This is a genomic window from Streptomyces sp. NPDC041068 (genome assembly GCF_040647455.1).
In the GTDB taxonomy this organism is placed as follows: domain Bacteria; phylum Actinomycetota; class Actinomycetes; order Streptomycetales; family Streptomycetaceae; genus Streptomyces.
Genome location: NZ_JBEZCG010000005.1, coordinates 477,236 through 518,415 on the forward strand (window position 1 = coordinate 477,236; position 41,180 = coordinate 518,415).

The following is a 41,180-nucleotide window of genomic DNA, read 5'->3' on the forward strand; positions in this document are numbered from 1 at the left end:
GGGGGTAACTGCCTGGCCTGCGGGAACATCGTCTCGCACCATCGGGTTGGAGCAGTTGTCGGCGTTCGGGGTCAGGAGATCCTCCGAGTTGGGGTCCGGGTGTCGGCAGTTGGAATGAGCGGTCCCCGCTTGCGGGACTAAGCTGCGGAAGGACAGGGAGGGGACCGACCCCTTACTGCCTGACCGCTCTGAGGAGCGATTAACGATGTTCGAGAGGTTCACCGACCGCGCGCGGCGGGTTGTCGTCCTGGCTCAGGAAGAAGCCCGGATGCTCAACCACAACTACATCGGCACCGAGCACATCCTCCTGGGCTTGATCCATGAGGGCGAGGGTGTCGCCGCTAAGGCCCTGGAGAGCCTCGGGATTTCGCTCGAGGCGGTCCGCCAGCAGGTGGAGGAGATCATCGGTCAGGGCCAGCAGGCCCCGTCCGGCCACATCCCCTTCACCCCCCGTGCCAAGAAGGTCCTGGAGCTGTCGCTCCGCGAGGCCCTTCAGCTGGGCCACAACTACATCGGCACGGAGCACATCCTGCTCGGCCTGATCCGCGAGGGCGAGGGCGTCGCCGCCCAGGTCCTGGTCAAGCTGGGCGCCGATCTCAACCGGGTGCGGCAGCAGGTCATCCAGCTGCTCTCCGGTTACCAGGGCAAGGAGACCGCCACCGCCGGCGGTCCTGCCGAGGGCACGCCCTCCACGTCCCTGGTGCTCGACCAGTTCGGCCGGAACCTCACCCAGGCCGCTCGTGAGTCCAAGCTCGACCCGGTCATCGGGCGCGAGAAGGAGATCGAGCGGGTCATGCAGGTGCTGTCCCGTCGTACGAAGAACAACCCGGTCCTCATCGGTGAGCCCGGCGTCGGCAAGACCGCCGTCGTCGAGGGTCTCGCCCAGGCCATCGTCAAGGGTGAGGTGCCCGAGACCCTCAAGGACAAGCACCTCTACACCCTCGACCTCGGTGCCCTGGTGGCCGGCTCGCGCTACCGCGGTGACTTCGAGGAGCGCCTGAAGAAGGTCCTCAAGGAGATCCGCACCCGCGGCGACATCATCCTGTTCATCGACGAGCTCCACACCCTGGTGGGTGCGGGTGCCGCCGAGGGCGCGATCGACGCCGCCAGCATCCTCAAGCCGATGCTGGCCCGCGGTGAGCTGCAGACCATCGGTGCGACCACGCTCGACGAGTACCGCAAGCACCTGGAGAAGGACGCCGCTCTCGAGCGCCGCTTCCAGCCCATCCAGGTCGCTGAGCCGTCGCTGCCGCACACCATCGAGATCCTCAAGGGCCTCCGCGACCGGTACGAGGCGCACCACCGTGTGTCCATCACCGACGAGGCCCTCGTCCAGGCCGCGACCCTGGCCGACCGGTACATCTCGGACCGCTTCCTGCCGGACAAGGCGATCGACCTGATCGACGAGGCCGGTTCCCGGATGCGCATCCGCCGGATGACCGCGCCGCCGGACCTCCGCGAGTTCGACGAGAAGATCGCGGGCGTGCGCCGCGACAAGGAGTCGGCCATCGACTCCCAGGACTTCGAGAAGGCGGCCTCTCTCCGCGACAAGGAGAAGCAGCTGCTCGCCGCGAAGGCCAAGCGGGAGAAGGAGTGGAAGGCCGGCGACATGGACGTCGTCGCCGAGGTCGACGGCGAGCTGATCGCCGAGGTCCTGGCCACGGCGACCGGTATCCCGGTCTTCAAGCTGACCGAGGAGGAGTCGAGCCGCCTGCTGCGCATGGAGGACGAGCTCCACAAGCGCGTCATCGGCCAGAAGGACGCCGTCAAGGCGCTTTCGAAGGCGATCCGGCGTACGCGTGCGGGTCTGAAGGACCCGAAGCGTCCCGGCGGTTCGTTCATCTTCGCCGGTCCGTCCGGTGTCGGTAAGACCGAGCTGTCCAAGGCGCTCGCCGAATTCCTCTTCGGCGACGAGGACGCGCTGATCTCCCTCGACATGTCGGAGTTCAGCGAGAAGCACACGGTCTCGCGTCTCTTCGGTTCCCCGCCCGGATACGTGGGTTACGAAGAGGGCGGCCAGCTGACCGAGAAGGTCCGCCGCAAGCCGTTCTCCGTCGTCCTTTTCGACGAGGTCGAGAAGGCCCACCCGGACATCTTCAACTCGCTCCTGCAGATCCTGGAGGACGGTCGCCTGACCGACTCCCAGGGCCGCGTCGTGGACTTCAAGAACACGGTCATCATCATGACGACCAACCTTGGAACCCGTGACATCTCGAAGGGCTTCAACCTGGGCTTCGCGGCCCAGGGCGACACGAAGTCCAACTACGAGCGCATGAAGAACAAGGTCAGCGACGAGCTGAAGCAGCACTTCCGCCCGGAGTTCCTGAACCGCGTCGACGACGTCGTCGTCTTCCCGCAGCTCAGCCAGGACGACATCCTCCAGATCGTCGACCTGATGATCTCCAAGGTGGACGAGCGCCTGAGGGACCGGGACATGGGCATCGAGCTCTCCCAGTCCTCCAAGGAGCTGCTCGCCAAGAAGGGCTACGACCCGGTGCTCGGCGCGCGTCCGCTGCGGCGCACGATCCAGCGCGAGGTCGAGGACACCCTCTCCGAGAAGATCCTCTTCGGCGAGCTGCGCCCCGGCCACATCGTGGTCGTCGACACGGAGGGCGAGGGCGACAACGCCACGTTCACCTTCCGCGGCGAGGAGAAGGCGGCGCTTCCGGACGTGCCGCCGATCGAGTCGGCCGCCGGCGGTGGCCCGAACCTGAGCAAGGAGGCGTGACGCTCCTCGCGAGCTGAACGCCTGAAGGGGCTGCCCCGGACCGTTTCGTACGGTTCCGGGGCAGCCCCTTTTGTTGCTGGGGCGGGCCTCAGCCCCGCCGGGTGCGCTGGGTGATGAGTGTGATCCACTGCGGCACCTGGCCGGCCACGGCCGGTGGCACCTCCGTCGGTACGAAGACGCTCTTGAGGTGCGGGAAGGCGGAGAGCCAGGCCAGGCCCTCGACGGGGTGGGGGGCCTCCAGCCAGAGGTGGACGAGTCGCTCGCGCACGATGAGGTCCGTGAGGTCCTCGACGCGGTAGGAGCCCTGGATCCGGATGTCCTCCCAGCCGCCGATGGCGCGCAGCGCGTGCAGGTCCTCCGTGCCGCGTACGTCGACGGTGTGCTGCTGCGGCAGGTGGGCGAGGATGTCGCGGGCGTACGGATCGCGCTCGAAGTGCTGCCAGGCCTCGGTCAGGGTCGCCTGGACCACGGGGCTGGTGTGCTTGCGGAAGCGGGTCAGGAAGTGCAGGGCGGCCTCCGAGCCGACCTGCGCGGCGGTCCAGGCCACGCGGTCCGCCATCTGGTCGTCGAGTCCTTTGGGGCCCGGCAGCAGCGAGAGCACCAGGTCGCCGCCCGCGCGGGCGAGTTCGCTGGCCTCGGGGAGGGAGTCGGGCGGGATGAGGGAGCTCACCCCCTCCTGCACGAGTACGCGCACCGAGGGGTCCACCTCGGCGGCGAACGGCAGTCCGGCCGCCGCGAGGAGCTTGCTGCGGGAGGTGCCGTGGCCGACGAGGCGGCGCAGCATCTGCTCGGCCTCCTTGGGCCGCGCGTGGGCGATGGCGAGGAGGATGACGTCGTCCCACTGGTCCTTGTCGGCGTTGTTGAGCAGCAGGTCGAAGTCGAGGTCCTGCACGGCGAGGCGGGAGCCCAGGTAGTCCTGGAAGGTGCGGTGCAGGAAGTCGACGCGCCCGTCGGCCGGTTCGCGCAGCAGGCCCGAGCGCAGCATCAGCGAGGTGTAGACATCCTCGCCGCTCGCGTTGAGGTTCACCGAGGGGACGGCCTGCCCGATGATGTGCAGCGCGTCCGAACGGTCCATCTCCAGACGGCTGTTGCGGATCAGCCACCAGGCGAGCTTCTGCAGGAGCTGCACCTGGATCGCGTACGGAATGCGCACGCCGTCCGGGTGCTCCAACTCTCGTTCCCTGTCCCGCCGTTCCAGGAGCATCGTCAGGGCCGCCTCGTACAGCGACTTCCTGTCCTGCGGCAGGAAGCCCCGCCGGTCGCGGTGCAGGGCGCAGAGCATGCCGCACATCAGCGGGTTGGTGGCGAGGCGGTTCAGCTCCGTGGTGCCGCGCACGGCCTGCAGCAGCGCCGTGCCCGTGGCCTCGTCGGCACCCGCCGCGCGGTGCCAGCGGCGCACGAACGTGGCCACGCCGTCACGGGACATCTGCGACAGCGTGAGCTCGCTGAAGCCGGCCGTGTCCAGCCACTTCTCCGGGACGGCGGAGGGGCGCGACGTCACGAGCCACAGGTTGCCGGGGAAGGTCCGGGTCAGCTCGCGCAGCCAGCGTCGCGCGGACTCGCGCCGGTCCGCGGCTATTTCGTCTATCCCGTCGACGAGCAGGACGCCCCGTCGGGCGCGCAGTACGCGCTCCACCCAGCCGCGCGGCTGCTCGCCGCCGACCGGGCAGCCGACGGCCTTCAAGAAGTCGCCGGGCACCGGGAGTTCGGCCCCCGGGCGGGCGATCCGTCGCATCGGGAGCACGAAGGGGACGCGTCCGACGAGGTGCGTGAGGCCGTGCTCGTACGACCGGTCCACCGTCGTCACGGCCAGCCACTGGACGAGCGTGGTCTTGCCGGAGCCCGCGACGCCGCGCAGCAGCACCTGGTCGTGCTGGGCGAGGACGCGTTCGGCGGGGATGTGGGTGCCGGCGTGGTTGTCCCCGGGGGCGGCGTCGCGCGGGGCGCCGCGCTCGCGGGTCGCCTCCAGGCTCAAGTAGGCGGTGTCCAGTGGCCATTCGCCGGTCCCGGTGTCCAGGCCGTAGATGGTCAGCGTGCCGTGCCGCTCGGTGATGTGGGTGGCGTACAGGCTCTCGAAGGCGGCGTCCTCGCTCGACTGCGACGGCAGACGTTCGACGAGTACGTCGATGGCCTGGACGAGCCGTGCGAGCTGCTGGCTCTGTCTGGTCTGCAGGCGGGCGACGTAGGTGGAGCGCTGCGTGAAGAAGTTCAGGATGTGCAGGGACGCGGTGTGCAGCAGCCGCTCGTAGAAGAGCTCGGCGTCGCGGCTGAAGGCGAAGGAGGCGATCGTCGCCGCCGTGTCGGCGCGGAGCCTGCGGGCGAACTCCTCCGGGCCGAGGGCCACCGCTTCGTAGTCGTCGATGGTGAGGGTGCCGAGGGCGGCCAGGGAGTGTGCGAGGGCGCCCCGCACGGCGACGGCCTCGGCGGCCTCCACGGGGCGCTCGCCGGGCCCCGCGGCCCGCAGCGCGCGCCGCACGAGCTCGTCCGCGATCTTCTCGACGTCCTTCGGCGTGACGTTCCGCTTCTCACGCCCGAACGACACGAGCGCGGAGATCCGCACCGGCTCGGTCACAAGGGCGGCGCCCGGCTGATCCCTCACGAAGAGCTTCTTCACGAGGGGCGTGACCACGCCGGACGCTATGCGTACACCTAAGGCTCCGGGGTCGACCATGGGTTGAGGGTAGGTCAACTGGGCGTGATGTGCGGCGAGTTCATCGGGCCGGCCGGTCGGTGGCGGAGTCGTAGGTCTCCACTTCGATGTGGGCGGGCAGGTCGGTGGCCATACGGGCGGGGGCCGGTCTGGTGAGCCGGGGCAGGCGCGCGAGGGTCTCCCGGTCCGCGGCGGAGTCCGGGCCGTCGGTCCTGAAGGCCACCCGCTCCAACTGCGTCCACCTGGGCATCAGATGAAGGTCGCGCACGGAGGAGCGGGACCCCACCAGGCCGAGGAACGTCAAAGGGGCATCGGCGGGGAACAGGGACAGGTTCCACGGCTCGTTCACGTTGACGACACTCAGTCCTTCCAGGTCGCGCAGTGAGGCGAGCACGTCGGGCGCGAGGCGGGCGGGTGAGAACGAGAGCAGCAGGAACGTGGGCTCGCAGACGGCCAGGAAGCGGGCGGCCACCGCGGGGGAGACCGTGACCCCGAGGTTCAGCTTCTTGGGGCGCAGGCCCAGCCGTTCCAGCTCTGTCACTTGCTCGTCGCTGCGGAGGGTGAAGTGTGTATCTCCGTCGTCGAGTCGGGCGATGACCTGCTCTGCGTAGGGTCGACACTCGTGCCGGCGCCATCCCCGCATCAGCTGGATGCGTACGCCGAGATGGGGATGCCTGCCGAACCGTGCGAGGAAGGGGAGCGCGGCCTCCGACTGAACATGGGGCGCGGCGATCGCCACAAGCCGTGCATCGTGTTCGCACAGCCCATCGGGCCCCGGCAGCAGATCGAGCACCATCGCCCCGACCCGCGCGTGCTCTCGCGCCTCCTCCGCGTTCCGCGGCGGAATCAGCGAAGCCGTGCGCCGCTGCACCTCTTCCCGCACCGCGGGCGCCGGCTCCGCCGCGTGTTCCAGGCAGGCCGCCGCGAGGAGGTGGATGTGGCGGTACCTCCCTCCGACCGTGCCCGGTGGAGGAGCTCGCGGGCCAGCTTCTGGTGCCCGAGGCGGACCGCCTGGGCGTCGTCCATGTCGAGCTCGCCGAGCGAGAGGAGTACGCGGGTCAGGGCGTCCGTGACCGCCCGGCTCTCGTCCGCGGCGAAGGGAAGGTCACCGGGAGAGTCCAGCGAGGCCTCCACCAACCGCTGCGCGAGCCGCCGCACGTCCTTCTCGCCGAGGCTGCGCTTCTCCCCTTTGAAGGACACCAGCGAAGCCAGCCGTACGGGCCTCTCCACCAGCCCCGCGCCCGGTGCCTCCCGCACGAACAGCTTCTTGATCAAGGGGGTTACGGCGCTCGATGCCAGGCGGGCGCCTATGACCGCAGGATCCATGGGCGTGAGCGTAGTGGGCGTCACATTCCCGGCAGGGTGGATCTTATGGACCGGTGACATGACGCACAGGCGTTTTGTCCGGTACTAGGCGGAATAGTGGAAGGCGCAAGATCCACCCGCGGGACCTTCGGCCCGCAACCTCCGGGACCTTTGTCGCGTCGGGCGGCGGAGGGCGGTGGCCGGGCCGGGTGGGGTGTCGAAGGGTTGCCCGACGTGGGGCCAAACCTCCACGGCGCGAGAAATTCCGTTACCGGGGCGAGGGGTAATTGTCCGGATTTGATGGTGTCAAGGTGGCGAAATGATGGCCCGCGGCTACGGCTTTGGGTAGTAGATGGGCGTTTTGGGCGCGGGCCGGGGTGGGGGTTACCAAGGGATGGCCGACCCGGCGACCGCGTGACCTCACGTGAGCCAGCCGGGTCCCTTCATGCCCCTGAAGGCATTGCCCTGAAGGCATTGCCCCTGAAGCCATTGCCCCTGAAGTCGGCGCGGCACCGTCGCGGCAGCCGTCTCGCGGCAGTCGTCTCACCCCGGAGGACAGCCCCCATGTCGAAGCGCACCAAGTCCCACCATCCCCGCCCGTCGATGTTCCGCGCCCGGACGGCCGTCGTCGCCGCAGGTATCGGAGCGTCGGCGGTTCTCGGGGCCGGGGTCTCGGTCGCTGCGGACGACGCCACGAGCGCCGCGCTGCCCGGTGTCGCCGCCGTGAACTCCATCCAGGAGCAGGTCGCCGCCCAGGTCAAGGCCGTCGAGAAGGCGAAGCAGGCCGAGGCGAAGAAGGCCGCCGACGCCCGGCGCGCCGCCGCCGCGAAGGCCGCGTCCTGGGTCGACCCGGTCAACAACTACACGCTCTCCGCGAGCTTCGGCCTCGGCGGCAGCATGTGGTCCCACAAGCACTCCGGCCAGGACTTCGCCGTGCCGATCGGCACCCAGGTCGAGGCCGTGCACTCCGGCACCGTCGTCAAGGCGGGCCCCAACGGCGCCGGTGACGGTCCCGCGTACGGCAACGCCGTGGTGATCAAGCACTCCGACGGCACGTTCTCGCAGTATGCGCACCTCTCCCAGGTCGACGTCCACGTGGGCCAGAACGTCACCACGGGCCAGCGCGTCGCCCTCTCGGGCAACACCGGCAACTCCAGCGGCCCGCACCTGCACTTCGAGATCCGTACGACCCCGAACTACGGCTCGGCCGTCGACCCGGTCGCCTTCCTCCGCTCGGAGGGTGTGCGCGTCTGACCGCCGCGCTGTCGGGTCGCCCGAGGGGTTCTCAGGACTCCTCGTGTGCCCGGGTCACCAGCTCCATGGCGACCTCGAGAGTGGCTCCCTGCTTCTCTTCGAGGTCGCCTTCGGCGTCCCGCAGGGCGATCGCTCCGCCGTGAATCGTGGTCAGCGCGCTGAAGCAGCGCACCTGGGCGGTGAGCGGAGAATCCGGGTCGCGCAGCACGTTGACCATGCCGATCACGCGTTGCTTGAATGATTCGCCGATGCTCAGGTCGCGGATGGTGGCCTGGTTCTCGTGCATGAAGCGGAAGAGCGGCGTGGCCTTGGTGAAGATCACGTTGTAGCGGCGCAGAACCTCCTGCTTGGTCTCCAGGGAGCGCGGCTGTTCCTTGGCCCAGGCGATGAGCTCGTCGATGGGAGTCGTCAGGTTCTCGAAGAGGCTGACGAGGATGTCTTCCTTGGTCTTGAAGTGGTAGTAAAGCGCCGCCTTCGTGACCTCCAGGCGCTCGGAGATCTCGCGCAGCGACGTCTTCTCGTACCCCTGCTCGGCGAAGAGTTCGAGGGCGACGTCCTGGATGCGCTGGCGGGTGTTCCCGCGGCGCTGCTGCTTGCCCGTGCTCGTTCCCGTGCCCATCGGGTACTCCTCGACTCCGCTTAACTTACTTGACGCCCGGCTAGTTGGGGGTCTACCTTCCCTCAGTGTAGTCAACTAGCCGGGCGGCAAGTAAGGGCGCCGGCGGATCACGGGAAGTGCGGGGAGTGGGGAACATGTCCGAAAGGTCCATGGTGAAAGCCGGGCCGCAGACGGCGCAGGATCCGGTGGGGGCCGGTGCGGGGAACGGCGCCGGGCCCGCGGCCGGGTCCGCGAAGGCCGAACCGCAGCCGCGCAGCGTCCGCGTCGTGCTGATGGCGCTGATGATCGCGATGCTGCTCGCGATGCTCGACAACATGATCGTGAGCCCCGCGATGCCGACGATCGTCGGCGATCTCGGCGGCATGGAACACCTGTCCTGGGTTGTCACCGCGTACACCCTGGCGACCGCCGCCTCCACCCCGATCTGGGGCAAGCTCGGCGACATGTACGGGCGCAAGGGCGCCTTCCTCGCCTCCATCGTGATCTTCCTCGTCGGCTCCGTGCTGAGCGGCATGGCGCAGGACATGGCACAGCTCATCGGCTTCCGCGCGATCCAGGGGCTCGGCGCGGGCGGCCTGATGGTCGGCGTCATGGCGATCATCGGCGACCTGGTGCCGCCGCGTGACCGCGGCAAGTACATGGGCATGATGACCGGCGTCATGGCGGTCGCCATGATCGGCGGCCCGCTGGTCGGCGGCACCATCACCGACCACCTCGGCTGGCGCTGGGCCTTCTACATCAACCTGCCGCTGGGCGCCGTCGCCCTCGCCATGGTGACCGCAGTCCTGCACCTGCCCAAGAAGAAGGCGCAGGGGCGCATCGACTACCTCGGCGCGGCCCTGCTCACCGTGGGCATCAGCGCGCTCGTGCTCGTCACCACCTGGGGCGGCTCGGAGTACGCCTGGGGATCGGCCGTGATCATGGAGCTCGTCGCGATCGGCGTCGTCGCGCTCATCGGCTTCGTCCTCGTACAGAAGAAGGCCGCCGAGCCGATCATGCCGCTGCACATCTTCCGCAGCCGCAACTTCTCGCTGATGGCCGTGATCGGCTTCATCACGGGCTTCGTGATGTTCGGCGCGATGCTCTTCCTGCCGCTCTACCAGCAGTCGGTGCAGGGCGCGTCGGCGACCAACTCCGGTCTGCTGCTCCTGCCGCTGCTGCTCGCGATGATGGCCGTCTCGATGGTCGCCGGCCGGATCACCACCAGCACCGGCAAGTACAAGGTCTTCCCGATCGTCGGCACCGTCCTCATGGTCGTCGGCTTCGTGCTCCTGTCGACGATGGACACCGGCACCACGCGCCTCGTCTCCGGCCTCTACATGGCCGTGCTCGGCGCGGGCATGGGCTTCCTGATGCAGATCACCATGCTCGTCGCGCAGAACAGCGTCGAGATGAAGGACATGGGCGTCGCCTCGTCCTCGGCCACGCTCTTCCGTACGCTCGGCTCCTCCTTCGGCGTCGCGATCATGGGCGCGCTGTTCAACAACCGCGTCCAGGACGTGATGGCCGAGCGCGCGGGTGCCCTGGGCGACAAGGTCACCGAGAAGTCGGCGCAGCTGGACGCGGCGAGCCTCGCGAAGCTGCCGGAAGCCGTCCGGGACGCCTACCAGCACGCGGTGTCGTCCGGTACGCACTCGGCCTTCCTGCTCGGTGCCGCCATCGGCGTCGCGGCGCTGCTCGCCTCGTTCTTCGTGAAGGAGACCCCGCTGCGCGGCTCGGGCCCCGCGGACAAGAGCCCGGTGGCCGCCGAGTAACCACCTGCCGCCTCGCACGACCCACGGCCCCCGGTGCCTCGCGCACCGGGGGCCGTTGTCAGTGCCGCGTGCCAGCATCGGAGGGGTGGAGAGACTGCGGCAGCTGCGCCGCGCCAAGGACGTCATGGACCGCGACTGGGCCGACCCGCACCTCGACCTGGACGCGGTCGCGGCCCATGCGGGGTACTCCCGCTATCACTTCCTGCGCGCCTTCAAGGAGGTGTACGGGGAGACGCCGGGCCAGTATCTGTCGCGCCGTCGCATCGAGCGGGCCGAGGACATGCTGCGCTCGGCCGACCTGTCCGTCACGGAGATCTGCATGCTCGTGGGCTTCAGCAGCGTCGGCACCTTCTCGTCCACGTTCAAGCGGCAGACGGGCCTGACCCCGAGCGAGTACCGCACCCGGCACGTCGGCCGCGGCGCCGCCCTCATCCCCGGGTGCTACGCCATGTTGTGGGCCGGCGGCTTCCCCGCGCGCGGGGCGCGGGACGAGGCCCGCAATTCTGAAGAAGCGGGGTGAGGGCAGCCCTGCCTACGGTGGCCTGGCAGGGCGGAACACCGTCGCCCATAGCCCCCGCCCCCCTCTACGCCTCACTTGGAGCACCACATGATCAAGGGACTCGCCATCTCCACCGTCTGGGTCCTGGACCAGGACCGGGCCAAGGAGTTCTACACGGAGAAGCTGGGCCTGGAGGTCCGCACCGACATGACGATGGGCGACGGCGGCATGCGCTGGCTCACGGTCGGTGCCAAGGACCAGCCCGACGTCGAGCTCACCCTGATGGTGCCGGGCTCGCCCTCCATGGACCCCGAGTCGGCCGAGGCCATGAAGAAGCTGATCGCCAAGGGCATCCTCGGCGCGGGCGTCCTGGTCACCGACGACATCCACGGGGACTACGAAAAACTGAAGGCACGCGGCGTCGAGTTCCTCCAGGAGCCGCAGGAGCGTCCCTACGGCACCGAGGCGCTGTTCCGCGACGACTCGGGCAACTGGTTCTCGTTCACGCAGCGCCGAGAGGGCGGCCTCGACCTGGACAAGGACTGGTCCTGCTGAGGCCCACCGCCCTCACGGGCTGAGGCCCTGCAGCCTCCGTACCCACTGCCCTCAGAGATTGTCCGGCAGCTGAAGCACCGGGTAGCTCCCGGTGTTCGTCGGCGCGTGCTCCGGCAACCACAGCACGGCGACCGCGCCCTCGGCAGGCTCGTCGGGCGCCGCCCCCGCCGGGCGTACGTTGCGGAAGGTGAGCCGCGCCCCGAGCACCCGCGCCTGGCCCGCGGCGATCGTCAGACCGAGGCCGTGGCCGTGCCCGGCCCGGTCGGTGCTGCCGGTGCGGAAGCGGCTCGGACCCTCTTCCAGGAGCGCCTCGGGGAAGCCGGGCCCGTGGTCGCGCACCCGGACCACCCGGCCCTCGACGCTGACCTCGATGGGCGGCTTGCCGTGCTTGGTGGCGTTGGCGACGAGATTGCCGAGGATGCGCTCCAGGCGGCGCGGGTCGGTGGTCACCTCCGACTCGTGCACCACCGTCACCGTCACGTCCGTGGTCAGGGCCGCCATGCGCCGGCTCACGAACTCGCCGAGCGTGATGTCCTGCAGCTCGGCCCGCTCGGCCGCGGAGTCCAGGCGCGCCACTTCGAGCACGTCCTCGACGAGGGTGCGCATCGCCTGCGCGCGGTCCCTGACCAGCTCGGTCGGGCGCCCCGGCGGCAGCAGCTCGGCCGCGGTGAGCAGCCCGGTCACCGGCGTACGCAGCTCGTGCGCGATGTCGGCGGTCACCCGGCGCTCGGCTTCGAGGCGCTGCTTGAGGGTGTCGGCCATGGCGTCCACGGCGCTCGCCACGTCGTCGGTCTCGTCCTTCACGACACCGCCGATCGCCTCGCGGACGCTCACGTCCGTCTGGCCCTGGGCGACCTCGCTCGCCGCCGTCGCCGCCTTGCGCAGGCGCCGCGACAGCTGCCCGCCGATCAGCACGCCCAGCGCGCAGCCGCCGAAGACGACCGCGATCGAGCCGATGACCAGGGCCTGGTCGAGGTCCTTGATGACGGTGGCGCTGCGGTCGGTGAAGCGGGAGTGCAGCGAGAGGACGTGCCCGTCGGCCAGCGGCACGGCGGCCCAGATGTCCGGCACCCCGTCGGGCTTCTCCTCGACGAAGGTGGCGCGGCGGCCCTTGAGGACCTTCTGCCGCAGCTCCTCGGGCAGCTCCGGGTCGTCGACCTTGGTGCCGAACTGCAGGGTCTGCCGCTGGGACGGCAGGGAGTAGAGCCGCAGGGCGAACTGGATGCGCTCGTCCTGCACGTCGCGCGCGTTGTCGAGCATCGAGACCCGCGCGGCGTTGTGCACGACCAGGCTGAGGGCGACCGCGACCAGCGTTCCGACCAGCGCGATGGCCGCGGCGATCTTCCAGCGGATGCCGGTACGCAGACCGGACCGGAACAGGGTGCGGACACGCTCGACCGCACTGTGCCCCCCGTTCATATGAGCCGTCCCCCGAATCCGCTTCCCCTGGATCGCCGCCGTCGCGGCCCGTCGTTCGTCACGTGTGTCCCGTCACGCCTTGAGCTTGTAACCGAAACCGCGGACCGTCTCGATGCGGTCCTGACCCACCTTCGTGCGCAGCCGCTGCACATGGACGTCGACGACGCGGGTGTCACCGCCCCAGCCGTAGTCCCACACGCGCTCCAGGAGCTTGTCGCGGGAGAGGACCGTGCCGGGCGCGGACGAGAACTCCAGGAGCAGACGCATCTCGGTCGGCGTCAGCGCCACCGGGGCGCCGCCCCTGCGGACCTCCATGCCGACCGTGTCGATCTCCAGGTCGCCGAAGTTCAGCACGCCGCCGTCCGCCGAGGAGCTCTCCTCCGCGCCGGAGGCCGCCGAGCCGTGCCCGCCCGCGTGCCCGAAGCGGCGCAGGACCGCGCGGATGCGGGCGACCAGGACGGCGCCGTCGAACGGCTTGGTCACGTAGTCGTCGGCGCCGGCCTCCAGGCCGAGCACGACGTCGATGGAGTCGGCGCGTGCCGACAGCATGATCACCGGAACGGTGGATTCCTCGCGGATGCGGCGGCACAGCGAGACGCCGTCCATGCCCGGCACCATCACGTCGAGCAGCGCGATGTCCGGCTGGTTCGTACGGAAGGCCTCCAGGCCCGCGAGGCCGTCGGGCATGGCGGTCACCGCGAAGCCGTCGCGCTCAAGGGCGAGCTGGGTGGCCTCGCGGATGACGTCGTCGTCCTCGACGAACAGGACGTGGGTCTGCTCTGCCATCGGGTGCTCTCAGTCCTTCTCGGTGCGTGCGTCTGCGTCGTGTACGTCGTCTACGTCGTGTACTGCCGCGCCGTCAGTCCGCCGACGGCGCGGTCGGCTTTCCGCCCACCGAGTTGCTGAAGTCGCTGCGAGTGCGTTCCGTCTCGGTGAAGCGGTTGGACGACCAGTGGTACGTGATCACTTCCTCGCCTGAGGGGTAGGCCACCGAGTCGCCCGTCTCGTACATCTGCTTCGTCACGACCAGGTCGCCCCGGTCGATCTCCGCGTACACGGAAGCGGGCTCCTCGGCACTGAAGACATTCTCGTACTTATCGCCCTCGGCGCGATACACGTAGCTGCCGATGCCCACGGCGTCGGCACAGGACTGGACGTTCACCACGACGTCGGCGCTCTGGCCTCCGGTCAGGTTCCCGTAGGTCACGTCGACCGGGTAGGAGTCACCGGTGCACGGCTTCAGGTCCCGCTTGATGTCCGGGCTGACCTTCGGGTCGTTCTTGACGAGCCGCACCGCGTCGATCTTCTTCGTCGGCAGCGAGGCCGAGGGCGACGTGGACGGCGACGCGGACACCACGGGCTCGCTGCGGGCCGGGCCCTCGTCGCGCGCGCCGGAGCCGCCCGTCGAGCAGGAGGAGAGCAAAAGGCCGAGGGCGGCGACCGCGACCACCGTCGCGCTCACCGCCTTGACGCTTTTTCTGACCCGGGGGCCTAGGCCGCGCAACTCTCCCGCTCCTCACGTTCGAGCGCGCGGGCATCCAGGTCGCGGCTCTCCAGCTCCTGGCGGAGCCGGGCCAGTGCCCGGTGCAGCGTGCTCTTGACCGTTCCGGCCGACATACCGAGGGCGGCGGCCGTCTCCTCTGTGGACATCTGCTCCCAGTGTCGCAGCACGACGACGCTGCGCTGCTTGGGTGCGAGGACCTTCATGACATCCATCAGCAGCGCGCGGTCCGCGTGCTGCTCCGTGGAGTCTTCCACGCTCGCGTCGGGCAGCTGCTCGGTGGGCACCTCTTCGAGCTTGCGGGCCCGCCACCACTCCGTACGCGTGTTGATCATGACGCGGCGCAGGTAGGCGTCCGCGAGCCGCTTGTCGGCTATGCCGTCCCAGCGGCCGTACGTCCGCACGAGCGCGGTCTGCAGCAGGTCCTGTGCGTCCACGGGGTCCGGGACCAGGCGCCGGGCACTGCGCAGCAGGGCATCCTGCCGAGTGCGGACGTACTCTTCGAACTCGAGCACCTCGCCGTGCGCCATACCAAACCGCCTCCGTTCCGTCCCCATTAGCGACCGCCGTTCCCTGCCTGTGCGGTACAGGTAAGAAGCTACGGAGGCGTTGTCACGAGGTTGTGCGGAGCAGCCAGCGGCGGACGCACGGCTGTACGTCGGTTGTGTAACAGAAGTAGGTCTCGCGTAAATACCTGCGTTTACCAGGGCCCCTGGCGCCACTGCCGTCAGGTCGAAGGCGGCGGACGGTCCTGACAGGCGTCGTCGACCGTCAGGTCAGGGGCAATCGGTAGAAACCGTCAGCAAGCGGCTCCACGAGACCGTCCGAGACGAGGCCGTCCAGCGCGCGGGCCCGCTGCACCGGCTCGTCCCACACCCGGTCGAGCACGGCCTGCGGCACCGGCGCCACGGCCTCGCGCAGCACGGCGAGCAGTTTGCCCCGCACCTGGCGGTCCGTCCCCGCGTACGTCTGGCCGCGGCGGGCCGGGCCCTCGTGCGCGGGCTTGCCGGCCGCGCGCCAGGCGCACTGCGCGGCGATCGGGCACTTCGCGCAGTTCTCGTTCTTGGCGGTGCAGACCAGGGCGCCCAGCTCCATGGAGGCGGCGGCCCAGCGGGACGCGGTGCGCTCGTCCTCGGGCAGCAGGGCACGGGCGAGCTTGCGCTCGGCGGCGGTCGTCGCGTTCGGCGGGTACTGCACACCGGCCACGGCCCGCGCGAAGACCCGGCGCACGTTCGTGTCGAGCACGGCGTGCCGCTGCCCGTACGCGAAGGAGGCCACGGCGGCCGCGGTGTACTCCCCGATGCCGGGCAGCGCGAGCAGCTGCGCGTGCTGCGTGGGCACGTCGCCGCCGTGCCGCTCCGTTATGGCGACGGCCGCGCCGTGCAGCCGCAGGGCGCGGCGAGGATAGCCGAGCCGCCCCCAGGCGCGGACGGCCTCGCCCGGCGCCTCCTTGGCGAGGTCGGCGGGGCGGGGCCAGCGGGCGAGCCACTGCTCGTACACGGGCAGGACGCGGCTGACCGGCGTCTGCTGGAGCATGAACTCGCTGACCATCACGCCCCACGGCCCGGCGTCCTCATGACGCCACGGCAGATCACGGGCGTGCGCGTCGAACCACGCGATGACGGGGGTGTGCAGCTCCTCCCCGGCGGGCTCGGGGGCGTCCCCCTGGGCGGGGCTGTTCGGCATGGGCTTCGTGGGCGCAGTCATGGCACCTCCGATCCTGCCACGGGGGCGGCGGGCCACGGGCCAACCGCGCGGCTCGCCTCGACGGTTTCCCGGGGCGCGCCCTCAGGACCTGACGATCGGCAGGGGTGGTGAAAGGCGTCGGCAAGTAGCGTCGGGGGCGTGGAAAGACGTACGGGGGACCTGCTGCTGTGGGGGGCGCTCGCGGTGCCCGTCCTGACGGTGGACCGGATGGGCCTGAACGAGCCCAGCTCCGCGGTGCGGCAGGCCGTCGCCCTGGCCGTCCTCGCCGCCGCGGTCGCCGTCCGGCGGTCCCGTCCCCTTCTCGCATTCCTCTTCGCCGCCGCCCTCGGCCTCGTCACCGCCTCCTCCCTCTTCACGCTGTCGTACGGCCCCGCCTTCGCCGTCCTCGCGCTGCTCCTCGGGCGCAGGGCGGTCCGTGCCCGGCCCGCCCTTCTCGCCTTCGGGGGCATCGCCGTCGTCGGCACCGTCAAGATCGCCGTGCGGGACGTCGACCCGGTCGTCGAGTGGCTCGTCCTCATGGGGACGCTCGTGTTCGGCGCGGTCTTCCCGTGGCTCGCGGGCCGCTACTGGCGCCAGGGCCGCGAGCTGGCAGCCGCCGGCTGGGCCAGGGCCGACCAGCTGGAGCGCGAGCAGCGCATCGTCGCCGACCGCGCCCGGCTGCGCGAACGGGCCCGCATCGCCCAGGACATGCACGACTCCCTGGGCCACGAGCTGAGCCTGATCGCCGTCCGCGCGGGCGCACTCCAGGTCGCCCCCGACCTGTCGCAGCCGCACCGCGAGGCCGCCGCCGACCTCCGCGCGGCCGCCTCGCAGGCCACCGACCGGCTGCACGCGATCATCGGTCTGCTCCGTGACGAGGGCGACGAACAGGCCCCGCTCGCCCCGGCCGGCGAGAGCGTGGCGGCCCTCGTCGCGCGCGCCGTGGAGTCGGGTCTCGACATCACGTACGTGGATGAAGAGGGGGAGGGGAGCGGCACCGAGAAGAAGCAGAGCGGTGTCGAGGAGGAGCAGAGCGGGGTCGAGCAGAAGCAGAGCGGTGTCGAGGAGGAGCGGAGCGGTACTCCACAAGCGGCGGGTGACCCGGCGGGCGGCGGGTTGACCGGCCGCACCGTCCACCGCGTCGTCCAGGAGGCGCTGACCAACGCCGCCAAGCACGCGCCGGGCGCCCATGTCGCCGTCACGGTGGCCCGCGACGGCGCCACGACGACGGTCACCGTCACCAACGGCCGCCCCCGCGAAGACGGTTCACGTCGGGGCGCGCCGCCCGCGTCCGGCGGCGGCTCCGGGCTGCGCGGCCTGCGCACCCGCGTCACGGACCTGGGCGGCACCCTGGACGCGGGCCCCCACGGCCACGGCTTCCGGGTCACCGCGCGCCTTCCGGACGAGGCGGCCGCCCCCGCGCCGCCGCACCCCGGCTCCGGCATCGCGTACGCGCGACGCCGCACCGTCCTGGCCTTCGGCGCCGCCGTCGCCACGGGCGTGCTGCTCGTCGGCGGGACCTTCGCCTGGTACGCGTACTCGCGCACGCACTCCGTCCTCGACCCCGCCGACTACGCACGCCTGCGCGTCGGGGAGCCGCGCGCCGAGGCCGAGCGCGTGCTGCCGGAGAGGACCGTCGCCGACCCGCCGCTGGAGCGGGCGCCGACCCCGCCGCCCGCGGACGCGGAGTGCGCGTACTACCGGGCGAGCGGTGAACTCTTCACCGCCGTCGCGCACTTCAGGGTCTGCTTCGGCACGGAAGGCGGCGCGGCGGACCGTCTCGTGGACAAGGCCGTCATCCCGACGGCGAGCGAGGCCGACGACATCGACGCGGAAAAGAAGACGAAGACGAAGGAGCGGGAGAGGGAATGAGCGCGGCGGACGAGGTGCGGGACGGCGGGGCGCACCGCGCCATCCGGGTCCTGCTGGCCGACGACGAGGCCATGATCCGGGCCGGGGTGCGGGCCATCCTCGGCGCGGGCCAGGACATCGAGGTCGTCGCGGAGGCCGCCGACGGACGCGAGGCGGTGGACCTCGCACAGGCCCACCGCCCCGACGTGGCGCTGCTCGACATCCGCATGCCGCGCCTGGACGGTCTCGCCGCGGGCGAGGAGATCGTCCGTACGGTGCCCGGCACCGCGGTCGCGATGCTGACGACGTTCTCCGAGGACGAGTACGTCGCCCGCGCCCTCGGCGGCGGCGCCACCGGCTTCCTGCTGAAGTCCGGCGATCCGCACGAACTCATCGCGGGCGTACGGGCGGTGGCGGGCGGCGCCGCGTTCCTCTCGCCCAAGGTGGCCCGGCACGTCATCGACGGCTTCGGCGCCCGGCGCGGGCCTGTCCAACCCGGAGATCGCGGCCCGGCTGCATCTCGTGGAGGGCACGGTCAAGGCGTATGTGAGCGCGGTCCTGGACCGGCTGGGCGTCAGGAACCGCGTCCAGGCGGCGATCGTCGCCTACGAAGCGGGGCTCGTCCCGGAGGCGTAGTCGCCGTCGGAACGAGCCCCGTGGCTCGGATGCGGGCCGCTCGGCTCAGTGCTGCTGCGAGTCGTGGCGGCGGAACGTCATCGTCGGCTGGTCGTAGGCGGCCGGGTCGTACGGCGCCTGGTGCTGTCCCTGGTGCTGTTCGGGGTGCTGTCCCTGGTGCTGCCCCTGGTGCTGTTCGGGGTACTGGGCCTGGTGCTGCTCCGGGTACTGCGCCTGGTGCTGTCCCGGGTACTGCGCCTGGTTCCGCAGCGGGGCCTGCGCGGGAAGCGCGACGGGAGACTGGGCGGGGCCGGGTCCCGCGAACCACCGCACGATCCCTGTGTTCGACCCGCGCATCGCCTGCCCGATCCGCGCCACCGGACGCGTGGAGACCCGTACGACGACGAACGCGACGACCGCGCCGAAGATCAGACCCACGGCCACGTCGTGCGGGTAGTGCACACCGACGAAGACCCGCGAGAAGGCCATGAGCACGGCCATCGGCACCGTCAGCGCCGCGATCCGCGGCCAGGCGAGCGCGAGGCCGATGGCCGCGGCGCCCGCGATCGTCGAGTGGTTGCTCGGGAAGGACCAGTCGCCGTGCGGCGGGCACTCGACGAGTGGTGTCAGCGCGCCGGACACCGCCCGGCAGGGGCGCTCCTCCTCGATCACTGACTTGAACAACTCGCTGCACACATAAGCCACCGCGGTGGCCAGCGGAGCGAGGACCGCGATCGCCAGGGAACGCGGTTCCCCGCTCCTCGACCGCCACCAGGCGACGATGAAGAGCACGCCGAAGAGCAGCAGCCCGAGTTCCGTCCACACCTCCGCGAGGTGCTGGAACCACGATGGCGTGTCGTGGGCGAAGCCGGTGATGTCGCGGTAGAGATCGTCGGTCATGGTGTCCATGATTACGGACGGTACGGAGTGCGGCCGAATCGTCACATCTGGCGATCGACCCGTCACACCCCTGTCGATGGACAGGGGGCGGGAGGGGCCTCCGAGATGATGATCCGCAAACTTTGTCGCCCAAGGCGGCGGGTGGGGCAGGAGAAGCAGCGGATCTCTCGTAAGGTTTGGGCGTGGGATCTCTGCGCAATCCGGTCGGGCCGCTTCCCTCCACCATCTACTGGCGTCGGAGGGCCGTTCTGCTGTCCGTGCTCGGACTGCTGGTGCTGCTCGTCGTCTGGGTCGTCACCTCCGGTGGCGGAGGCGAGAAGAACGGCGCCGACGGCCCCGGCGGCAACGGCCCCGCCACGTCCATCACTCCGGGCCCCTCCGGATCCGGGCCCGCGATCAGTGAACACCCGGGCGGTCGGGACGAGTCGAGCGAGGGCTCCGATTCCGGTTCCGGCTCGGGCGGCTCCGAGGGATCGGGCTCGGGCGGCTCCGGTGGTTCCGGCGGCTCGGAGGGGTCCGGCGGCGGTTCCGACGACGGCGCCAAGGGCGGCGGCGGCTCGGGCGACCGGCTCCCGGTCGGCACGAAGCTGCCCGACTGCACCAGCGGCGACGTGAAGTTGAAGGTGCGCAGCGTCCAGAACGAGTACGGGATCGACGAGAAGCCGAAGTTCGAGCTGATCGCCGAGAACAGCGGCGGCAAGGCCTGCAAGGTCGATCTCGGCGGCAAGGGAACGGTGCTGACGATCACTCAGGCCGAGGGCGACAAGGAGTTCTGGTCCTCGGCCGACTGCCCGTCAGGAAGCGGGAGCCTGCTGCTGCGGGTGCCGGCGGAGGGGCGCGTCACGCACGCCGTGCAGTGGGACCGCAGGGCCAGCGCCCCGCAGTGCGCCACGCCTTCGGCGGGATCGGCGGCTCCGGGTACGTATTTGGTCGAGGCGAAGGCCTCCGGCCTGGGGACCGCGCGGGCTTCGTTCGTGCTGGAGAAGGACTGACTCGTCTCTTGCCTGCGGGCGCGTTGTGGCTGGTCGCGCAGTTCCCCGCGCCCCTTACGGGGCGCTCAGACGTACCGTTCCAAGATTGACGACTCGGCCAGGCGCGAAAGGCCCTCGCGGACGCTTCGCGCACGCGCCTCGCCGACTCCGTCCACCGTCTGGAGGTCGTCCACGCTGGCAGCCAACAGCTTCTGCAGGCCGCCGAAGTGCTCGACCAGGCGGTCGATGATCGCTCCGGGGAGGCGCGGGACCTTGGCCAGGAGGCGGAAGCCCCGCGGGGACACCGCGGAGTCCAGGGCCTCCGGAGAGCCGGTGTAGCCCAAGGCGCGGGCCACGATGGGGAGTTCGAGGAGCTCCGCGTGGCTGAGGGAGTCCAGCTCCGCGAGTGCCTCGTCGACCGTGCGGGAGCGCTTGGCGGTGGGCTCGGGGACATAGTCCCTGACGACCAGTTCGCGCTCGGGCTCGACGCCCGCGATCAACTCGTCCAGCTGGAGGGCGAGAAGACGGCCGTCCGTGCCGAGCTCCACCACGTACTCGGCGATCTCGGTGGCGATGCGGCGCACCATCTCCAGGCGCTGCGCGACCGCCGTGACGTCCCGGACCGTCACCAAGTCCTCGATCTCCAGGGCGGAGAGCGTGCCCGCGACCTCGTCGAGGCGGAGCTTGTACCGCTCCAGCGTCGCGAGGGCCTGGTTGGCGCGGGAGAGGATCGCCGCCGAGTCCTCCAGGACACGGCGCTGCCCGTCCACGTACAGCGCGATCAGGCGCATGGACTGGGAGACGGAGACGACCGGGAAGCCGACCTGCTTGGAGACGCGGTCCGCCGTGCGGTGGCGGGTGCCCGTCTCCTCCGTGGGGATCGTCGGGTCCGGCACCAGTTGCACGCCGGCGCGCAGGATCTTGGTGATGTCCTTGTCGAGGACGATGCCGCCGTCGAGCTTGCACAGCTCGCGCAGGCGCGTCGCCGTGAACTCCACGTCCAGGTTGAAGCCGCCCGTGCACATCGACTCGACGGTCTTGTCGAAGCCGAGGACGATCAGTCCGCCGGTGTTGCCGCGGAGGATGCGCTCCAGGCCGTCGCGGAGTGCCGTGCCGGGTGCGACGGCGCTCAGGGAGGCGCGCATCAGCCCATCGGCACCGGAGCTCGAACCGGGCTTGCCGGGAACCGCTGCCCGGTCGTTGGCTGCCACTGCACTCCCTCGGTCGCAGGTTGTCCGGGCCTCTGCCGCACGCTTGCTCCGTACGGAGCGCACGCCCTGCTTCGTACGGATGGGCGAGACCAGGGCAAAGTCTACCGGCGCTCTTCCTCCTCCCGTGGGGCCTCTCGGCGACGGGACCTCGGAAGGACACGCAGGGCGTCCCCCATGTCGGCGACTTCGATGACCTTCATACCGGCGGGGATCTTCCCCGGGTCGACGGGGACGAGGGCGTGGGTGAAGCCCAGACGGTGCGCCTCCGCGAGCCTGCGCTGGACGCCGGTGACCCGTCTGACCTCGCCCGCCAGGCCCACTTCCCCTATCGCCACGAGATTCTTGGGGAGCGGGGTGTCGCTCGCGGCACTCGCGAGCGCGAGGGCGACGGCCAGGTCGGCCGCGGGCTCGGAGAGCTTCACGCCGCCGACCGTCGCGCTGTAGATGTCCCGCTTGCCGAGGGCGGTGATCCGGCCGCGCTGCTCCAGGACGGCCAGCATCATCGAGACGCGGGAGGTCTCCAGGCCGGATGTGGTGCGGCGGGGGGAGGGGATCTGCGAGTCGACGGTGAGCGCCTGGACTTCGGCGACCAGCGGGCGGCGGCCCTCCAGGGTGACGGTCAGGCAGGTGCCGGGGACGGGCTCCGCGCGGCGGGTGAGGAAGAGGCCGCTGGGGTCGGCGAGGCCGGTGATGCCCTCGTCGTGCAGCTCGAAGCAGCCGACCTCGTCCGTCGTGCCGTAACGGTTCTTGACGCCTCGTACGAGACGCAGGCGCGCGTGGCGGTCGCCCTCGAACTGCAGGACCACGTCGACGAGATGCTCCAGGAGGCGGGGGCCCGCGATGGCGCCGTCCTTGGTGACGTGGCCGACCAGGAGCGTGGACATGCCGCGCTCCTTGGAGGCGCGGATCAGGGCGCCTGCGACCTCGCGGACCTGCGCCATGCCGCCCGGCGCCCCGTCGATCTCGGGGGACGCCACCGTCTGCACCGAGTCGAGGATCAGGAGCGAGGGCTTGACCGCGTCCAAGTGGCCGAGGACCGCGGCGAGATCGGTCTCGGCGGCGAGGAACAGGTGGTCGTCGATGGCGCCGATGCGGTCGGCGCGCAGGCGGACCTGGCTCGCCGACTCCTCGCCCGTCACATAGAGCGTGCGGTGCTCGTCGCTCGCCGCCTTCGCCGCGACGTCCAGGAGCAGCGTGGACTTGCCGACGCCCGGCTCGCCCGCGAGCAGCACCACGGCTCCGGGGACCAGGCCGCCACCGAGCACGCGGTCCAGCTCGGGCACGCCGGTGGAGCGCGCGGTGGCCTGGCGGCCGTCGACCTGTCCGATCGGCACGGCGGAGGAGGTGACGCGGCCGGGGGCGGTGGTGCGGACTGCGGGCGCGCCGTACTCCTCGACGGTGCCCCAGGCCTGGCACTCGGGGCAGCGGCCGAGCCACTTGGCCGTCTGCCAGCCGCACTCGGTGCAGCGGTAGGACGGCCGGTCCTTGGCGGATTTCGTACGGGCAGCCATGGTCGAAACCGTAGCCGAGCCCACTGACAACGCGGTCCGCGGCGGCTCGGCCCGCCCCTGCCGGCTTCCTTCTGTTCGCCGCGCGTAGGAGCCAAGGCCACGGAATGGAGGGTTCCTGTCCCCTTTTGAGGGATCTGTTCACCCGTAAGGATTAAATGTGCGCAAGACGGAGGAAGGGGCCTGCATCATCGGCCTACCTTCGCACGGGTGATGAGCAGCAGGCCGGAAACCTCCACGAACGCAACCGGCGCACACCGGGCGCACCGTAACGCGCGCAAGCGCGTGGTGCCCCGCCCGGCGCCCCGGACGACGACGCCCGCGCGCTACGAACCGTGTCTGGACGGCCTGTTCACGTACTGCCTGTCCGTCCTCTGCGATCACGACACGGCGACCGCGGCCCTGGGGGACGTGCTCCACCTCGCCGAGCGCCGGGGTTCGCGCGGCCCCGAGGCCGAGGCCGATCTCAGGGCCTGGCTCTACGCCCTCGCCCGCTGGGTCTGTCTGCGCCGTCTCGCCGAGGCCAAGCGCAACCGCCAGGGCGCGCACGCGCACGCCCCCTCGCGCGGCGCGAAAGCCGAAGCCCGCGCCCCCAAAGGGCCCCGCGCTTCCAAAGGCCCCGAATCCGCGGCCCCCTCGGAGGAGACCGAGCGCCTGCGCCGCCGCGAACTCGCCCAGCTGGCCTGGCCGGAGGCCGCGGGGACGACCCCCGAGCAGCGCGAGGCGCTCGAACTGGCCGTGCGCCACCAGCTCACCCCCGCCGAGGTCGCCGCCGTCCTCGGCATGGACCTCGCCAAGGCCCGCGGCCTGCTCGCCTCCGCCGCCTGCGAGGTGGAGCGCACCCGCGCCGCGCTCGCCGTGGTGGAGACCGGCAACTGCCCCGTCGTCGCCCGCCTCACCGGCGACAACCAACTGCTGCTCGGCACGGCCCTGCGCCGCGAACTGGTCCGCCACGTCGACGACTGCCCGCGCTGCCGCCGCACCGCCGAGCGCTCCGGGGCGAGCGCCTGGCCCGGCACCGCCGTGAGCCCGGCCGCCCTCCCCGTGGTCGAGGCCCCGCGCGCCGCGATCCACGTGGCGATGGCGCACGTCCCCCGCGCGCGGGGCGGCAATCCCCGCTTCGACCGGCGCGGTTTCCCGATGGACCCCAAGGACCACGCCGCCCGCCGCGACCGCCTGCGCGCGCGTGCCGTCACGACGACCGTCGTCGCCACCGTCGTGGCCGCCCCGGTGCTCGCCCTGTGGGCCGCGTACCGAGGAGCTCCGCTCACCGGCGAGGGCCACGACGGGAGTTCGGTCACCGCGAGCGAAGGGGACGGCCCCGACGGCCTCGGCAGCGACCGCGCCAGGGACAGCTACGAGAACGCGGGCAACGCCCGCACCGGCCCCGAGCGCCGCTTCACCGCGGGCAGCCGCTCGTCCGACGTCTCCGTGGAGGTCATCAGCGGCGGCGGCCCCCCGTCCCGCTCGTCCACGGGCCCCGGCCGCCTCACCGTCGACGCCCAGCCCAGTGGCGACACGACCCTCATCACGCTCACGGCGTCCGGCGGTGCACCGGTGCACTGGTCGGCGAGCGAGAGCGCGCCCTGGCTCTACCTGAGCCGTTCGTCGGGGACGCTCGCGCCGGGGGAGTCCGTCACCCTTCAGGTGTACGTCGACCACAACCGCGAGCCGTACGGCCACTGGCGCGCGCGGGTCTCCATCGCGCCGTCCGGCGCGGTCATCTCGATCGACGGTTATGGGGACGGGCGCCCGCCGACGACGCCGGGGCCCCGGCCCACGCCGCGGCCGAGTGATCCCGGGCCTTCGGACCCCGGTCCTTCCGACCCGGGACCCGACCCGAAGCCAACCGATCCGGGTCCGTCGGACCCGGGACCTTCCGACCCCGACCCGACGCCGGACCCCACGGATCCGGCGCCGACCCCGTCGGATCCGGCGCCTTCGGACTCGACGCCACCGCCGAGTGAAGGCAGTGGCGGACCGAGCCCGAGTTGAATGCCCCGACATCCGGTTCTTCGTCTGCGGGCTCGATGTGGCTTGTCGCGCCCACGCGGCGGAGCCGCACATGTCACAGCCCCGCGCCCCTTACGGGGCCGGATCCGCCTACGGGGCCGGATCCGCCGGATGCGGTGCAAGCAAGGGCAGTTGGGACGCCAGGCGCTCCTCGCACAGCTCCACCAGGCGGTCGTACCCGTCCTTGCCCATCAGCTCGATCAGCTCGGGGCGGTAGGACACGTACACCGGGTCCCCCGCGCCGTGCGCCGACGTCGCCGACGTGCACCACCAGTGCAGGTCGTGGCCGCCGGGACCCCAGCCCCGCCGGTCGTACTCACCGATGGACACCTGCAGGATGCGGGTGTCGTCGGGCCGGTCGATCCACTCGTACGTCCGCCGCACCGGCAGCTGCCAGCACACGTCGGGCTTCGTCTCCAGCGGCTCGCGGCCCTCCTTGAGCGCCAGGATGTGCAGCGAGCAGCCGGCGCCGCCCGCGAAACCGGGGCGGTTCTGGAAGATGCACGAGCCGTTGTAGGGACGGGTCTGGCGATCGCCGTCCTCGTCCGTGGCGATCCACCCCGTCTCCCGGCCCACGTCGTGGTGCTGCCAGATGTCGGGCGTGAGCCGCTCCACGTATCCGGCGACCCGCTTCTCGTCGTCCTCGTCCGAGAAGTGGGCACCAAGAGTGCAGCAGCCGTCGTCGGCACGGCCCGCCTGGATGCCCTGGCAGCCGCTTCCGAAGATGCAGTTCCAGCGAGAGGTCAGCCATGTCAGATCGCAGCGGAAGACCTGCTCGTCGTCCGCGGGATCAGGGAACTCCACCCAGGCACGGGCGAAGTCCAGGCCCTTCTCGTCCGACACCGGTTTCCCGGCCTTCCCCTGCTTCTTCGGCTTCTCCGACTTGGGCGGCTTCGTCGACGACTTCCCCGACTTCGTTTTGTCGGTCTTCGCCTTTTTCGTCTTTGGCACGTCTCCAGGGTATGCGTGCGGTGGACCGCCCGAGGCCAGACGATCTCCCCACGCGGCGTAGCGTTCCGTATATGAGACTCGGTGTCCTCGACGTGGGGTCGAACACGGTGCATCTGCTCGTGGTCGACGCCCACCCCGGCGCGCGCCCGCTGCCCGCCCACTCGCACAAGGCCGACCTTCGCCTGGCCCAACTCCTCGACCCCGCAGGGGCGATCGGCCCCGAGGGCGTCGACCGTCTGGTGTCGATCGTGCGCGAGGCCATGCAGGCCGCCGAGGACAAGGGCGTCGAGGAAGTGCTTCCGTTCGCCACCTCGGCGGTGCGCGAGGCGAGCAACGCCGACGAGGTCCTCGCCCGGGTCAAGCACGAGACCGGCGTCGACCTGCAGGTCCTCTCCGGCGAGGAGGAGGCGAGGCTGACCTTCCTGGCCGTCCGGCGCTGGTTCGGCTGGTCCGCGGGCAAGCTGCTCGTCCTCGACATCGGCGGCGGCTCGCTGGAGATCGCGTACGGAATCGACGAGGAGCCGGACGCCGCGGTCAGCCTGCCGCTCGGCGCCGGACGCCTGACCGCGGGCTGGCTGCCCGCCGATCCGCCCGACCCCTCCGACGTGAAGGCCCTGCGGCGGCACGTGCGCGCCCAGATCGCCCGCACCGTCGGGGAGTTCGCCCGCTTCGGCGCCCCCGACCACGTCGTGGCGACGTCGAAGACGTTCAAGCAGCTCGCCCGCCTCGCCGGGGCGGCCCGCTCGGCCGAGGGTCTCTACGTACAACGCGAGCTCAAGCGGAAGTCCCTGGAGGACTGGGTGCCGCAGCTCGCCGCGATGACCACGCGGGAGCGCTCGGAGCTGCCCGGCGTCTCCGAGGGGCGGGCCGCGCAACTGCTCGCGGGGGCGCTCGTCGCGGAGGGCGCGATGGACCTCTTCGGGGTCGAGACGCTGGAGATCTGTCCATGGGCGCTGCGGGAGGGCGTGATCCTGCGCAGGCTCGACCACCTGCCGGCGTCGTGAGGCTCCTGGGCGGGCCGGGCGGGGCGGCCGTGGAGCTCCTGAGCAGGCCGTCATGAGGCCACCTGCCCGGCGCCCGGACGGGGCCCGTACGCTGTCCTTCGTGGCAGAACCAGTGGTGCGCGTCCCGGATGCGAAGGTCGCCCTGTCGACGGCCTCCGTCTATCCGGAGTCGACGGCGACGGCCTTCGAGATCGCCGCGCGCCTCGGCTACGACGGCGTCGAGGTCATGGTCTGGACCGACCCGGTCAGCCAGGACATCGAGGCCCTGCGCAGGCTGAGCGACTACCACCAGATCCCGATCCTCGCCGTGCACGCGCCCTGCCTGCTCATCACGCAGCGCGTCTGGTCCACGGACCCCTGGGTCAAGCTGCAGCGCGCCAAGGCCGCCGCCGAGAAGCTGGACGCCTCGACCGTCGTCGTGCACCCGCCCTTCCGCTGGCAGCGGCAGTACGCGCGCGACTTCGTCGAAGGAATCTGGCGGATGGCCGACGAGACGGACGTGCGGTTCGCCGTCGAGAACATGTACCCCTGGCGCTACCGCGACCGCGAGATGCTCGCGTACGCCCCCGACTGGGACGTCACCAAGGACGATTACCGCCACTTCACCGTCGACCTCTCGCACACCGCGACCGCCCGCACGGACGCGATGGACATGGTCGACCGCATGGGCGACCGCCTCGGCCACGTCCACCTCGCCGACGGCAAGGGCTCGGCCAAGGACGAGCACCTGGTCCCCGGCCGCGGCACGCAGCCGTGCGCCGAGCTCCTGGAGCGCCTGGCGACCACCGGCTTCGACGGGCACGTCGTCATCGAGGTCAACACGCGGCGCGCGATGTCCAGCGCCGAACGCGAGGCCGACCTCGCGGAGGCGCTCGCCTTCACGCGGCTGCACCTGGCGTCGGCGGTGCGGGTGCCCCGCTCATGAACGAGGCGTCCCGCTCATGACCCCGGGCGCGCCGTCGGGAGCCACCGCCCCGCGCCGCCGGGGACGCCCTTCTCGTACGCAGTCGGAGACCGGACCCGCGACGCGCGACCGGATCCTGCAGGCGGCCCGCGAGGAGTTCTCCGAACGGGGATACGAGAAGACGTCCGTGCGCGGCATCGCCAAGGCCGCAGGCGTGGACTCCGCCCTCGTGCACCACTACTTCGGCACCAAGGAGCAGGTCTTCGAGGCGGCCGTCACGGTCGCCTTCGCGCCCGCGCTCCAGGCGCCCGCGGCGGTCGAGGAGGGCCCGCTCGACGGCGTCGGCGAGCGCCTGACCCGGTTCATCCTCGGCGTCTGGGAGAACCCCGCGACGCGCGCCCCGCTGCTCGCCATCGTGCGCTCCGCCGTGAACAACGAAACCGCCGCTTCGGTCTTCCGCCGTCTCATCGCCGCCCAGCTCCTGGGCCGGATCGCGCGCCGTCTGGAGCTGCCGGACGCGGAGCTGCGGGCCGAGCTCGCCGCCGCGCAGCTGGTGGGGATCGCCATGCTGCGATACGTGATCAAGGTCGAGCCGCTGGCGTCGGCGGACCTGGAGCGGATCGTGGCGCGGGTGGCTCCGGTGGTGCAGGGGCATCTGACCGGGGCGTGAGCGGGCCCTGCGACGTGAGCGGGCCCTGCGACGTGAGCGGGCCCTGCGACATGAGTGGGCTCTGCGACGTGAGCGGAGCTCTGTGGCGTGAGCGCAGCCCCGCGGCGGGTCGGTCGCTCAGCGAGACTGCCGTCCCGGCATCCGGACGGCCTGTCCAGATCGTGGAGCGGCGGCGTACGCTCGGCACCGAGTCATATCTGCCTCGAAGGTCCCGACCGGGACCCCTGAAGGAGCGAGCGACGATGCCCGAGCTGAGGTCCCGTACCGTCACCCACGGCCGCAACATGGCGGGCGCCCGCGCCCTTATGCGTGCCTCCGGTGTACCCGGGGCCGACATCGGGCGGAAGCCGATCATCGCCGTCGCCAACTCCTTCACGGAGTTCGTGCCGGGCCACACCCACCTCGCCCCCGTCGGCCGCATCGTCTCCGAGGCGATCAGCGAGGCCGGCGGCATCCCGCGCGAGTTCAACACGATCGCCGTGGACGACGGCATCGCGATGGGCCACGGCGGCATGCTGTACTCCCTGCCCTCGCGCGACCTGATCGCCGACTCGGTCGAGTACATGGTCGAGGCCCACTGCGCCGACGCCCTGATCTGCATCTCCAACTGCGACAAGATCACCCCCGGCATGCTGATGGCGGCCCTGCGCCTCAACATCCCGACGGTCTTCGTCTCCGGCGGCCCGATGGAGGCAGGCAAGGCCACGCTCGTCGACGGCACGGTCCGCAAGCTCGACCTGGTCAACGCGATCAGCGACGCCGTGAACGAGAACATCTCGGACGAGGACATCCTCCGTATCGAGGAGAACGCCTGCCCGACCTGCGGCTCCTGTTCCGGCATGTTCACCGCCAACTCGATGAACTGCCTGACCGAGGCCATCGGCCTCTCCCTGCCGGGCAACGGCTCGGTGCTCGCCACGCACACCGCCCGCAGGGCGCTGTACGAGAAGGCGGGGCAGACGGTCGTCGACATCACCAGGCGGTACTACGACGGCGACGACGCCTCGGTACTGCCGCGCAGCATCGCCACGCACGCCGCGTTCGAGAACGCCATGGCGCTCGACATCGCCATGGGCGGCTCGACGAACACGATCCTGCACCTGCTCGCCGCTGCCCGCGAGGCCGAGGTCGGGTACGACCTGACCGACATCGACGCCGTCTCGCGCCGCGTCCCGTGCCTGGCCAAGGTCGCCCCGAACGCCGCGCCCACCACGACGTACTACATGGAGGACGTGCACCGCGCCGGCGGCATCCCCGCGCTCCTCGGCGAGCTGTACCGCGGCGGGCTGCTGAACGAGGACGTGCACACCGTCCACTCGCCCTCCATCAAGGAGTGGCTGGACACCTGGGACATCCGCTCCGGCTCCGCGTCCGCCGAGGCCCTTGAGCTGTGGCACGCGGCGCCCGGCTGCAAGCGCTCCGCCGAGGCCTTCTCGCAGTCCGAGCGCTGGGACACCCTCGACACGGACGCCGCCAACGGCTGCATCCGCGACGTCGCCCACGCCTACTCCAAGGACGGCGGTCTGGGCGTCCTCAAGGGCAACATCGCGGTGGACGGCTGCGTCGTGAAGACCGCGGGCGTCGACGAGTCGATCTGGACCTTCGAGGGCCCCGCGGTCGTCTGCGACTCGCAGGAAGAGGCCGTCGAGAAGATCCTCAACAAGGTCGTGAAGGCGGGCAACGTGGTCGTCATCCGCTACGAAGGCCCCAAGGGCGGTCCGGGCATGCAGGAGATGCTCTACCCGACCTCCTTCCTGAAGGGCCGCGGCCTCGGCAAGACCTGCGCCCTGGTCACCGACGGCCGCTTCTCCGGCGGCACCTCCGGCCTCTCGATCGGCCACGCCTCGCCCGAGGCGGCGTCCGGCGGCACGATCGCGCTGGTCGAGGACGGCGACCGGATCCGCATCGACATCCCGAACCGCTCGATCGAACTCCTCGTGTCCGACGAGGAACTGGCCGGCCGCCGCGAGTCCCTCGGTGGCGTGTACGCCCCCAAGGAGCGCGAGCGGAAGGTCTCCGCGGCCCTGCGCGCGTACGCCGCGATGGCGACGAGCGCGGACAAGGGCGCGGTCCGGGACGTGTCGAAGCTGGGCTGAACTCCGGAAGGTTCAGCCGGGCCGAACCCCGGAAGGTCCGGCCGGGCCGAACCCGGAAGGTTCACGGGAACCTTTGTGCGGCGCGGGCGCGTCCTTGGTGTGAGGAACATGCCAAGGGCGGCCCGCGCCGCCCGTTACGGGGGGAGAGCACGGTGAGCGAGAACGTCATAGCGGCCGAGGAAGCGGCAGAGGCGACAGGGGCCGTCGGGGCCATGGCCGCCAAGACCTACGCGATCGTCGCGGACGTCAACGTCCGCTCGGGCCCCGGCACGTCGTACGGCAAGGTCGGCCGCCTGCGCGCGGGCACCCGGGTCACCATCGCCTGCCAGAAGCCGGGCGAGACGGTCACGGGCCCGACGGGCACATCGAAGCTGTGGGACCGCATCGGCAGCGGCCGGTACGTCTCGGACACGTACGTCCGCACGGGCAGCGACGGGTACGTGGCGCCGCGCTGCTGACGCGTCCGACCATGTGGCCGCCGCGGTCCGGCTCGGCTCCGTCAGCCGGACTTCGGCGGCTTCGTCGCGTCGAAGGCGAACACGGTGTTCTTGGCGGCCGTCACGACCACCATGCGCCCCACGACGGCCACCCGGGCGCTGGCGTTCGTCTCGCCCGCGAGGCCGTCGGCCCGCGGGTTCGTCGTCCACAGCGGCTTGCCCCCGCGCGAGGAGAGCGCGACGACCCGGCCGCTGGCCGAGCTGAAGTACAGAGCGCCGTCGCCGTCCCCGGCAACCGGCCCGGAGGCGCCCTCGACGCCCGTCTGCCGGGACCACTTCTTCCGTCCCGTCGCAGGGTCGAAGGCCGTGACGAGCCCGGTCTGCCCGCTCACGAAGACGGTGCCGTCCGCCATCCCCGGCGTCCCCGCGTACGTCTTCGGCAGCCGGGAGTGCGTGACCTCGTGCGAGTCCCGGTCCACCCGCATCACCCCGTCGTAGCCGACCGTCGCGAGGCTCTGCTCGTTCCGGTGCAGGAGTACGAGGCTGTCGCCGGCGGTGCCGACCGGCTGGGCGGGGCCCTTGAGAGCGATGGCCTTGCCGAGGCTCCCGGAGGCGAGGTCGACCACGTGCAGGGTGGGGTGGCGCACCGAGCTCGCCGACACCTCGGCGTTCGGCGCGCACATCGCGTACAGCCGGGGGCCGGAGGGGACCGGGGAGCACTGCGTGCCCGCGGGGAACGGCTGCCGCCAGAGCACCTTGCCGCTGTGCGCCTGGCGTCCCTCGAAGCGGGTGTTCGACGCGTCGACCGTCACGACGGTGGAGTTCACGACGACGGCGTCCTGCGTCTGCCCGGTCACGGCCGTCGACTGGGCGCCGGACGGCACCGACCACAGTTCCTTGCCCTTGTCCGCGTCGATCGCGACGACTTCGGTGGCCGGGTCGCCCGGCGCGTCCTCGGCCGCGAAGCGGTAGCCGAGCACCGTGTCGTCGGTCGCGCCCACCAGGTGCATGCCCTGGACCGGGACGCCGGGGCTGTTCTCCGTCCAGACGCGGGAGCCGTCGGAGGCACGCAGCCTGGCCGCGACGACCCCGCCGCCCCCGCAGTAGAGCGCGTCGCCGCGGGACAGACAGCGCAGCTCGTCCGGGATGTCCTCGCGGCCGCCGAGCACCGACTTCTTCCACGGCTCGAATCCGTGGGGCAGCGGCGCGCCGGTCGCCGCGACGTTGTCGCCCTTGTCGCCCTTGTCGCCGGAACCGCCGTCGGACGAGCCGGTGTTCATCAGCGCGACTCCGCCCGCGATCGCGACCACGGCGGCCACGGCCGCGAGCACCGGACGCCGACGGCGGCGCAGATGACGGCTCATGAAGGTGCCGGTGTCGTGCTCGGCGAGCTCGGGTGAGGGCGAAGGCGAGGGTGAGGCGCTCTGTGCGTTCGGTGCGCTCTGTGCGTTCGGTGCCGGGGTGTCGTCCGCCGACAGATGGTGCTGTGTGTCCGTCTCGCGCGTGCTGCGCGCCGGCACGGCCGGGCCCGCGCCGCCCAGGTCGGACGGCAGGTCCCGCAGTCGTACGAGGAGCTCGTCCGCCGTGGGCCTGTCCTCGGGGTCCTTCGAGAGACACGGCTCGACCACCCGGCGCAGGGCGTCCGGGACCGAGCCCAACGACGGCGCCTCGTGCACCACTTGATACGCCGTCATGTACGGGCTGTCCGCGTCGAAGGGGCCCTGCCCCGTCGCCGCGTACACCAGCAGGGTGGCCAGCGAGAAGACGTCGGAGCGCGGCCCGACCCCGCGCGGCGTCTGCAGCTGCTCCGGCGACATGAACGGCGGCGTGCCGATCACCCGCCCCGTCATCGTCAGCGTCTGTTGGTCCGCGGCCCGCGAGATGCCGAAGTCGATGACCCGCGGGCCCTCGGGGGAGAGGACCACGTTCGACGGCTTGAGGTCCCGGTGCACGACGCCCGCGCGGTGGATGTCGCGCAGCGCCTCCGTGAGACCGATGGCCAGCGTGCGCAGCTCGGCGCCGTCGATCGGGCCCTGCTTGGCGATGCGCTGCGCCAGCGTGTGGCCCTCGATGAACGCCGTGGCCATCCAGGGGTGCTCGGCCTCCGGGTCGGCGTCGATCACGGCCGCGGTGAAGGCGCCGCTGACCCGCCGGGCCGCGGCCACCTCCTGCCGGAAGCGGATCCGGAACTCCTCGTCGTCCGCGAACTGCTGGTGGATCAGCTTGATCGCGACGGGGCGGCCCGACGCCGTACGCGCGAGGAAGACCGTGCCCATGCCGCCCGAACCGAGGCGTGCCTCCAGCGGATAGCCGCCGATCTCCTCCGGGTCTCCTCCGCGGAGCGACATCCGCACCAACCTCCCCCGTGTTCTCCGGTTGCGCATCAGTGCCCCGGTTACGCCTTGCGTCACCCAAACTAGCGGCCGGGCGGTGCGGCCTGGCAAGGCGGGGGACGAATAGGGCGTGCCCCGGCCCCGGGGACGGCGGCCCGTCCACCCCGGCAGGCGATAATCAAACGGTGAGCGAAGAATCCGGCACCCCAGGCCCCACCGGTTCCGCAGGCCCCACGGGCACCGAAGCCACCGCGGGCCCCACCGGCACCGAAGCAGCCACCAGTCCCACCAGCCCCACCGGCGCCGCCCCCGGCCCGCAGCCCGAGCCCATCCGCTTCTTCGGGACGACCTGGGTCGCCCACGACGGCGGGTACGGCGCGCGCCGTGCCGGAGTCGCCGCGGGCTCGCTGCTCGCGGCGGCCGCGGGCTGCTTCGTGCTCCGCTTCGCCTACGAGGGCCTGGCCATCGCGGACGTCGGTAAGTTCGTGAACCTCCTCGTCGTCGTGATGTTCGCGATCTGCAGCGCCCTCGCCTTCCGCCGCACCTGGGAGGGGTTCACCCGCCGCCACGACCCGGCGTCGCAGGCCTCGATGCGCGGCCTGATGACGATCGGCTTCATCGGCAGCCTCCTCGCCTACTTCTTCCGCTGTCTGACGGAGGCCCCGGGCGAGGAACTGCACCGCAAGGAGTACGAGACGGCGCGCGAGCAGTACGCGAAGCGCACGGCACGCCGCACGGGCAACCCGTCCAAGAAGAAGCGCAAGCGCTGAAGCGGGCTGTCACCGCCATGGGCTGTCACCGCCATGGGCTGTCACCGCCATGGGCTTTCGCTGACGCAGGTTTTCACCGACGCGGGCTGTCACCGACGCGGGCTTTCGCGGACCGGTGCCCCGGCGTCACGATGACCGCATGACGTCTGCCCCGTCCCGCGCCCACTCCTTCAACGCGGCCGCCGCCAGATACGCGGCGTACCGCCCCTCCTACCCGCCCGCCCTCTTCGACGCCGTCGAGCGCCTCGCGGGCAACCCCCTCGCCGGCGCGCGCGTGGTGGACGTGGGCGCGGGCACCGGTATCGCCACCGCCCTCCTGTCCGACCGGGGCGCGGACGTCCTCGCCGTCGAGCCGGGCGACGGCATGGCGGAGCAGTTCCGCCGCACGCTGCCGCACATCCCCGTCGTGCGCGGCGACGGCAACGCGCTGCCGCTCGCCGACGCGTCGGCCGACTTCATCACGTACGCACAGGCCTGGCACTGGACCGACCAGGAGCGCTCGGTGCCCGAAGTCCTGCGCGTGCTGCGCCCCGGCGGCGCCCTCGCCCTGTGGTGGAACATCCCGGACAACGAGACGCCGTGGTTCGACGCCCAGACCGAGCGCGTCGCCCGTTTCCTCGGCATGGACGACGACGCCCGCCACACCGCCGACCGCACCAGCAAGCTGACGACCGCCCTCGACTTCCGCAGCGACCGCCTCCGCTGGAGCCGCAGCGTCCCCCTGGACACCCACCTCGCCAACCTCGGCACGCACTCGGCGTTCCTGGTCCTCGGCGACGAGCGCACGGCGGCCTTCCTCGCCGAGGAGCGCGGGGAGCTGCTCAAGGTCTTCCCGGACGCGGTGGTCGAGGAGAGCTACGTCGTGGACCTGCTGGTCGCGACTCGCCCCGCCTGAACCCCGCCCGCCGGCCGCGGCCCCCGCCGCTGCGCCCACGCTTCGAGCGCCGCCGCGCACGCGTGGTCGACGTGCCGCAGCCCCGCGAGGTCGAGCCGTGCCTGCCGGTCGACCGGCAGTGCCTCCAGGGCGTCGAGCAGTTTGGGCAGACGCAGGAACGTGGCGTTGCCGACCACGCGGACGACGAGACCGGCGGCGCCCCGGTCCTCGGTCTCCACGTGGACATGGCTGATGTCCCACGCGGTCTTGCCGACGGCGAGCGCGAGCCCGATCAGCACTCCCTCGAAGAGGTTGGTCAGCACGATCGCCACGGCCGTCACCCCGAGCACCACGGCCTCACCGCGATGCTCACGCCACAACGGCACCACCTCGCGTACGGGAATGAGCTTGCACCCCGCGTGCACGAGCAGTCCGGCCAGCGCCGCCACCGGGATCAGCGCGAGCGCGGCGGGCAGCGCGGCCGCGAAGAGCAGCAGCCATACGCCGTGCAGGACCCGGGAGGCCTTGGTCCGCGCCCCGGCCCGTACGTTCGCCGCGCTGCGCACGATCACGGCGGTCATCGGCAGTGCGCCGAGGGCTCCGCAGACGACGTTCCCCGTGCCTTGCGCGATCAGCTCCTTGTCGTAGTCCGTACGCCGCCCCTGGTGCAGCCGGTCCACCGCCGCGGCACTGAACAGCGACTCGGCGGACGCGATCAGCGCGAACGCGAGCACGGTCCCGACCATGGCCACTTCCGTGAGGCGCCCGAACTCGCCCGCGCCCGGCGGCCGTACGGCGTCCAGCAGTCCGTGCACCTCGATCCTGCGCACGGGCAGCCGCAGCAGGGCCGTGACCGCCGCGGCCAGCGCGACCGCGACCAGGGGCGCGGGCAGAATCCGCGAGGCCGCCCGCCAGCGCGGCCACAGGACGAGCACCAGGACCGTTCCTGCACCGACGGCGAACGCGACGGGCTCGGCGGCTCCGGCGAGACCGACGAACCCGGCGATCTTCCCGCCCGCGCCGGCCGGAGCGGCGACATCACCCATCACGTAGAGCTGCCCGGCGATCAGCACGAGCCCGATACCGGCGAGCATGCCCTGCACCACGGCGACGGACACGGCACGGAACCAGCGCCCGAGCCGCAGCGCCCCCACCCCGATCTGCAGCAGCCCCGCGGCGAGCACGAGGACGCCGAGCGTGGCGAGCCCGTACGCGCGCACCGCCTCGTACACAAGGACCGTGAGACCGGCGGCGGGCCCGCTGACCTGCAGGCTGCTGCCCGGCAGCACGCCGACGACGAGCCCGCCGACGATGCCGGTCACGAGGCCGAGCTCGGCGGGCACGCCGGACGCCACGGCGACGCCGAGACAGAGGGGGAGGGCGACGAGGAAGACGACGAGAGAGGCGACGAGATCGGCGCGCGCGGTGCGGGCAGGGCGGATGGGCAAGGGGCACCTCCGGTGGTGAACGCGTACGTGAGCACGGGCGATCGGGAGATGCGTGGGGGAGGAGTGTCGGGGCGGGGGAGGGCCCGGCACTGAAACCCATTGTCGCGTAAGGCAGTTGATCGCGCAGGAGGCCGGAAGCCCTGTCACTCCCGCACCGGAAGCGCGGGGGCGCGCCCCGCGGCCCGCTCCACTCCCGCGCCCCCTGAACGCGCGGTGCCTTGACGGGTCCGCACCCCGGGAGGATTATTCATCACATGATGAATAATCGAGGCCCGGCCGTTCTGGCCGAGGGCCTGACCGTCGTCCGGGGCCCCCGCCCCGTCCTGCGCGGCCTCGACTTCACCGTCCCCCGAGGGCAGATCACCGGGCTCCTCGGCCCCTCCGGCTGCGGCAAGTCCACGCTCATGCGCTCGATCGTCGGCACCCAGGCCAAGGTCACGGGAACCCTGCGGGTCCTCGACCACCCCGCGGGCGCCCCGGCCCTGCGCTCCCGCATCGGGTACGTCACCCAGGACCCGTCCGTCTACGACGACCTGACGGTCCGCCAGAACCTCGACTACTTCGCGGCCGTCCTCGACCCGGGCCGCGGCCCCGCCGCCGAACGCCGCCACGCCGACGTCACCCGCGTCCTCGACGACGTCGACCTCACCTCGCACGCCGACGCCCTGGCGGGCAACCTCTCCGGCGGCCAGCGCAGCCGCGTCTCCCTCGGGGTCGCGCTCCTGGGCACCCCCGAACTCCTCGTCCTCGACGAGCCCACCGTGGGCCTCGACCCCGTACTCCGCCGCGACCTGTGGAACCTCTTCCACGCCATCGCCACGGACCGCGGCACCACGATCCTCGTCTCCTCCCACGTCATGGACGAAGCGGAACGCTGCCACCGCCTCCTCCTGATGCGAGAGGGCGAACTCCTGGCGGACGACACCCCGGACTCCCTCCGCACCCACACGAACACACCCACGGTCGAAGAGGCGTTCCTGCACTTGGTGGACAAGGCAACAGCGACAACCGAACCACCGACCGCCGCGACCCCGGGCCCCTCGACGAAGGCGCCCCCACGATGACGACGATCCCTCTCCTCACCGCCGTCCTGCCGAACTGCCCGCCCGCCCCGGCCGCCCGGCCCCACCGACCAGGAGCCCCCGGTGAAGGGGCCCCCTCGACGACAACGTGCCCCAGCTGAACCGGAGCCCCCGATGAACGCCTACCGCACCTTTGCCACCGCTGCCCGAGTGCTGCGTCAGCTTCGGCACGATCCGCGGTCCATCGCGCTGATGATCCTCGTGCCCTGCGTGATGCTGCTCCTCCTGCGCTACGTGTTCGACGGCAGCCCGCGGACCTTCGACTCCATCGGCGCCTCGCTCCTCGGGATCTTCCCGCTCATCACGATGTTCCTGGTGACCTCGATCGCCACCCTCCGCGAACGCACCTCCGGCACCCTCGAACGCCTCCTCGCCATGCCCCTCGCCAAGGGCGACCTCATCGCCGGCTACGCCCTCGCCTTCGGCGCCCTCGCCGTCGTCCAGTCCGCCCTCGCCACCGGCCTCGCGCTGTGGGTCCTCGGCCTGGACGTCACGGGATCCGCCTGGCTCCTCCTCCTGGTCGCCCTGCTCGACGCCCTGCTCGGCACCGCGCTCGGCCTCTTCGTCTCGGCCTTCGCCGCCTCCGAGTTCCAGGCCGTCCAGTTCATGCCGGCGGTGATCTTCCCCCAGCTCCTCCTCTGCGGCCTGTTCGCGGCGCGCTCCAGCATGCAGCCGGTCCTCGAATGGATCTCCAACGTCCTCCCCATGTCGTACGCCGTCGACGGCATGAACGAAGTCCTCCGCCACCCCGACGTCACCGGCGACTTCGTACGCGACGCCGTCATCGTCGCGGCCTGCGCCCTGCTGGTCCTCTGCCTGGGCGCGGCCACCCTGCGCCGCCGCACCGCATGAGCGGCCGCCGCACCCCACAAGCGGAGGTCCGCCCACCGGACAGCCCCGCTGCCCCCGACCCCCCAGTGCGAGGATGGCCCCCGAACGACGCACCCCCGGAGGCCCCGCGCATGAGCAGCAAGACGAGCCAGAAAGTCGCAGTCCTCGGCACCGGAAAGATCGGTGAAGCCCTGCTCAGCGGCATGATCCGCGGCGGCTGGGCACCCGCCGACCTCCTGGTCACCACCCGCCGCCAGGAGCGCGCCGACGAACTCCGCACCCGCTACGGCGTCACCCCCGTCAGCAACGCCGACGCCGCCAAGCAGGCCGACACCCTGATCCTCGCCTGCAAGCCGCAGGACATGACCAAGCTGCTCGACGAACTCGCCCCGCACGTCACCCCCGACCGCCTGGTCATCAGCGCCGCCGCGGGCATCACCACCTCCTTCATCGAAGAGCGCCTGGCCGAGAACACCCCGGTCGTCCGCGTCATGCCGAACACACCCGTCCTCGTGGACGAGGGCATGTCCGTGATCTCGGCCGGCAGCCACGCCTCCGCCGCCGCGCTGTCCCATGCCGAGGACATCTTCGGCGCCGTGGGCAAGACCCTCCGCGTCCCCGAGACACAGCAGGACGCCTGCACGGCCCTGTCCGGCTCCGGCCCCGCGTACTTCTACTTCCTGGTCGAGGCCATGACCGACGCGGGCATCCTGCTCGGCCTCCCTCGCGACAAGGCCCACGACCTGATCGTCCAGGCCGCGATCGGCGCCTCCGTCATGCTCCGCGACAGCGGCGAACACCCGGTGAAGCTCCGCGAGAACGTCACGTCCCCCGCGGGCACGACGATCAACGCGATCCGCGAGCTGGAGAACCACGGCGTGCGCGCAGCCCTCATCGCCGCCCTGGAAGCAGCCCGCGACCGCAGCCGCGAACTGGCCTCAGGCAACAACAGCTGACACCCACCGAAGCCCCTGGTGCGGGCGGGGCTGCCCAAGGCCCCGCCTGAACCACCAGCTCACGTACATGGACATCCGTCCGTCATGGACATCCGTCCCTGACTACCGGGCCTCGCTCACCGGCGGCAGCAGCCCGATCGCCCGATAGGCGCCGTCCACCGTCGGCTTGGCCATCCCCCTGGCCCGCTCCGCTCCCCGCCGCAACACCTCCTCCATATAAGAGGGATCAGCCACCAACTCCTTGTGCCTCTCCTGCACAGGCCTGAGGAGCTCCACCACGGCCTCGGCGGTGTCCTTCTTCAGTGCGCCGTACGACTCGTATACACCGCTCAGAGCCTCGGGGTTCCCACCCTGGCAAGCCGCAAGGATCTCCAGCAGATTCGAGACCCCCGGCTTCGCCTCCCGGTCGTAGGCGACATCGCTGCCGCTGTCCGTGACGGCCCGCAGGATCTTCTTGCGGATCACCTCCGGCTCGTCCAGCAGATAGACGATCCCGGCCCCGGCATCGTGGGACTTGCCCATCTTCGACGTCGGGTCCTGCAGGTCCATGACCCGCGCCGCCACCTTGGGCGGCGTGGCCCGCGGCACCACGAACGTCTGCCCGTACCGCTGGTTGAACCGCACCGCCAGGTCCCGCGTCAGCTCGACGTGCTGGGTCTGGTCCTCCCCGACCGGCACCTCGTCGGCCCCGTACGCCAGGATGTCCGCCGCCATCAGCACGGGATAGGTGAGCAACGACAGGCGCACACTCCCGCCCCGCGCCCGCTCGAGCACGGACTTCTCCTTGTACTGGATCATCCGCCGCATCTCGCCGTCCGTCGCGACGCACTCCAGCAGATACGAGAGCCGGGCGTGCTCGTCCACATGGCTCTGGACGAAGACGGTGGCCTGCTCGGGATCGATCCCCGAGGCGAGCAGCAGCGTCGCCGCCTGCCTACTGAGCCGACGCACCCGCCCGGGATCGTGGTCCACGGTGAGGGCGTGCAGGTCGACGATGCTGAAGAGCGAGTCGGCCCGGTGCTGGTCGACCTCGGCCCACCGCCGGACGGCTCCCAGGTAGTTCCCCAGGGTCAGGTGCCCCGTCGGCTTGATCCCGCTGAAGATCCTCGTCATCTCTCCGCCTCCTGGTCAGGACCGCCGTCCCGGCGGCCGGGTCCAGGTCCTCCAGGGGGAGAAACACGAACGGCCGCCGAGGCGGCGGCCGTTGGGTACATGCGTAAGTACGGCCGCCGTCAGGCGGCCCACCACAGCTGGGCGTACGCACGTGTAGTCACGTCTCCCAGGGTAGCCCTCAGGAGGCCCTCATGGTCGGGAGTTGACACTCCCCGAGGCAGAACGTAGTGTTCTCCGAGTTGTCCGACGTGAGCGTCGACCAGTCACCACTTGGTCGGTCCCCGGACAGCCATTCCGCAACAACCATTCAAACGATCGACGTCGTGTTCCCTCGTGGAGCCCGCCTTCGTTCCGTTTTCATGCGTATTTGCGAAATGAGGAATCGGCGTTCGAAAGAGCGCCCCCGATTAGGTCGGGAGCCAAGATTCCGCTAAAGTCTCACTCGTCGGAACGGCCCAACAGCCGCGAAGACAACTCCCGCTGACCGGGAATCAGGCCCGAAAGGATCTGATAGAGTCGGAACCGCCGGAAAGGGAAACGCGAAGGCCGAAAGGCCGGAGCGGGAACCGGAAAGGCACCGAGGAAATCGGACACGAAAGAGTCTGATAGAGTCGGAAACGCAAGAATAAAAGAAACACCGAAGGGAAGCGCCCGGAGGAAAGCCCGAGAGGG

32 protein-coding genes and 3 pseudogenes are annotated in these 41,180 nt (G+C 71.3%); 19 read left to right on the forward strand and 16 right to left on the reverse strand.

Annotated elements, in window-relative coordinates:
- Positions 1 to 205 precede the first annotated feature (205 nt).
- Positions 206 to 2,728 carry an ATP-dependent Clp protease ATP-binding subunit gene (locus tag AB0B50_RS14625; RefSeq protein ID WP_362330295.1) on the forward strand — a complete coding sequence of 841 codons (2,523 nt, stop codon included), beginning with the start codon at positions 206 to 208 and terminating at the stop codon, positions 2,726 to 2,728.
- Positions 2,729 to 2,816: 88 nt separating this feature from the next.
- Here the strand turns inward: AB0B50_RS14625 and AB0B50_RS14630 are convergent, their stop codons facing one another.
- The 3 genes and pseudogenes from AB0B50_RS14630 to AB0B50_RS14640 form a co-directional block, all read right to left on the reverse strand.
- Positions 2,817 to 5,399, reverse strand: coding sequence for an NACHT domain-containing protein (locus tag AB0B50_RS14630; RefSeq protein WP_362330298.1), 2,583 nt, complete (start codon positions 5,397 to 5,399; stop codon positions 2,817 to 2,819).
- 40 nt (positions 5,400 to 5,439) lie between these two features.
- Entirely contained in the window at positions 5,440 to 5,919 is a 480-nt protein-coding gene (locus AB0B50_RS14635; protein WP_362330301.1) for a hypothetical protein, read from the reverse strand.
- 440 nt (positions 5,920 to 6,359) lie between these two features.
- Positions 6,360 to 6,704, reverse strand: a pseudogene (locus tag AB0B50_RS14640) (ATP-binding protein); the annotation flags it as partial.
- 543 nt (positions 6,705 to 7,247) lie between these two features.
- On the opposite strand from AB0B50_RS14640, the gene AB0B50_RS14645 reads away from it, so the two are divergent.
- The gene (locus AB0B50_RS14645; RefSeq protein ID WP_362330304.1) at positions 7,248 to 7,937 is read left to right on the forward strand and encodes a M23 family metallopeptidase; all 690 of its coding nucleotides are present in this window, start codon (positions 7,248 to 7,250) and stop codon (positions 7,935 to 7,937) included.
- Between the two features lie 31 nt (positions 7,938 to 7,968).
- Here the strand turns inward: AB0B50_RS14645 and AB0B50_RS14650 are convergent, their stop codons facing one another.
- On the reverse strand, positions 7,969 to 8,556 hold the full coding sequence (locus AB0B50_RS14650; RefSeq protein WP_362330307.1) for a TetR/AcrR family transcriptional regulator: 588 nt from the start codon (positions 8,554 to 8,556) through the stop codon (positions 7,969 to 7,971).
- A gap of 134 nt (positions 8,557 to 8,690) precedes the next feature.
- Here AB0B50_RS14650 and AB0B50_RS14655 point away from each other — a divergent pair, with 134 nt between their 5' ends.
- From AB0B50_RS14655 to AB0B50_RS14665, 3 genes are all read left to right on the forward strand, one after another.
- The gene (locus AB0B50_RS14655; RefSeq protein WP_362330310.1) at positions 8,691 to 10,310 is read left to right on the forward strand and encodes an MDR family MFS transporter; all 1,620 of its coding nucleotides are present in this window, start codon (positions 8,691 to 8,693) and stop codon (positions 10,308 to 10,310) included.
- 85 nt (positions 10,311 to 10,395) lie between these two features.
- Positions 10,396 to 10,830: a helix-turn-helix transcriptional regulator gene (locus AB0B50_RS14660; RefSeq protein WP_362330313.1), complete on the forward strand. Its 435-nt coding sequence runs from the start codon at positions 10,396 to 10,398 to the stop codon at positions 10,828 to 10,830.
- An 87-nt stretch (positions 10,831 to 10,917) separates the two neighbouring features.
- A complete protein-coding gene (locus AB0B50_RS14665; protein WP_362330316.1) occupies positions 10,918 to 11,364 on the forward strand; it encodes a VOC family protein in 447 nt (148 codons plus the stop codon).
- 51 nt (positions 11,365 to 11,415) lie between these two features.
- Here the strand turns inward: AB0B50_RS14665 and cseC are convergent, their stop codons facing one another.
- The 5 genes from cseC to AB0B50_RS14690 all read right to left on the reverse strand — a co-directional run bounded on the left by cseC (position 11,416) and on the right by AB0B50_RS14690 (position 15,991).
- On the reverse strand, positions 11,416 to 12,783 hold the full coding sequence (gene cseC / locus AB0B50_RS14670) for a two-component system sensor histidine kinase CseC (protein ID WP_362330319.1): 1,368 nt from the start codon (positions 12,781 to 12,783) through the stop codon (positions 11,416 to 11,418).
- A gap of 72 nt (positions 12,784 to 12,855) precedes the next feature.
- Positions 12,856 to 13,569: a two-component system response regulator CseB gene (gene cseB, locus AB0B50_RS14675; protein ID WP_362330322.1), complete on the reverse strand. Its 714-nt coding sequence runs from the start codon at positions 13,567 to 13,569 to the stop codon at positions 12,856 to 12,858.
- 73 nt (positions 13,570 to 13,642) lie between these two features.
- Positions 13,643 to 14,245: a hypothetical protein gene (locus tag AB0B50_RS14680; protein WP_362330325.1), complete on the reverse strand. Its 603-nt coding sequence runs from the start codon at positions 14,243 to 14,245 to the stop codon at positions 13,643 to 13,645.
- Between the two features lie 29 nt (positions 14,246 to 14,274).
- Complete coding sequence (locus AB0B50_RS14685; RefSeq protein ID WP_362330328.1) at positions 14,275 to 14,814, reverse strand: SigE family RNA polymerase sigma factor; 540 nt, start codon at positions 14,812 to 14,814, stop codon at positions 14,275 to 14,277.
- 241 nt (positions 14,815 to 15,055) lie between these two features.
- Entirely contained in the window at positions 15,056 to 15,991 is a 936-nt protein-coding gene (locus AB0B50_RS14690) for an A/G-specific adenine glycosylase (protein ID WP_362330331.1), read from the reverse strand.
- A gap of 138 nt (positions 15,992 to 16,129) precedes the next feature.
- Here AB0B50_RS14690 and AB0B50_RS14695 point away from each other — a divergent pair, with 138 nt between their 5' ends.
- Together AB0B50_RS14695 and AB0B50_RS14700 are read left to right on the forward strand one after the other, a co-directional pair.
- Positions 16,130 to 17,842, forward strand: coding sequence for a histidine kinase (locus AB0B50_RS14695; protein WP_362330334.1), 1,713 nt, complete (start codon positions 16,130 to 16,132; stop codon positions 17,840 to 17,842).
- A pseudogene (locus tag AB0B50_RS14700) lies at positions 17,839 to 18,457 on the forward strand (response regulator transcription factor). Before AB0B50_RS14695 ends, AB0B50_RS14700 begins: the two are co-directional and overlap by 4 nt.
- A 285-nt stretch (positions 18,458 to 18,742) precedes the next feature.
- On the opposite strand, the pseudogene AB0B50_RS14705 reads toward AB0B50_RS14700, so the two are convergent.
- Positions 18,743 to 19,345 (reverse strand): annotated as a pseudogene (locus AB0B50_RS14705) (phosphatase PAP2 family protein); the annotation flags it as partial.
- Between the two features lie 173 nt (positions 19,346 to 19,518).
- On the opposite strand from AB0B50_RS14705, the gene AB0B50_RS14710 reads away from it, so the two are divergent.
- Positions 19,519 to 20,328 (forward strand): hypothetical protein, encoded by an 810-nt coding sequence (locus AB0B50_RS14710; protein ID WP_362330337.1) that lies wholly within the window; start codon positions 19,519 to 19,521, stop codon positions 20,326 to 20,328.
- A 65-nt stretch (positions 20,329 to 20,393) separates the two neighbouring features.
- On the opposite strand, the gene disA is transcribed toward AB0B50_RS14710, so the two are convergent.
- Together disA and radA are read right to left on the reverse strand one after the other, a co-directional pair.
- Positions 20,394 to 21,518, reverse strand: a complete 1,125-nt coding sequence (gene disA / locus AB0B50_RS14715; RefSeq protein ID WP_362330340.1) for a DNA integrity scanning diadenylate cyclase DisA — start codon at positions 21,516 to 21,518, stop codon at positions 20,394 to 20,396.
- 101 nt (positions 21,519 to 21,619) lie between these two features.
- A complete protein-coding gene (gene radA, locus AB0B50_RS14720) occupies positions 21,620 to 23,029 on the reverse strand; it encodes a DNA repair protein RadA (RefSeq protein ID WP_362330343.1) in 1,410 nt (469 codons plus the stop codon).
- Positions 23,030 to 23,236: 207 nt separating this feature from the next.
- Here radA and AB0B50_RS14725 point away from each other — a divergent pair, with 207 nt between their 5' ends.
- Positions 23,237 to 25,021 carry a hypothetical protein gene (locus AB0B50_RS14725; RefSeq protein WP_362330346.1) on the forward strand — a complete coding sequence of 595 codons (1,785 nt, stop codon included), beginning with the start codon at positions 23,237 to 23,239 and terminating at the stop codon, positions 25,019 to 25,021.
- 108 nt (positions 25,022 to 25,129) lie between these two features.
- Here the strand turns inward: AB0B50_RS14725 and AB0B50_RS14730 are convergent, their stop codons facing one another.
- Complete coding sequence (locus tag AB0B50_RS14730) at positions 25,130 to 25,990, reverse strand: hypothetical protein (RefSeq protein ID WP_362330348.1); 861 nt, start codon at positions 25,988 to 25,990, stop codon at positions 25,130 to 25,132.
- Positions 25,991 to 26,061: 71 nt separating this feature from the next.
- Between AB0B50_RS14730 and AB0B50_RS14735 the strand changes: the two genes are divergently transcribed.
- The 5 genes from AB0B50_RS14735 (at position 26,062) to AB0B50_RS14755 (ending at position 31,122) form a co-directional block, all read left to right on the forward strand.
- Positions 26,062 to 26,994 carry a Ppx/GppA phosphatase family protein gene (locus tag AB0B50_RS14735; RefSeq protein WP_362330351.1) on the forward strand — a complete coding sequence of 311 codons (933 nt, stop codon included), beginning with the start codon at positions 26,062 to 26,064 and terminating at the stop codon, positions 26,992 to 26,994.
- A gap of 100 nt (positions 26,995 to 27,094) precedes the next feature.
- A complete protein-coding gene (locus AB0B50_RS14740; RefSeq protein ID WP_362330354.1) occupies positions 27,095 to 27,919 on the forward strand; it encodes a sugar phosphate isomerase/epimerase in 825 nt (274 codons plus the stop codon).
- A gap of 16 nt (positions 27,920 to 27,935) precedes the next feature.
- On the forward strand, positions 27,936 to 28,568 hold the full coding sequence (locus AB0B50_RS14745; protein WP_362330357.1) for a TetR family transcriptional regulator: 633 nt from the start codon (positions 27,936 to 27,938) through the stop codon (positions 28,566 to 28,568).
- Positions 28,569 to 28,810: 242 nt separating this feature from the next.
- Positions 28,811 to 30,664 carry a dihydroxy-acid dehydratase gene (gene ilvD, locus AB0B50_RS14750; RefSeq protein ID WP_362330360.1) on the forward strand — a complete coding sequence of 618 codons (1,854 nt, stop codon included), beginning with the start codon at positions 28,811 to 28,813 and terminating at the stop codon, positions 30,662 to 30,664.
- A 212-nt stretch (positions 30,665 to 30,876) separates the two neighbouring features.
- Positions 30,877 to 31,122: an SH3 domain-containing protein gene (locus AB0B50_RS14755; RefSeq protein WP_362330446.1), complete on the forward strand. Its 246-nt coding sequence runs from the start codon at positions 30,877 to 30,879 to the stop codon at positions 31,120 to 31,122.
- Positions 31,123 to 31,163: 41 nt separating this feature from the next.
- On the opposite strand, the gene AB0B50_RS14760 is transcribed toward AB0B50_RS14755, so the two are convergent.
- Positions 31,164 to 33,449 (reverse strand): protein kinase, encoded by a 2,286-nt coding sequence (locus tag AB0B50_RS14760; RefSeq protein ID WP_362330363.1) that lies wholly within the window; start codon positions 33,447 to 33,449, stop codon positions 31,164 to 31,166.
- A 314-nt stretch (positions 33,450 to 33,763) separates the two neighbouring features.
- On the opposite strand from AB0B50_RS14760, the gene AB0B50_RS14765 reads away from it, so the two are divergent.
- Complete coding sequence (locus tag AB0B50_RS14765) at positions 33,764 to 34,204, forward strand: EamA/RhaT family transporter (protein WP_362330449.1); 441 nt, start codon at positions 33,764 to 33,766, stop codon at positions 34,202 to 34,204.
- Positions 34,205 to 34,343: 139 nt separating this feature from the next.
- Complete coding sequence (locus tag AB0B50_RS14770; protein WP_362330366.1) at positions 34,344 to 35,099, forward strand: class I SAM-dependent methyltransferase; 756 nt, start codon at positions 34,344 to 34,346, stop codon at positions 35,097 to 35,099.
- On the opposite strand, the gene AB0B50_RS14775 is transcribed toward AB0B50_RS14770, so the two are convergent.
- A complete protein-coding gene (locus tag AB0B50_RS14775; protein WP_362330369.1) occupies positions 35,060 to 36,526 on the reverse strand; it encodes a SulP family inorganic anion transporter in 1,467 nt (488 codons plus the stop codon). The two genes, AB0B50_RS14770 and AB0B50_RS14775, sit on opposite strands and share 40 nt — an antisense overlap.
- A 254-nt stretch (positions 36,527 to 36,780) precedes the next feature.
- Here AB0B50_RS14775 and AB0B50_RS14780 point away from each other — a divergent pair, with 254 nt between their 5' ends.
- From AB0B50_RS14780 to proC, 3 genes are all read left to right on the forward strand, one after another.
- Positions 36,781 to 37,590 carry an ABC transporter ATP-binding protein gene (locus tag AB0B50_RS14780; protein ID WP_362330372.1) on the forward strand — a complete coding sequence of 270 codons (810 nt, stop codon included), beginning with the start codon at positions 36,781 to 36,783 and terminating at the stop codon, positions 37,588 to 37,590.
- Positions 37,591 to 37,722: 132 nt separating this feature from the next.
- Positions 37,723 to 38,460, forward strand: coding sequence for an ABC transporter permease (locus AB0B50_RS14785; RefSeq protein WP_362330374.1), 738 nt, complete (start codon positions 37,723 to 37,725; stop codon positions 38,458 to 38,460).
- Between the two features lie 110 nt (positions 38,461 to 38,570).
- Complete coding sequence (gene proC, locus AB0B50_RS14790; RefSeq protein ID WP_362330377.1) at positions 38,571 to 39,395, forward strand: pyrroline-5-carboxylate reductase; 825 nt, start codon at positions 38,571 to 38,573, stop codon at positions 39,393 to 39,395.
- Between the two features lie 102 nt (positions 39,396 to 39,497).
- On the opposite strand, the gene trpS is transcribed toward proC, so the two are convergent.
- Positions 39,498 to 40,508 (reverse strand): tryptophan--tRNA ligase, encoded by a 1,011-nt coding sequence (gene trpS, locus AB0B50_RS14795; protein WP_362330380.1) that lies wholly within the window; start codon positions 40,506 to 40,508, stop codon positions 39,498 to 39,500.
- Positions 40,509 to 41,180 lie beyond the last annotated feature (672 nt).

Coding starts and splice junctions, on each gene's coding strand:
- radA (WP_362330343.1), bottom strand. CDS start 23,029: ATGGCTGCCCGTACGAAATCCGCCAAGGACCGGCCGTCCTACCGCTGC.
- AB0B50_RS14785 (WP_362330374.1), top strand. CDS start 37,723: ATGAACGCCTACCGCACCTTTGCCACCGCTGCCCGAGTGCTGCGTCAG.
- AB0B50_RS14735 (WP_362330351.1), top strand. CDS start 26,062: ATGAGACTCGGTGTCCTCGACGTGGGGTCGAACACGGTGCATCTGCTC.
- AB0B50_RS14655 (WP_362330310.1), top strand. CDS start 8,691: ATGTCCGAAAGGTCCATGGTGAAAGCCGGGCCGCAGACGGCGCAGGAT.
- trpS (WP_362330380.1), bottom strand. CDS start 40,508: ATGACGAGGATCTTCAGCGGGATCAAGCCGACGGGGCACCTGACCCTG.
- AB0B50_RS14630 (WP_362330298.1), bottom strand. CDS start 5,399: ATGGTCGACCCCGGAGCCTTAGGTGTACGCATAGCGTCCGGCGTGGTC.
- AB0B50_RS14665 (WP_362330316.1), top strand. CDS start 10,918: ATGATCAAGGGACTCGCCATCTCCACCGTCTGGGTCCTGGACCAGGAC.
- AB0B50_RS14755 (WP_362330446.1), top strand. CDS start 30,877: ATGGCCGCCAAGACCTACGCGATCGTCGCGGACGTCAACGTCCGCTCG.
- AB0B50_RS14685 (WP_362330328.1), bottom strand. CDS start 14,814: ATGGCGCACGGCGAGGTGCTCGAGTTCGAAGAGTACGTCCGCACTCGG.
- AB0B50_RS14650 (WP_362330307.1), bottom strand. CDS start 8,556: ATGGGCACGGGAACGAGCACGGGCAAGCAGCAGCGCCGCGGGAACACC.
- ilvD (WP_362330360.1), top strand. CDS start 28,811: ATGCCCGAGCTGAGGTCCCGTACCGTCACCCACGGCCGCAACATGGCG.
- AB0B50_RS14690 (WP_362330331.1), bottom strand. CDS start 15,991: ATGACTGCGCCCACGAAGCCCATGCCGAACAGCCCCGCCCAGGGGGAC.
- AB0B50_RS14745 (WP_362330357.1), top strand. CDS start 27,936: ATGACCCCGGGCGCGCCGTCGGGAGCCACCGCCCCGCGCCGCCGGGGA.
- AB0B50_RS14780 (WP_362330372.1), top strand. CDS start 36,781: ATGATGAATAATCGAGGCCCGGCCGTTCTGGCCGAGGGCCTGACCGTC.
- cseC (WP_362330319.1), bottom strand. CDS start 12,783: ATGAACGGGGGGCACAGTGCGGTCGAGCGTGTCCGCACCCTGTTCCGG.
- AB0B50_RS14770 (WP_362330366.1), top strand. CDS start 34,344: ATGACGTCTGCCCCGTCCCGCGCCCACTCCTTCAACGCGGCCGCCGCC.
- proC (WP_362330377.1), top strand. CDS start 38,571: ATGAGCAGCAAGACGAGCCAGAAAGTCGCAGTCCTCGGCACCGGAAAG.
- cseB (WP_362330322.1), bottom strand. CDS start 13,569: ATGGCAGAGCAGACCCACGTCCTGTTCGTCGAGGACGACGACGTCATC.
- AB0B50_RS14625 (WP_362330295.1), top strand. CDS start 206: ATGTTCGAGAGGTTCACCGACCGCGCGCGGCGGGTTGTCGTCCTGGCT.
- AB0B50_RS14645 (WP_362330304.1), top strand. CDS start 7,248: ATGTCGAAGCGCACCAAGTCCCACCATCCCCGCCCGTCGATGTTCCGC.
- AB0B50_RS14760 (WP_362330363.1), bottom strand. CDS start 33,449: ATGTCGCTCCGCGGAGGAGACCCGGAGGAGATCGGCGGCTATCCGCTG.